Origin of the sequence: Cupriavidus sp. GA3-3, assembly GCF_000389805.1 — a bacterium.
GTDB classification, from domain to species: domain Bacteria; phylum Pseudomonadota; class Gammaproteobacteria; order Burkholderiales; family Burkholderiaceae; genus Cupriavidus; species Cupriavidus necator_D.
Window position 1 is genome coordinate 57,672 of record NZ_KB944490.1, and the last position, 55,846, is coordinate 113,517.

Genomic DNA, 55,846 nt, shown 5'->3' on the forward strand with positions numbered 1-55,846 from the left:
TCTTGGCCACGCAGCCGCGCACCGGGTCAGGCAAGCCTGCATCCGGCAGCGATGGGGCCGCCTGATCGCTGAGGACCAGCACGCGCTGCGGGCGTAGCCGCTGGCACAGTTCCTCCAGCATGGCCCAGCCGCCGGCGTGATCGGCTGGCAGGCCATAGATCAGCAGGTCGGCATCGTACAGCCACAAATCTGAATCGACTGGGGCGAGGGGATCGATATCGATCAGGTCACCAGGAATATGTGCTTGGGCCAGCAGATGGCGCAGACCCAGGCGCAGGAGGGGGTGAGGCTCGATCAAGAGGATGGTGGCCATGGCCGCTCTCTTATTATTGCGGCAAGTTCGGACCCTGCGACAATCCGCGCTTGCTTGTCGGAAATGCTCCGCTATCTTGCGGTTGCACTTCCATACGATCCGCCATCGCTCCAGACCGCCCGGCAGCCTTCCCGTCAGGCTGCAGGTCCGTCCTTCCCGTGGAGATACCGGATCGCCCCGTTTTGCGTGTTAAGACGCTTATGTAGAAAGAGTCTTAGATGCGACTGAAGTCTGATCTAAGTATTTATAACTCCTGACCTGCAGCATATGAAACGCGTAGGTCGAATGCAAGGTGATGGTGCGCTGCGGCGGGTTTTCCCCGAGCACTGCCTGACACCAGCATACGGATGCCACAAGGGCAGCGGGGATGACTTTCCAGTGAAAACGCGCATAAAATTATCGGCATTGTATTTATCTATGCATTTCGGGCCGGATGAATTCTCGCTCGCTTCAAGTGCCTTATAAATCAAGAAGTTAGCCATTCAGCGCATACCTGCCGATGATTCCTGGAATGATGATGGTCAGCCTCACCCGCAGCGAATTTGCGGCGGTACGCGCCTATGTGCAGGGCATGCCGGCGGCCATGGTGGTGCCCCGCTACCTGGCCGACGAAGCCGATGACGACGAAGCCGGGGCCGAGTCTGCGCTGCGGATCCTGCTTGCCCTGCGCGACCGGATGGTCCAGCTCGCGCACCTGCACGGACGGGCGGACCTGGCCGAACTGCTGCTGGCCGGCCCTGGCCGCTCCAACCGCGGCATGGATCGCCGCGTCGACGCGCTGGCTGAGCTCGAACGGTTGGGTACGGCGGCGCCGCGCCCCCAGCACGGCGTGGAGTTGTGGTTTGCACCAGCCTTGTCGCGACGCTTGCGCAAGGCTGAAATTGTGACCCTTAATTCTCTTTTTGAGCTTGCAAACCGACGCGGCAGCGCCTGGTGGCGGGCCGTCCCGCGCATTGGCGCGCTTGCCGGCGCGGCCGTCAACCGCTGGCTCAGCGAGAACCGTGCTGCCTTCCGGGACCCGGACGGCAAGCCGCTGCTGGGCGCGCACGTCGGCAACCGGACTCTGCTCGAGCGAGGCAGGCTGGGACCAGGGATGCGCCAGCCGTTGCCGCTGGAATGGATGACCGCGTCGCCCGCGTTGGCCGCCGACGCCAGCTGCCCGTACAGTCAGGGCCTCGACGTCGTCCAGGCCTGGCTGCGCGATGCCGCCGGCGACAGCGGCAGCACGTTCTCGGCCTACCGCAAGGAGGCGGAGCGCTTGCTGCTATGGGCAGCACTGGAGCGGCGCAAGGGCCTGTCGCAGCTCGATCTGGACGACCGCCGGGCCTACCTGGGCTTCCTGGCGCAGCCCGAACCGGGCAGCCGCTGGTGCGGACCGCGGGCACCGCGCCACCTGGCCGGATGGCGTCCGTTCACCGGCCCGCTCAGTCCGGCAAGCGTGCGGCATAGCATGCGGGTGCTGGCCGCCCTGTTCCGCTGGATGCATGCCAACGGCTACCCGGGCGCAGCGCTCTGGCCAGCCCGGATCCCGGACGGCACCGATGCCTCGGCGGCAATGGAGGCGGCGCGGCCGGACACCTTGCAGGTTCCCGAGGCCAGCCTGGCTCCCTTCCTGTCATGGCTGGAACACCGGGGCGGCGACGACGATGGCCAGCGCTACCGGACCGCCCATGCGGCAATCCTGCTGTTGCGGGAACACCGGCTCAGCCTGGACCGGCTGACCTCGGTCACGCGGCGTTCGCTGGCGCCGATGCAGCAGCCTGCGCGGGTTCCGGAAGACGGTGTGGAAAGCATTGTGCCAGACGGAACGCCCGGCTTTGGCCTGGCCACGCAGCACGCGCTGGCCCGGCATTGGCGTGACCGCAACCTCCAGTGGGACGGTGCGGGCACAGAAGACGCCTCGCTGATCGGTCCACCGGCCGCGCCGCCGACCCGGCGCGCGCAGCGCAAGCTGGCGGCATTGCCGCTGGCCGGCTACTCGGTGCGTGGCCTGCATGCCCTGCTGTCCAGCATGCTTGAGCGCTACCGCAAGACCTGTGATCCGGAGTTTGGCGCGCGCTCGCCGCGCGACCTGCTGGCTTGAGCGCTGCGGCGGCAATGCTGCCGCAGCGGCGCCATGGCTTGCCTGCCCGGCTCAGAGCAGCGTGTTGTCCAGCCCGAAGCGGGCCTTCAGGGCCTCGACCAGCGCCTCGCGGGCACTGCGGTCGCTCAGCTGCACGTCCAGCATCACGCGTCCCGAGTCCCATTCCTTGATGGTGCCCAGCAACTGGCCGCTGTCGGTCCGGATCTTGTATTGCCGGCTGATTTCCTTGACCTTGCGCGCCTTGCCTTCCTGCGCGTGCTTGCGGATGGCTTCAACCTCGCGGCTCGACAGGCCGTCATTGATGATGCGCGCCGCCAGTTCGCGCGTGCGCTCCTCGCCCGCCAGCTTGCAGTACAGCGTCAGCTCATAGCCCGCGGCGATGCCGATCGCGCTCGGGCGCTCGCGCATCACGCCCAGCACGGACTCGGGCAGGCGCAGCAGCGCCAGCGTCTTGTTCACGGTGCCGGCCGACATGCCGGTCAGCTCGCAGATTTCCTCTTCCTTCTGGACCTTGCCTTCGTCCAGCAACTGGCGCCAGGCGATCGCATTGTCCAGCGCTGACTGGTCCGAGCGCTGCTCGTTGAGCATGAACGACAGCCGGTAGAAGTCCAGGTCGCTCAGGTCGTTTTCGACAAAACATTCCATCTCGAGCTTGCCGGCAGACGCCAGAGCTCGCTTGCGGTAATGACCGTCGATCAGGATGTAATGGCCGGGGCGCGCCGGATCGGGCGCGGCCAGGCCGGGGGTCTTCTGGCCGTGCGTGGCAATGGATGCCGCCCGCTCCTGCACCACGGCGGGATCGTAGAGGCGCCGCGCGTTGAGAGGATTGTCGTGCAGTTGCTCCAGCGGAATCCTGATCAGCTGCCGGCCCGCGGCGGCTTCGCCAAGACTTTCAGCGCTGAAAACGGGCGCGCCATCGGCTCCCCTGCCCTGCAGCAATCCATTCGGATGCTGGGAAATGGCCGCTTCCGCGCGAGCGAAGCGGTCCAGCGTATCGTTGCGGGTCTTTTCGGCCGCCATGCCGGCCAGCATGCCAGCCTTGAGGCTCTTCAGTTTGGTAGCCATACCTAGTGCTCAATCAAAGACAGTATTTCGTCGACCATCATGTCGACCTCCTGCACCGCCTCGCGTGCGCCGGCAACGCCGTGCACGGTGCAGCCGATCGCCTGGCATTCCCGGAATGCCGAGCGCGACCCGATCATCGAATTCAAAAGCGGTACGTCGCCGTCGTCGCCAAGGATTTCAATGGCCTGGCGCGCGATCGAGACGCGGCGCTGGACCATATTGGCCATCACACGGATCAGCAAGGACTCATTCTGGACTTGGGCGTGCTGCGCCAGCGTCTTGGCCGCTACCGCCGCCCACAGATCCGGCGGCGAAGGCACCACCGGAATAATGGCAAGGTCCGAAATCAGCAGCGCGCTCGAGGGCGCTGCCGAATGCACCGCCGGCGGGCAATCCACGACGATGTAGTCATAATCCTGGACGAATTTGCGGACCTCGCGGTGCATGGCGCCGCCCGAGGGCGCCAGGCCAATCACGGAAGCCGGGAACGGCCGCTCGTCGCTGGCCTGCGCCGCCCAGCGAGTGGCGGTGCCTTGCTCGTCCATGTCGACCAGCATCGAGCGCGCGCCGCGCAGGCCAAGCGTCCCAGCAAGGTGCATGCTGACCGTAGTCTTGCCGCAACCGCCTTTCTGGTTAAAGACTGTGATGATTTTGGCTGGCACTGCGACCTCTCTTTCAGCGCTGAAAGCGCGGTTGATTCTTAAGGCGCAACTGTAGCCAAAAGCACGTGATGCTTCAACCGTTTTCCAAATTTACAAAATATATATTGCCGATGCAGAGAGCAGAGGCCGCCATTTGGCAGCCGGAAACGAGCCGTACCGTAAAATTGCTTGAAAAACAGCCCGGGATGTGCCTAAAGTATCTATAGTGCGCATTACGCCGCACATGACACCGCAATCCAAAGTGGTTATGATGCGCGCTACAGTCGAGTCAAGTCGTGTCAACCTCGTCGGCTTCCGTTCGGTATCTACGAGAACTCAACGTGCTTGAACGGTTGTTTGCGTTGTGTACAAGAACTTGCTTCGAAAAGGAAATTCCTATGGCAACCGGTACGGTCAAGTGGTTCAACGAGACCAAGGGCTTTGGCTTCATTACCCCGGACGACGGTGGTGCAGACCTGTTCGCGCACTTCTCGGAAATCCAGGGCTCGGGCTTCAAGACCCTGAAGGATGGGCAGCGCGTGACGTTTGAAGTCAAGCAAGGCCCGAAGGGCCTGCAGGCTTCGGCAATCAAGCCGGCCTGACCAGCCTCGGCTGACCCCGCCCGTTGCGGATCCGTCCGCGGCGGGCAAACAAAAAAGGCAAGCGTTCAACGCTTGCCTTTTTTGCATTCGGGGCCAGACATGGTGTCCGGCCTCAGTTCCGGCGCGCCCGGACCTGCTGATGCCGTCCCGAGAGCACGTGCAACGGCGTGCGCGGATCTCCCCGGGCGGGAAGCTGGCAAATCAGCCCAGCTTGCGCACGCTGGTCCGGGAAGGCTGCAGGATCAGCGCCTTGGACGAATCCGCATCGACCTTGGCACCGGGATACACCACCAGCACATCCTTCAGGGCCTTGCGGAACAGCGCACGGAACTTGCGCTCGCTTTCGGTCTCGGTGCCGAACTGCATCTGCAGCGCCTCCCACGGGATTTCCGTGCGGCGCTGGATGGTGAAGAAGCGGTAGGTCAGCCACGAATACACGTCCAGCGCGAACGGCGACTGTTTCAGCGCCTTGAGCGCGCGCATGTCGACCGGTACGGGGCGGTTGACCAGTTCGTTGAAGAACGGCTCGGACAGCACCACGAAGCTCTCGAACATGGACCCCTGACCAGGCTGCATGGGGTCCCACCAGGTCGACAGTTGATCGGCCAGCAGGTAGCCCACCCGATCGATCGACAGTGGCTCGTGGTTGGGGTTCTGGTTCTGGCTCGGCGTGGACTTGTTTTGCACGATGGCGATGGTCGCCGAGAACAGGCGGATCATCTGCTGGCGTACCAGCGTCATCGTGCCGCGCTTGCCGCCGGTGGCCATCGGAATGCCGAGGTTGTACATGAACTCGGACAGCGAATTGCCCAGCGAAATGCGCCGGTCCTCTACCGTGCCGGTGAATTCGCCGCGCTTTTTCTTCGCCATGATCTCCTTGCCGATCCAGGCCAGCATCAGCCGCGGATAGGAGCCATAGGGGTAACCCAGCGAGACGGTCTCGGACACCAGCTTCTGGCGGCCGTTGGCGGCACGTTCGGAGCGTTGCTGCGTGAAGTAGCCAGGCTGGATCATCAGCGAGATATTGCCGCTGGTGCGGGTCCATACCGGCGGCGCGCCCTTGGGCGCGCGGTAGGGCAGCGTTACCTGGACGCTGGCGCGGCTCAGGAAGCCGACTTCACCGCTTTGCCAGGCGTCTTCACGCTCCATGGCCTGCGCTTCGTCGAACAGACGCTGGAATTTCTCGGACGGAACCAGGTTGTTCTCGTTGCCGGGAACAATGATGCGGGAGGGTTCGGCGTCCAGGTCGAGGACGCTTCGATCCCCCGTGGTGGCCGGGGAGCGTTTGATGGGCATATTGGCGTGCTTCGGATTACCCGCCTTTGTACTCGAAGCCGCAAAGGTTGTCACGCAGAAACAGGTACGCAAAGCCTTTGCCTTGCTCGCCCTGTTTTCTGCCGGCTGGGAATCTCACGACTGGTCGCATGGTGGCGGACGGTGGGCAACCCGTCAGGGTTGTCCACGGTTCGCCAGCTATCCACTACCAGTAAACGATACCGATACGGGTTAACTACTTGTAAACCGTATACGTGAAGTTCAGCGCCTTGATTCGTAAGGGAAAAACCAACCCCGCCGAACCCGATTCTGCGGGCAACCGTACTCGATTCTGCGAAGGGCCGAACCCGTATCTGCGGCAAGCCGAACCTGTATCTGCGGGCGGGGCGAACTGTTTTCTGCGGGGATAACTTACAGGTTCCACAGCCTTTTCCACAGCGGCCACTCCTCAAACCGTACCCGTTTCTGCGAGCGAGCGCCGGGTATACGCGGGTTGCGAGGGTTCCAGTGCCTCTTTCCCGCAGAAAGTACGGCCATAACCCGGTTATCCCCGCAGAAACGGGTTCACTTGCCGGGCTGCTGACGGGCGCTTTGCACGCCAGGCGTACCCGTTTCTGCGTTCCGAGACCTGAAACCGTACCCGTTTCTGCGCTGGCCTGAAAGGCCGCTGCCGTGCTGCCCCAGCGTACCTGTTTCTGCGGCGTACCCATTTCTGCGTGCCGACCCTGGCACCCTGGTTCGCCGCGAAGCGTACCCGTTTCTGCGTATCTCCTGCCGGGCTCTTCCGGGTCATGCGTACCCGTTTCTGCGCAGACCCATGGCGCTGTTCTGACGGAACTATCACCAAGTTTCCATTCTACATGAGAGTTGCAGAAAAAGCTAGCACTCACACTCAACGTATACGCGGGAAACTCGCGGCGCTACGCGCCGTACCTGTTTCTGCGCAGACAGATCATGGATGCCAAAGCTCAGCCGGGTAGCCAACCGCCCTGCATGTCGTTGGCGTACCCGTTTCTGCGTGGCGTCGAGTGGTGCGCCTGTGCCCGTGGGCGTACCTGTTTCTGCGTGGGGTGCCGGCAGCCTCAGGGCTTCCGATGGTTATTGCGTTGCAACATTAGCCGTACCCGTTTCTGCGTCGTCGGCCTGGCCCGGCTTTGTGGATATGTAGGAGGAATGCGGGCCGGAGAACCGCTGCCATCGGCCGAATCGAATTCGAAAAAAAATTTTTGGGCGTACCCGCTTCTGCGTGCCAGAAGGCTCCTGGAAAGACCCCAGTGCCGCAGGGCGTACCTGTTTCTGCGTACCCGCTGCCCAGCGCAAGCAGGCCTGCCAGGACAGACCGTACCCATTTCTGCGAGGCTCACGGGCCGTGCCTGACCTCGTGCGGTGCAGCAGGGCGTACCCGATTCTGCGTGGAGCGCAAGGCTGGATGGTGAGCGGGAAAGTGCGCCGCGCAAGGCCAGGCGTGCCGGCTGGCGGCGGCATGGGCATGCGGGGGGCTGGAGCGGAGCGCCTGGCGGTCTGCATGACCGGGGCAGGCGGGGAGCGGCGGGGGGCCGGGATGTGATGAAGGTGGCGCAGCCAGCACCGCCAATCGCGCTATCCGCGCCTGAAAACAAAAAACCCCGCCATGGGCGGGGTTCTACGCTGTTCGGCGCGCGCGGGGCGCGCCGGCAGTCAATGCTTACAGCGGGGTGATGTTCGCGGCCTGCAGGCCCTTCGGGCCATTCTTGACTTCGAACTGCACGCGCTGGTTTTCCTGCAGCGACTTGAAGCCGTCGGCGCGGATTTCCGAGAAATGGGCGAAGAGGTCGTCACCACCCGCGTCCGGCTTGATGAAGCCGAAGCCCTTGGCGTCGTTGAACCACTTGACGATACCGGTTTGCATGATTTGCTTTCCAGAAAAAGGACAAAAAACATCGCATGACGAAAACGTCATCCGACACGGGGAACTCAAGGAAAGGACACCATGGACAACCGAAGTACCAGACGGTGGCTAACGAATGAACTGTTGCCTCGTCGCTTGAATCTAGGCGGCTTTATACGGGGGATTGCCGCAAGCGTCAAGCCGGGGACGCCCCGGAGCACCCCCGTGGCGGCGCTGGATTCAGCGGTTCGCGCTGTGGGATCATCACGCTTTTTGCATATCGCTTATTCGCCTGTGCCATGGCGAAGCGGGCCGGCCTGCACCAGAGTACGCTTGCCGCCCAGCGGGGCGTCGCGGGATGCTTCAGGCCGAAGCCAGCCACCTGCGGCCGCGCCGTTGTTGTCGCCGCGCACACGATAACGATATCAGGAGACCAGTCATGTCGATGCCGGAACCCGCTTCCAAGCCGGGCACGTCAACCGCCAATCCGCCGCACGGCAAGCCACAGGCCGCGCCTTCGCTGATCGAGCGCCTGTTCAGGCTGCGCGAACACCAGACCGATGTACGCACCGAGATCCTCGCCGGCGTCACCACGTTCCTGACGATGGCGTACATCATCTTCGTCAACCCGTCGATCCTGGGCGATGCGGGCATGCCGAAAGACGCGGTGTTCGTCGCCACCTGCCTGGCCGCGGCGATCGGCACGCTGATCATGGGTTTCTACGCGAACTACCCGATCGCGATGGCGCCGGGCATGGGCCTGAACGCGTACTTTGCCTATACGGTGGTGAAGGGCATGGGCTTTGCATGGGAGGCGGCACTCGGCGCGGTCTTTATCTCCGGCTGCCTGTTCCTGCTGGTCACGCTGTTCCGCGTGCGCGAGATGATCGTCAATGGCATTCCGCATTCGATCCGGGTGGCGATCACCGCGGGCATCGGCCTGTTCCTGGCGATTGTCGCCCTGAAGAACGCCGGCATCGTCACCGCCAGCCCGGCCACGCTGGTGACCATCGGCGACCTGCACCAGCCTTCGGCCGTGCTGGCGATCATCGGTTTCTTCGTGATCGTGGCACTGGATCATCTGCGGGTGAAGGGCGCGATCCTGATCGGCATCCTGCTCACCACGCTGCTGAGCTTTGCGTTTGCCGGCAATACCTTCCACGGCGTGTTCTCCGCGCCGCCGTCGCTCGGCCCGACGCTGTTCAAGCTAGATATATCCGCCGCGCTGTCGATCGGCATCATCAACGTGGTGCTGGTGTTCTTCCTGGTGGAGTTGTTCGACGCCACCGGCACGCTGATGGGCGTTGCCAACCGCGCGGGCCTGCTCAAGGCCGGGAAAATGGACCGGCTGAACAAGGCGCTGATGTCCGACAGCACCGCGATCATGGCGGGCTCGTTCCTCGGTACGTCTTCCACCACGGCGTATATTGAAAGCGCATCCGGCGTGCAGGCGGGCGGGCGCACCGGACTGACGGCGGTGACGGTGGCCGTGCTGTTCCTCGCGGCGTTGTTCATCGCGCCGCTGGCCGGCACGGTGCCGGCCTATGCCACCGCGCCGGCGTTGCTGTATGTGTCCTGTCTGATGTTGCGCGAGCTGCTGGAGATCGACTGGAATGACGTCACCGAAGTCGTGCCCGCGGTGATGACCGCGCTTGGCATGCCGTTCACGTACTCGGTCGCCAACGGCGTTGCGTTCGGCTTTATCAGCTACGCGGCGCTCAAGCTGCTGACCGGCCGCGCACGCAGCGTGCCCGTGATGGTGTGGATCATCGCGGCGGTGTTCATCTTCAAGTTCTACTACCTGCCAGGGCATTGAGCGCGCCAGCCGGCATGGGATGAAGGAAGGGCGGCCAGGGCCGCCCTTTTTCCATGGTGCGCTGCTGTCATGATATTGGCATCGTGATGCCGGGCGGGCGCCGTAGCGCCGTCCGACACCCGCCAGCCGTACCCGTTTCTGCGTGCGGCGCGAGCGGGTCCACCGGCCGGGCGTACCTGTTTCTGCGTGACAGTCCGCCACGCCCTCGCGGCATGCGGCACGGCTTGCCATTCCCGCGCAACGGTGCTGCCATCACCCGTTCGGGGGTGTCAAAGCGTACCCGTTTCTGCGTAGCATGCATGCAGACATCGGCCGCTGGGAATGTGGCGGTCGCGGGCCGGCGGCCAGTGTGCGCGCGGCCTCATACCAAAGTATGAGATTGGCTGTAAGTCACCCACTCGGGGCTGGACAAAGTGCCCCAAATGCACTGAACTATAGACGTGGCAAAGAGGGGCGCGGCAAGGCGCCCCTTCTTGACTCCGGTGCATGCGGCAGGATGCCGGAGCCAACCGAGAGCGCTTGAGCGCCGTTCGCCAGTCGGTGGACATTTCGGTCCAGACCGTTAACAAGGCGGCATAGCCACCATCCGGGAGCGTGCGGGAAACACGCGCGCCACGCAGACAAAAAACCAGTTCAAAGACTGACAAGTGGTAACCGCAGACGTGTAGTGCCGGGGGATGTTGTTCAACGGGGATTATCATGACCGCAGGAGAGATCCGGCGACCCGCTATCGGGCCTGTCAGGGAGACTAATAACCGCTCCATCCGAGCCATCCATCATGCCTGGGCTGCCGTGGGGGAAGCCGCAGGCGAAGCACCCAGCAAGCGGACCGTCCAAGATGGCGCGACGGCCGAGGTGGCCGCCCTGCTTGCCGACGACAGCGAACTCAGCGACAGCGCACGCGCGGCCGTGGCCAACCTGCTGCGCCGCCATCGCCTGCTCGAAGGCGAACTGACACGCCAGCGCACGCTGTTGCAGGAATGGATCCTGAGCCAACAGACCTACAAGACGCTCTACTACCAATACTCCGGCCAGTCGCAGCAGGCGCCGCGCCTGGAGTTGATGCGTGAAAAGGAGGCTGTGCGGCGGCGTATCCGCGCTCAGCTCCAGGTGGGTGCGGACGATCTTGCCGCGCCCGATGAGCAACTCCGCAGTCTGTCCAGCTCGTGATACCGACGTCGCGCGCGGGTGCGTGCCCGCAGCCAGTTCAGCCCCACCGTCCGCCGCGGCTGCAGGCCGCGACGGCGGACACGGGTGCCCGAACCAAGAACAAGCCTAACGTCCGGGAGATCGTGATGGACCGACTGTGCAAGGCGTCACGCACTGCACAGATCGTGGTCGTGTCGCGTCATGAAGATTTTGGTTTTGACCCGTCTGGCACAGCCACGGGATGGGAAATCCGCCGGATCCAGCAGATTCGCGACCTTGAACGCGTGGTGCGGGCCTGCCCGCCCATGGCAGGCGTGATCGACCTGCAGTCCGACTACAGCGATGCCGAGTTCGCGCAACTCGAACAGGCACTGCAGTACCTGCACATTACGTGGGTGGCCATCACCTCCGATGAAATGCTGGCGCAGGAGCGCGTGCGCCGGCTGATCCGCGACTACTGCGTCGACTACGTGCGCATGCCGTTCTCGATGCCTGAACTGCTCTACACGCTCAAGCATGCGCAGGGCATGGCGTCGCTGCACGGCACGCGCCCGCAGGAGACCGCCTCGCGCGGCACCATGATCGGCGAGTGCGCGGCGATGCGGGCGATGTTCCGCTCGCTGGCCAAGGTGGCGCACAACGAGGCACCGGTGTTCATTTCCGGAGAGTCCGGCACCGGCAAGGAACTCGCCGCGCAGGCGATCCACGATGCCTCGAGCCGGCGCAAGGGACCGTTCATTGCCATCAACTGCGGTGCGATTCCCTCGCACCTGGTGCAGTCCGAGCTGTTCGGGTATGAGAAGGGCGCGTTCACTGGCGCCAACCAGCGCAAGATCGGCTGGATCGAGCAGGCGCAGGGCGGCACGCTGTTCCTCGACGAGATCGGCGACCTGCCGCTGGAAAGCCAGGTGGCGCTGCTGCGTTTCCTGCAGCAGGGCATGATCACCCGCCTGGGCGGGCACCAGTCGATCCCGCTGAACCTGCGCATCATCTCGGCCACGCACGTGGACCTGGTGGCGGCACAGGCCGACGGGCGCTTCCGTTCCGACCTGTTCCACCGGCTATGCGTGCTGACGCTGACCATCCCGGCGCTGCGCGAGCGCGGCGAGGACATCCTGCAGCTGGCCAACGCGGTGCTGGCCGAACACGGGCACGAGGCGCACCGGCGCATTCGCGGGTTCTCGGCCTGCGCAACGCAGGCAATGATGCAGTACGCGTGGCCGGGCAACGTGCGCGAACTGATCAACCGCGTGCGCCGCGCCATCGTGATGACCGACAACCGCAAGATCACCGCCGAAGACCTGCAGCTGCACGGCGGGGCGGAGCTGCCGCGCAAGACCCTTGACGCGATCCGCGAAGAAGCCGAGCGCGAGGCCATCCGCACCGTGATGGCGAGCCACGGCTTTCACGTGGTGCCGGCCGCGCGCGAACTCAATGTCTCGCGCGTGACGCTGTACCGGCTCATGCACAAGCACAACATCCGCGTGGAGAGTCAGGCGACTGCGGGCGAGTAAGCGGCAAGCCGGCGCAGGTTGCCGGAGGCCGGACGCAATCCCAGGCGCCGCAGGAAAGGGGAACAGGCGACGTCCGCCCGCCGGCTCCGCCTTTCCTCGTGCCCGTCGGCACGTCAGCGCACCACTGCCAGGGGCCGCCTGGCCCCGGACTCGCCGCTGGCCGCATCCATCAGCTCGGCGGCAAGGTTCATGCTGAGCTTGCCGCGCGGCTGGCGCGGCGGCCCGTTCTCGTCATGCTGGCGCCACGGCACGATCGCGCCGCGCTCCGGCTTGTCGCGCGCTTGCCGCCCTGGCGTTGACGTGGCGGCACCGGACGGCGTGTCCGGCGAAAGCTGCAGTTCCCCCCAGGCCCAGCCAAAGCCGCGCACGTAAACATCATTGCTGACCGCCGCGTGGCTGTCGGCGCTGGCCGCTTCGGGGCGGTCGAACCAGGCATAGCTTGCCGCCGCGGCGCTGGTTGAGAACACCGCCAGCACCGTGGCGGCAAGCATTCCGGCTGTCATGGCGGGTGCCTCCCTGTGGAAAAAACGGTGCCCGCCGGGGGACGGAGCACCAAATCCGCGCGGGCACGCTGGCTCGCGTACCCGCCATCATTCCGTTCGCGGCGCCAGCCTGCCGCGACATCCTGCGTTGCCAATACTGCCTGCGGTCACGCGCGCCGCTTGCCCGCGTGGCGCCGGAAGGCAGCCCTGGCAACTCCGTGCCTGGCCGTCGCTGCGCAGCCAGCGCCTTGCGCGGCCGGCGTGGCGGGCGGCGTACGCGCCCGCGGATGGGGCAGCAGTGGCGACGACAGCAGGTCCACCACCGACGGCGGCGGACCCGCGAGCCGGTAGGAGCGCCGGCGCGCCGTCATGCGTGATGGCGGATGACGCATGTCTGGGTTTTCTCCTGCATGCAATGGCTGGTTCCATGGGCACGGGCCCATGTGCCCCTGTTTTGCCTGAGCGACAAGTGTGCCAAGGGCCGCAAAGGCTTATGCCACGCGGGTTTGCGGTATGAGGGACGAGCGCGGGCAGGCCTTGGGGCGCGGTGGCAGACCAATCCGTTTCGCCGCTGCAACGCGCCATGCGCGCAGCGGCGCGCGTGGTGGCCGCGCTGGTGCGGCGCCGGGTGCCCGTTGCGTACGCGGGGTGCGGGATAACGCGCTGCGCTAGGCCCGCAGGCGCGCTCTTGCAACGCGTTGCACGCCTGAAACCGGCGTTGCAGTTGACGCGGCCCGGCAACACCTGCACCGGCCGCCGATAGGTCACGCAGAAACAGGTACGCCCCGGTCAGTGTCCTGCGGTGCCGTCAGCGTGGTTGCCCCGATGCCGGCGCGGCTGGTGTGTCGGGAGGATTGAGCGTGGCGGGCGCGGCCGGGGTGGCGCTGGCCGCCGCGCCGGAAATGGGCTTGGGGCCCGGCTGGCTGCGTTCGCAGCCGGCGCAGCCCAGCATGCCGATGATCAGTAGCACGGCCGCAGGGCGCGTGCGGAGGTTGCAGGTCACGGTGCCTCCTTGCGCCGGCGCGCAGGCACGGGTTGCGCCGGCAGGTGTGCCTGATCCTACTGTAGCAGGTTGCCTCCCTGCGCCGGCTTGGGGCAGCGCGCAATGCGCAGTATGATGAACGCACGGGCCTTCGCCGCACAGACCGCGCCGCGAAGGCATGCGCAACGCACACGCGATCCGCCTGGCGCATCGCGCCAGCACCTGGCCGTGACCGACAATACCGAACACCAGTCCTCTTCCGCCGGCAGCGCGGCGCCACATCACCGCAGGCATCGCCCGCACTGGCTGCCGGACCGCCATACCGGCGCACGCACCCTGCGCGTGGTCGCTGCCGCCATCAACTCCTGGTTCGCGCATCGGGCGGCCAGCAAAGGGGCGGCGCTCTCCTTCTACATGCTGTTCTCGCTGGCGCCCATCCTGGTGCTGGTGATCTCGATCGCCGGCCTGTTCTTCGGCGCCGAGGCCGCACGCGGCGAGATTTTCTCGCAGCTTGAAGGCCTGGTGGGCGAGCAGGGCGCCACGGCCATCCAGGAAATCCTGGCGGCTACGCACCGCGCTGGCGGCAGCGGCATGGCGGCGCTGGTGGCGACGGGCATCCTGCTCGTGGGCGCCACGAGTGCCTTTGCCGAGCTCAAGAGCAGCCTGGACGACATCTGGCATGTGCCGGTGCCCGAGACGGCGGGCTGGCAGCAATTGCTGCGCACGCGCCTGCTGTCATTCAGCCTGGTGCTGGTGCTGGCCTTCATGCTGCTGGTGTCTCTGATCGTCAATGCGGCGCTGGCCGTGGTTGAGCGCCTGTGGGGCCAGTTGTGGACGCAATCGTGGTTCGCGCCGGTGGCCGATGTGCTTTCCACCGCCTTTTCCTTTGCCGTGGTGACGGCGCTGTTCGCGGTGATCTTCAAGATGCTGCCCAATGCGCGCATTGCCTGGCGCGACGTCACCATGGGCGCGGTCATCACAGCCTTGCTGTTCTCGATCGGCAAGCGGCTGATCGGCCTGTACCTGGGCAACAGCGCCGTGGCCTCCTCGTACGGGGCCGCGGGCTCGGTGGTGGCGCTGATGCTATGGGTGTATTACTCGGCACAGATCTTCTTTTTCGGCGCGGAACTGACGCGTCAGTACGCGCTGCAGTTCGGCAGCCTGCGCGGCAAGCCGGCAGAGAAGCTGGCGGAATAACTTGCCGCACCTGGGCGCCACAAACCCGGAGCGGTGCCCAAAACCGGTAAAATAGCGCCCCATTCCCTTCGCGTGCCCGCAGAGCCCGGCCCCGCCATCGCCTGCGGGCGCTGCCGGCCCTGGCCCGGCCGCCCGCCGGGCCATCCAATATTTCCCAGTCAAACTCCGCTGCCGTGAGCTCGCTCGTTTCTGAAATTGCGCGTCGACGCACCTTTGCCATCATCTCCCACCCCGATGCGGGCAAGACCACCCTGACCGAAAAGCTGCTGTGGTTCGGCGGCGCCATCCAGGTCGCGGGCGAAGTGCGCGCGCGCAAGGCCGACCGCCACGCCACCTCGGACTGGATGGAGCTGGAAAAGCAGCGCGGCATCTCGGTGACCTCGTCGGTGATGCAGTTCCCCTACCGCCGGGAGACCGCCGATGGCAAGGCCCAGGAGAACATCGTCAACCTGCTCGACACCCCGGGCCACGAGGACTTCTCTGAAGACACCTACCGCACGCTGACCGCGGTGGACTCCGCGGTAATGGTGATCGACTCGGTCAACGGCGTGGAAGCGCAGACCATCAAGCTGCTCAACGTCTGCCGCCTGCGCGACACGCCCATCCTCACCTTCATCAACAAGCTCGACCGCGAAGGCCGTTCGCCGATCGAGCTGCTTGACGAAATCGAGGAGGTGCTGCAGATCCAGTGCGCGCCGATGACCTGGCCGATCGGCATGGGCAAGGCCTTCCGCGGCGTGTACCACCTGATCAACGACAAGGTCCAGCTGTTCGATCCGCACGGCGAGAAGGGCACGGCCGCGATCCTGGACGGGCTGGACAACCCGGAGCTGGACCGCATCCTGGGCAGCCAGGCCGAAGAGCTGCGCATCGAGATCGAGCTGGTGCGCGGTGCCTCGCACACCTTCGACAAGGACGCGTTCCTCAACGGCAAGCAGACCCCGGTCTACTTTGGTTCGGCCATCAACAACTTCGGCGTGCAGTCGCTGCTGGATGCGCTGTGCGAGCTGTCGCCGCCGCCGCTGGCGCGCAACACGGATTCGCGCGTGGTTGAGCCGCAGGAGCCCAAGTTCACCGGCTTCGTCTTCAAGATCCAGGCCAATATGGATCCGCGCCACCGCGACCGCATCGCTTTCGTGCGCGTGTGCTCGGGCCGTTTCGAGCGCGGCATGAAGCTGCTGCACGTGTCCGCCGGCAAGACCGTGGCGATCAACAACGCCATCACCTTCATGGCGCAGGACCGCAACACGACGGAAGAAGCCTACGCCGGCGACATCATCGGCGTGCCCAACCACGGCACCATCCGCCTGGGCGATGTCTTCACCGAGGGCGAGCCGCTCAAGTTCACCGGCATCCCGTCGTTCGCGCCAGAGTTCTTCCGCCGCGCGCGCCTGAACAACCCGCTCAAGGTCAAGCAGCTGCAGAAGGGTTTGCAGCAGCTGGCCGAGGAGGGCGCCACACAGATGTTCCGCCCGCTTGCTTCTAACGACCTGGTGCTGGGCGCGGTCGGTATCCTGCAGTTCGACGTGGTCGCGCACCGGCTCGAGCACGAGTACGGCGTCGATGCCATTTTCGAATCGCATGAATGCGCGACCGCGCGCTGGCTCAAGGGCACGCCCGCGGAGATCGAGAAGCTGATCGCCAAGGCGGGGCATAACGTGGCGCTCGATGGCGCGGGCGACCATGTCTATCTGGCGCCGAGCATGGTGAACCTGCGCCTGACACAGGAGCGGTTCCCGGAGCTGCAGTTCATGGAGACGCGCGAGATCGTTTGATCGCGTACTAAAGCTGCAAAAGCAAAAACGGCTCGCAACTGCGAGCCGTTTTGCTACCTGAGGGGAGCACCCCCTCAGCCTGATTTCGCCTCAATATGCCAGTGACGCCTGGATATAGAACGTCCGCGGCATCCCCACATACTTGCCCGCATTGTTGTCGGTCGAGCGCGTGAAATAGCGCTTGTCGAACACGTTCTTCACCCCAACCGCCACCTTCAGATTCTGCGCCGACTTGCCGAAGTCATAGCCCAGCCGCATGTTCAGCAGCGCATAACCCGGGATATCGCCCAGCGCACCGTTTGCGCTTTCCGCCGTCTGGTAGTTGGTCGACGTGCTCGGATCGCCCGGCGAACGCTGTTTCGACTGCGCGAAGCCATCGACATTGAGTGCCCAGCGGTTGCGCGCATAGCGCATGCCTACGGTGGCCACGTGGCGCGAATAGAACGGCAGGTCGCGCCCGGCGAAGTTGCCCTGGTTGTAGGTGGCTTCGGTGAAGGTGTAGGTGGCGTATGCCGACAGGCCGGCCAGCGACTTGTCGAGCGCGCCGAAGTCATAGCGCAGCGACGATTCCACGCCACGGTGGGTGGTGGCGCCGAGGTTGGTCCACGCGTCCGGCGCGCCGCCGGTGCCGCCGCGCAGTTGCAGCTCGTCGTCGAAATCGATATTGAACAGCGTCAGCTCGCCGCCCCAGCCGTTGGCGTTGAAGTGCGTGCCGACCTCATACGTCTTGGCCTTCTCGGGCGTCAGGCCGTTGGTGGTCTGCGCGATCTGGAAGTACTGCAGCGGGCCGAACGAAACGCCGGCGTTGGCGAACAGCTTCCACTGGTCGCTGACGTGGTACATCACCGCCAGCGACGGCAGCGGCTCGTTGGACGAGACGTCGTTGCGAGCGCCGGTGAAGTTGTCGGTCACATACGATCGGATGAACTCATAGCGCAGGCCCGGCGTGATGGTCCAGCTGCCGACGTTGATGGTGTCGTCGATATAGACCGCATTGGCGGTGGTGCCGCCCGTGCGCGACTGGTACACCGGCGAGCGCAGCGTGGTCGGATCGATGGTGCCCGGGGTGTAGAACACCGTGCGCGATGCCTTTTCGTCGCTGGCTTCGCGCAGGAAGCGGTAGCCGACGCTGACCTCGTGGCTCATGCTCTCGCCGCGGAACAGCTGCGAGTAGCGCGGCTCGATCGCGAACGTGTGGTAATTGCGCGGGGCCGCGGCCAGGCGGCGCAGGTTGGCCTGCGTGCCGGTGCCTTGCTGCTCGATGTTGCTGCCGCGGAAGCTGTCGGTGTAGTACGTCAGCACCTCGAACTTGCGGTTATTGTCGTTGTGGCTGTACTTCAGGCTGAAGTCGCTGCGGCGGCCGTCGAAATTATCGTAGGGCCGCACCGACTGGAACGGGTCGGCCGCATACTGGGCCGAAGTCAGGCCGCCGGGCATGCCGGCCCTGCCCTCGTAGTAGTGGAAGGCCGCGCTCAGTTCATCGGTCTTCGAGATCCGGTACGCGCCCTTGAGCATCAGGTCGTCGATATTGACGTGGTCGTTGCTCTCGCGATAGCCGTTGCCATGGATGCCCGAGTACAGCAGCGCGCCGCCCAGGCCGTTATCGTTGGTGCCGCCGATGAATGCGGTCGGGTTGGTCTTGACGCTGCCGCCGTGGCTGTAAATGTCGGTCGACACCGACGCATCGGCCACGAAGGTCTTCGGTATCGGGCGCGTCACGAAGTTGATGATGCCGCCCACGTTCTGCGGGCCGTAGCGCACCGAGCCGGCGCCGCGCACCACGTCGATGGTTTCCAGGTTGCCCAGCGACAACGGCGCCATCGACAGCTGCGGCTGGCCGTAGGGCGCCACTGCCAGCGGCACGCCGTCCATCAGGATGGTCGAGCGCGGCGACAGGCGCGAGGTCAGCCCGCGCACGCCCACGTTGAGCGAGACATCGCTGCCGCCGGTGCCGTTGTTCTCCTGCACCTGCACGCCGGGGATGCGACGCAGCACCTCGCGCACGTTGTTGGCGCCGGCTTCCTGGAAGGTCTCGCGGTCGACGATGGTACGCGCGCCGGGATGCTCCAGCACCTTGGCCTCGTTGGCGTTCTCCAGCCAGTTGCCGACCACGGTGACGGCGTTCAGCGTGGCTTCGGGGTTGGCGGCAGGCGCGGGATCAGCGGCGTGGGCCGGCAGGGCGGCAAGCTGGGCGAACAGCAGGGCGGCGCCGATGGCACCCCCGGAAAGGCGGAAAGCGGGCTGCAAGATGGATTCCTGAGAAGCAGCGCGTTCCGCAAGCCAAGGGGAGGGATGTCGTGGGCGGCCGCGCCAATGGGCTGAGATTATAAATGCGAGTGATTCTCAGAAGCGAAACGGCCAGCACCCGCCGCCCGGGATTGTGGTTTATGTGCATCAATGTGCAGACGTCCGGACACCTAAAAGAGGTGAACTACTAACATTTTTTTCGATAGGTGTGCGCGTGTGGGCATCTGTATGCAGGTATTCAGCAGGCGCTTTAGAATCTTGCCTTTGTGCACTGCAATGGCTGTCGTGGCGTCCTCAACGGCACGGCGGCGCTGGGCGGTGCGCAGCCATCTCCGCCTCCCTCCCGCATCCATGTCTTCCCCAGCCACCGTCCAGGCCGCCGCGCCGGACAGCGTCTTCGGCGACGCCGTTTTCCGCCGTTACTGGTTCGCGCGCCTGTGCACCACGATTGGCTACCAGATCTTTACGGTGGCGGTCGGCTGGCAGATGTACGACCTGACCCGCGACCCGCTGATGCTCGGCATGGTCGGGCTGGTGCAGTTCCTGCCGTCGGTGGTGCTGATCCTGATGTCGGGGCACGTGGCCGACCGCTTCGACCGGCGCCGCATCGTGCGCACCTGCCAGGCGATCGAGGCGCTGCTGGCCGCCGGCATGGCCGTGGCCAGCCTGAGCGGCTGGATCGACAGCCATCACATCTTTGTCTTCGTCGCGCTGATCGGCGCCACGCGCGCGTTCGAGACCCCCACGCTGCAGGCGCTGCTGCCCAGCGTGGTGACGCCGCGCCAGCTGCCGCGCGCGGTGGCGCTGGCCAGCTCCGCCGGGCAGGCCGCCATCATCATCGGCCCGGCAATTGGTGGCTTTGCCTACGTGGCCGGGCCGGGCGTGGTCTATGGGCTGAGTGCCACGCTCTTCGCCATTGCCGCCGTGCTGGTCAGCGGCATCACGCTGCGCCAGGCCGCGCAGCGCCTGACCGCGCCGGTCAGCGTGCGCACCGTGTTTGCCGGGTTTGCCTATATCCGCAGCCGCCCGGTGCTGCTGGGCGCGATTTCGCTGGACCTGTTCGCGGTGCTGCTGGGCGGCGCCGTGGCGCTGCTGCCGATCTACGCGCGCGACATCCTGCACACCGGGCCGTGGGGCCTGGGGCTACTGCGTTCGTCGCCGGCAGTCGGCGCGCTGGTAATGGCGCTGTGGCTGGCGCGCCATCCGCTGAACCGGCGCGCCGGGCGCATCATGTTCGGCGCGGTGGCGCTGTTCGGGGTGGCTACCGTGGTGTTCGGCGTATCGACCTGGCTGCCGTTGTCGATGGTGGCCCTGGTGGTGCTGGGGGCGTCGGACATGATCAGCGTGGTGGTGCGCTCCACGCTGGTCCAGCTCGACACCCCGGACGACATGCGCGGGCGCGTGGGCGCGGTCAATTCGGTGTTTATCGGCGCCTCGAACCAGTTGGGCGAGTTCGAGTCCGGCGTCACCGCGGCATTGCTGGGCCCGGTGGGCGCGGTGATCCTGGGCGGCGTCGGCACGCTGCTGGTGGTGGCGCTGTGGATGCGGTTCTTTCCTGCGTTGGCCGCACGCGACCGGCTGCACGATCATCCGGCCTGACCCATTGCCGGGGCAGGGCAGGGAGCGTACCCGTTTCTGCGTCCCTGTCGATGCCCGGATGGCGGTATCGCCGACCCCTGTTCGCCAACTTTCGTCGCTGAAAGTTGTGCCGCACAGCCGGCCCGCCGCGCCGAGCCTGGCCTGGCTGCCCCTGGTTCCTCCCTCGCTCGGATTTTTCTGATCCGCCGCCAGCCTTGATTGCACAAGGGCTGGCGCGCCTGCACGCAACCGCGTGACGCAATCGCCGGAAACCAAATCCCGCCTTGCTTGTCCCCTTCACTGTATTGCCGTGCCGGCATTGTCGGTGATCGTCCGACATCGCGCCGGCAACGTGCGGCAAGTTGTCAAGCGGGAAATTCCCCGCCAGGAGCCTGGGGGCGATCTGGCAGCCCGCTGCCGCACGCAGAAACGGGTACGCAGCACCGCCTGTCTCCTCCATAACAACCGCAAACGGAGCCGCTCCCATGGACCTGAACTTCATCGATGCGAACAAGCTGGAGGCGGGCTGGACCTACCTGGTCCAGTTCGCCATCAACCAGGGAATGAACTGCCTGGCAGCCATCCTGATCCTGATGGCCGGCTGGTGGCTGTCGGCCCGCGTGGCCCGGGGCGCCCGGCGCGCGCTCAGCGGCACGCACGTGGACGAGACCATGCGCCCGCTGCTGGCCAACGCGCTGCAATGGATGGTGCGCGTGCTGACCATCGTGCTGGTGCTGTCGCAGTTCGGGGTGCAGACCGCCAGCATCATCGCCATGCTGGGCGCCGCGGGCCTGGCCATCGGGCTGGCACTGCAGGGCACGCTGCAGAACATTGCCGCCGGCATCATGCTGGTGCTGCTGCGGCCGTTCCGCGTCGGCCAGTACATCGATGCGCAGGGGGTGGCCGGCACCGTGCGCGAGACCGGCCTATTCATGACCGAGCTGACCACCTTCGATGGCGTCTGCCTGCGCGTGCCAAACGGCAAGCTGTGGGGAAGCGCCATCACCAACTACAGCGAGAACGCCACGCGGCGCGCAGACATCGAGGCCACGGTGACCTTCGACAGCGATGTGCAGCGCAGCCTGGAAGCGCTGCGCGCGATGCTCGCGCGCGAGCCGCGCCTGCTGGCCGAACCCAGGCCCGAGACCATGGTGGTCAACTACACGCAGCAGGGCATCACGCTGAACGTGCGCTACTGGACCTCGAATGACGACTACTGGAACGTGCGTTTCGCGTTCTACGAGCGCATCAAGCATGTGCTGGAACAAGCCGGCAGCAAGCTGGCGGTGCCGATCCAGGAATTGCACGTGCCGGGCGCCGCCTCGGTGCCGGGTGCGGTGAAGGTGGCCGACAGCGCGCCATCGGCGAGCGCGCCGCACCCGGCCGGCGCGGCGCCGCGCCACCCGGTGCAGCACCTGGGCTAGCCGAGCACGGGTGCGTTGTTGTTGTCGTCGTCCTCGTCCGAAAACAGCGTGCAGGCGCCGCTTTCCGCGGTGCTGACATGGCGGCGGAAGGTGGCGAACAGGTCGCGGCCCACGCCGTGGCGATTGGCGCTGAGGTCCGGACGGGCAGGCGCGCGCGCCTGCCATTCGTCATCCGGCACCAGCACCTCGAGCGCGCCCGCGGGCGCATCCACGCGCATCATGTCGCCGCTGCGCACGCGCCCGATCGCGCCCCCGCGCAGCGCCTCGGGGCAGACGTGAATAGCCGCCGGCACCTTGCCCGACGCGCCCGACATGCGCCCGTCGGTCACCAGCGCCACATGGAAGCCGCGGTCCTGCAGCACCGTCAGCGTGGGCGTGAGCTTGTGCAGCTCGGGCATGCCGCACGAGGCCGGGCCCTGCCACGGTAGCACCGCAACGAAGTCTCGCTCCAGCTCGCCGCGCTTGAATGCGTGCAGCACATCGTCCTGATGCTCGAACACGATCGCCGGTGCCTCCACCACCTGGTGCTCGGCCTTGACCGCAGAGGTCTTGATCACCGCGCGGCCCAGCCTGCCGTCCAGCACCTTGATGCCGCCGTCCGGCGCAAAGGGCGCGTCGGCGGCGCGCACGATGCTGTCGTCGAGCGGCGCGGCCGGGCCGTCGATCCAGGTCAGCTTGCCGTCGCGCAGCACGGGTTCGCGCGTGTAGTCCTGCAGCCCGCGGCCGACGATGGTGGTCACGTCGTCATGCACCAGGCCCAGCGACAGCAGCCCGCGGATCACCACGGGCAGCCCGCCTGCGGCCTGGAACTGGTTCACGTCGGCCTTGCCGTTCGGGTACACGCGCGCCAGCAGCGGCACCACGGCCGAGAGCTCGTCAAAGTCGTCCCAGCCCAGCACGATGCCGGCCACGCGCGCCATCGCGATCAGGTGCAGCGTGTGGTTGGTGGAGCCGCCGGTGGCCAGCAGCCCGACGATGCCGTTGACGAAGGCGCGCTCGTCCAGCACCTCGGCCACCGGCGTATAGCGCTCGCCGCCGTGCACCAGCTTCAGCGCCTGGCGCGCGGCCTCGCGCGTGAGCGCCTCGCGCAGCGGTGTGTTGGGGTTGACGAAGGCCGTGCCCGGCAGGTGCAGGCCCATCATCTCCATCAGCATCTGGTTGGAATTGGCGGTGCCGTAGAAGGTGCAGGTGCCGGGGCCGTGGTAGGAGCGGGTCTCGGCCTCGAGCAGTTCCTTGCGGCCGATCTTGCCTTCGGCGTAGAGCTGGCGGGTGTGCGCCTTTTCGTCGTTGCTGATGCCGGTGGTCATCGGCCCTCCCGGCACGAACACGGCCGGCAGGTGGCCGAACGACAGCGCGCCCATCACCAGCCCGGGCACGATCTTGTCGCACACGCCCAGGTACAGCGCGGCATCGAACATCTGATGCGACAGCGCCACCGCCGTGGCCAGCGCAATCACATCGCGCGAGAACAGCGACAGGTCCATGCCGTCCTGGCCCTGCGTGACGCCGTCGCACATCGCGGGCGTGCCGCCGGCAAACTGCGCGGTGCCGCCGGCCTCGAGCGCCGCTTCCTTGAGCCACTGAGGGAAAGCCGCCAGCGGCTGGTGCGCCGACAGCATGTCGTTGTAGGCCGAGACGATCGCCAGGTTGGGCCGCTCGTCGGCCTTCAGCCGGATCTTCGCGGCGTCCGGCATGGCAGCCACCGCATGGGCCAGGTTGGTACAGGAAAGCTGCGCGCGTTCGACCTTCTGCCCGGCCATGGCGTGGGTGCGGTCAAGGTACGCCTGGCGCGAGGCGGCGCTGCGGGAGACGATGCGGGCGGTGACCCGCTCGAGCACTGGATGACGTGGCATGGGGTTCTCCTGCGGGGGAGCTTTCAGCCTAGCGCACTTTGCCGCGTACCGCACGATCCACTGCGCAGCACACGCAGAAACGGGTACGCTTCGCGCTCCGGTCATGCATTTGCCAAGCAAGTGCCGCGGCCTGCGCCTCGCCAAGCGCTGGCGAGTCACGTAAACTGGCCACAACGCGCGCCTTCCATGGCGGGTCCTCAAATCGCTAAAGGAGTCCAGGGTGAGCATGCCTGATTTCGACATGGTGCTGTTCGGCGGCACCGGCGACCTGGCGCGGCGCAAGCTGCTGCCGTCCCTGTTCGATGCCCACCACGCCGGCCTGCTGCATCCGGCCGCACGCATCCTCGCCACCGGCAGCCAGCCGCTCTCGACCGCGGACTACCTCGCCTCGCTGGAGCAGACCGTGCGCCCCGGGCTAGCCCATGCGCCGCCCGAGTCATGGGACAAGTTCTGCGCGCGCATTGTCTACGTGCAGGCCGATGCACGCGTGCCCGCGCATTTCGATGCGCTCGCGGAGCAGGTGCTGGCACGCAAGCCTGAAGTGGTGGTGTGCTATCTCGCCACCGCGCCGCACCTGTTCGTGTCGATCTGCGAGCAGCTGGCACGCACCGGCCTGAACACGCGCCAGGCGCCCAATGTGCGCATCGTGCTGGAAAAACCGCTGGGGCATGACCTCGAATCCAACGAGGCAATCAACTCGGCAGTGGCGAAGTTCTTCGCCGAAGAGCAGATCTACCGCATCGATCATTACCTCGGCAAGGAGTCGGTGCAGAACCTGATGGCGATCCGCTTCGGCAACGCGCTGTTCGAGCCGCTGTGGCGGCGCGAGTGGGTGCAGGACGTGCAGATCACCATCGCCGAAGAACTCGGCGTGGAAACGCGCGGCGACTTCTACGACCGCACCGGCGCGCTGCGCGACATGGTGCAGAACCACTTGCTGCAGCTCTTGTGCATGGTGGCAATGGAGCCGCCGGCCAGCCTCAGCGAAGATGCCATCCGCGACGAGAAGATCAAGATCCTGAAGGCGCTCAAGCCGATCACGCCGCAGGACGTGGCCGAGAAGACCGTGCGCGGCCAGTACCGCTCCGGTGCCATCGGCGGCAAGCCGGTGCCGGGCTACCTTGAAGAAGCGGGCATCGCGCCCGACAGCCACACCGAGACCTTTGTCGCGATCAAGGCCGAGATCGCCAACTGGCGCTGGGAAGGCGTGCCGTTCTACCTGCGCACCGGCAAGCGCATGCAGTCCCGCGTGGCCGAGATCGTGATCCATTTCCGCGACGTGCCGCACGCGATCTTCCCGCGGCCGCTGACGCTGTCGCCGCAGAACCGGCTGGTGATCCAGCTGCAACCGGAAGAGAGCATCCGCCTGTACTGCCTGGTCAAGCAGCCTGGCGACACGCTGGAGCTGACGCCGACCTCGCTCGACCTGGACTTTGCCAACTCGTTCAAGGTGCGCCGCGCCGGCGCCTACGAACGGCTGCTGCTCGACGTGATCCGCGGCCGGCTGGGCCTGTTCGTGCGCCGTGATGAACAAGTGCAGGCCTGGCGCTGGGTCGAACCCATCATCGACACCTGGGAGGCCAGCACCGTGCCGCCCAAGCCCTATACCGCCGGCACCTGGGGACCGGCCGCGTCGTCGGCGCTGATGTCGCGCGACGGCGGGCTGTGGCACGAGGAAGCCTGAGCCATGCGCGCGCAGAATCGCAAAGGAAACCATCATGCGTGTGTTTGAACATCCCACCCCGATGGACCAGGCGGAGGCGCTGGCCATCTCCATCGGCAATGCGCTGGAGCTGGCCATCCGCGTCAAGGGCTGGGCGGTGCTGGCGGTCTCGGGCGGACGCTCGCCGGTGGCGCTGTTCGAGCGGCTGCGCCACCGGCACGTGCGCTGGGAAGCGGTGACCATCACGCTGGTCGATGAGCGCGTGGTGCCGCCCGAGCACGCGGACAGCAACGCCGCCCTGGTGTGCGCGCACCTGCTGCGCGAGGCCGCTGCCAGTGCCGCTTTCGTGCCGCTGATTGCCGATGCGCAGGACGCTGCCGCGCCGGCACAGGCGGTGGCGCGCGCCAACAGCGCATTCCGCCAGCCAGACGTGGTGGTGCTGGGCATGGGCGAGGACGGCCATACCGCCTCGCTGTTCCCGGATGCGCCCGAACTGCAGGGCGCGCTGAGCGAGCCGCAGCCCGGCTACGTGATCACGCGCCCGTCAGCCGCGCCGCATGCCCGCATCACGCTCAACCTGGCGGCGCTGCTGGCCACCGAGCGCGTGTTCCTGTCAGTGTCGGGCGCGGCCAAGGCCGAGGTGCTCGAACGCGCGCTGCAGGGCCCTGTGCCGTCGTTGCCGGTCAGCCTGGTGCTGTCACGGCACCGGCACGGGCTTGACGTGTTCAAGACCTGACAGACTGATTCCCAAGCGGAGCGCTACCCGACACCATGGCCACCACTGCATCCTCCTGCGCTGACTTCCCCCGCCTGCTCGGCGATGTGGGCGGCACCAACGTGCGCTTTGCACTGGAAACCGCACCAATGCGGATCGGCCCGGTGACCGCGCTGAAGGTGGCCGATTTCCCGTCGCTCGAAGCAGCCCTGCGCCAATACCTCGACGGACTTGCCGCGTCGGGCAAGCCGGTGCCGCGCCACGCGGCGATCGGCCTGGCCAACCCGGTGACCGGCGACCAGGTCCGGCTCACCAACCACAACTGGTCGTTCTCGATCGACGGCATGCGGCGCGCGCTCGGGCTGCAGACGCTGGTGGCCATCAACGACTTCACCGCGCTGGCGCTGGCCCTGCCGTACCTGCCTGCCGACGGGCTGGTGCCCGTGCGTGCCGGCACCCCGGTGCGCACCGCGCCGCTCGCGCTGGTCGGGCCGGGCACCGGGCTGGGCGTTTCCGGCCTGGTGCCGGCGCCGGGCGGAGCAGCCGTGGCGCTGGCCGGCGAAGGCGGCCATATCGAGCTGATGCCCGACACTGACGACGAATGGATCGCCTGGCGCGCCGCCCATCGCAACGTTGGCCGGGTGTCGGCGGAGAGGCTCCTGTGCGGCAGCGGCCTGTCGCATATCCATGCCGCGCTGGCCGCAGAAACGGGTACGCTTTTGCTCGCGCCGCTGTTGCCGGAGCAGGTCACCACCGGCGCCTTCGAGCGCCACGACCCGCTGTGCCAGCGCGCCATGGCGGTGTTCTTCGGCCTGCTCGGCTCGGTTGCGGCCGACATCGCCCTGGTGCTGGGCGCACGTGGCGGGGTCTACCTGGGCGGCGGCATCCTGCCACGCTTCGTGCCGGCGCTGCAGGCCTCGGCCTTCGCCGAGCGCTTTGTCGCCAAGGGCCGCATGCGCGGCTGGCTGGAAGCCGTGCCGGTCCACGTCATCACCGCCAGCCACCCCGCGCTGCCGGGACTGGCGCGCGCACTGGCCGAGCAGCTCGACGGCCGCGGCCGGAACGCATAGCCATGCGCGTGCTGCTGGTGGAAGACGACGCCATGATCGGCGACAGCGTCAAGCTGGCGCTGCGCCAGGAAGGCTTTACCGTCGACTGGGTGCGCGACGGCGACGCGGGCCTGGCCGCGGCCAGCACCGCGCAGCACGGCCAGGCGTGCTATGACCTGATCCTGCTCGACCTCGGCCTGCCGCGGCGCCCGGGCCTCGACGTGCTGCGCACCTTGCGCGCGCGCGGCGTGCCGACGCCGGTGCTGATCCTGACCGCGCGCGATGCCGTCGCGGACCGTGTCGCGGGGCTCAATGCCGGCGCCGATGATTACCTGGTCAAGCCCTTCGACCTGCAGGAACTGGCGGCGCGCATGCACGCGCTGGCGCGCCGTGCCGCCGGCCGCGCAGAGCCGCTGGTCAGCTACGGTGACATCGTGCTCAACCCCACTACCCGCGAGGCTACCCACCGCGGCGAGCCGGTGCGGCTGTCGGCGCGCGAGTTCGCGCTGCTGTCCGCGTTGATGGCGCGGCCCGGCAAGGTCTGGTCGGTGCCGCAGCTGCAGGAACGGCTGTACGGCTGGGACGACGAAGTCGGCAGCAATACCGTCGAGGTTTATATCCACGCGCTGCGCAAGAAGTTCGGCGCGGCGCTGATCCGCAATATCCGCGGCGTGGGCTATGTGGTGCCGCGCCTCGATGGGGATGCAGCATCCGCGGGCGAAGGAGACACTCCCTGATGCGCTCCATCCAGCGAACCCTGCTGTGGTGGCTGGCCGCGGGCCTGCTTGCCGGCATCGCCATCGCCACGGCGCTGATCTACGGGCAGGCGCGGCAGGAAGCCAATGCGCTGTTCGACTACCAGATGAAGCAGATGGCCGCGGCATTGCCCAGCCAGTTCGCCAACCCGGTGGCGCCGCCTTTTCTGGGCGCGCCCGGCGACCTGACGCACGCCGACGAGGATGTGGTCATCCACATCTGGGACGGCTCCGGCCGCAGCCTGTACCTGTCGCATTCGCACCCGGCGCTGCCCGCGCGTGCGGAGCTGGGCTTTTCCAACGTGACCACGCAGCAGGGCGAATGGCGCCTGTACAGCATGCAGCTTGGGCCAACCGTGGTGCAGATCGCGCAGCCGATGAGCGCTCGGCGCACGCTGGCCGCGCGCATGGCGCTGCGCACCGTGGCGCCGCTGCTGTTGCTGCTGCCGTTGCTGGGCTGGCTGGTGTGGATGGCAGTGGGGCGCGGCCTGCGCCCGCTGCGCGAAATCGCCACCGAGGTGCGCGCGCGCGACGCCAACACGCTGGCGCCGCTGGCCGTGCGCCAGATGCCGGACGAGATCGCGCCGCTGAGCGCGGCGCTGAACCAGCTGCTGGCGCGGCTCTCGCACGCCATCGACACCCAGCGCGCCTTCGTCGCCGACGCCGCGCACGCCCTGCGCACGCCGCTGGCAGCGCTGCAGCTGCAGGCACAGCTGGTGGAGCGCGCCGACAACGGCGCAGCGCGTGACGAAGCCATCGGCAAGCTGCGCCAGGGGCTGGAGCGGCTGACCCACCTGGTCACCCAGCTGTTGACGCTGGCACGGCAGGAGCCGGGCGCAGCCATGCCCCGGCACGAACCGGTGGAGCTGCACCAACTGGCCGCAAGCGTGGTCGCGGACATGGCGCAGGCAGCGCTGGATCGCAATATCGACCTTGGGCTGGACGGCAGCAAGGACACATCGCCGGCGGTGGTGCGTGGGGATGTGGATGCGTTGCGCATCCTGCTGACCAACCTGCTGGATAACGCGCTGGCTTATATCCCTGCCGGAAGCCGTATCGATGTGCTGGTGGGTCGCAGCGCCGAAGGACGCGCGGTTGAGCTGGTTGTCAGCGACAACGGGCCGGGAATCCCTGCTGAAGAGCGGGCGCGCGTGTTTGATCGCTTCTATCGGGTGGCGGACGCGCCGACCGGCGGGAGCGGGTTGGGGCTGGCCATCGTGGCGGAGATCGCCCAGTCGCATGGGGCGCGGGTGGTGCTGGAGGATGCGGGGCCGGGGTTGCGGGTTAGGGTGGTGTTTGGGGCCGGCTAGGTCTTAGCTGCTGGTTGGGCTGTTGTCGGCGTACCATTGACCAATGCAAAACCTTCCTCCTCACCCCACCGGCGTCAACAACCCCTCCCCCGCAAAATGCCGCCGCACATTCTCCAGGAACTGCGTCACGGACGCCGTGATGGCCTCCGGCGACCAGCCGGCCACATGCGGCGTCAGCACGACGTTAGGACAGTCGAACAACACCACCGGCGGCGCCGGCTCGCTCTCATAGACATCCAGCCCCGCACCCCCTAGCTTGCCGGCGCGCAGCGCTGACGCCAGCGCCTCGGTATCCACCACGCTGCCGCGCGCGATATTGACGAGGAACCCGGCCGGCCCCAGCGCCGTCAGCACGCTTGCATCGACAAGGTGCCGCGTACCCGCCCCGCCCGGCGTGGCGATCACCAGGTAGTCCGCCCACGCGGCCAGCGCACCGATGCTGTCGAAGTACCGGTACCCCGCGTCCTCGCGCGGCTTGCGGTTGTGATAGCCGATCTCGAGGTCGAAGCCTTCGCCGCGCCGGGCAATACGCCGGCCGATGGTGCCCAGCCCGACGATCCCCAGCCGCTTGCCCGAGACATTGGGCCGCAGCGGCAGCGCGGTGCGCCAAGTGCCGGCGCGCGTGACCGCGTCCAGTTGCGGCACGGCGCGCACGGTCGCCAGCAGCAGCGCAAAGGCATGGTCGGCCACGCAGCTGTCGTTGGTGCCGGCGCCGTTGGCCACGGCGATGCCGCGCGCGCGGGCGTGGGCCACGGCGATGTTCTCGAAGCCCGCGCCCAGCGCGCACACCAGTTCCAGTGCCGGCATCGCGTCGATCTCCGCCGCGGTCAGGCCGGTGGAGCCGATGGTCAGTACCGCGCGGATGCGTTCGCCCTGCGTGGCGATCTGCGCGGCGCGGCCTTCGGCGTCTGGCGCGTAGAGGATCTCGAATCGTTCGGCAATGGCGTCGCGGTGGTGGGTGGCGACTTGGGTCAGGATCAGCAGCGTGGGCTTCATGGGGGACAGCGGAGCAGGCGATGGAGTCGGAGAAGGGTGACAGCGGGTGGGATGCACCCGGAGTCCGTCACGCGGATAGCGGGCAGACGTCACATTCTAGCGCTGCGGCGCCGGGCTTGCCGAAGGCGACAGCACGCGCGGAGGCACGCAGAAACGGGTACGCTTTGCCCGCGGCAGCGGGGTTTGCGATCGGTCTTGCAGAATGGAATATGCCTATAAACAAGGGTCGAACGCGTTTCCCGAAGGGCCGGCGATGCCGTTCCGCCGGTTTCGGCGAGGCACGCAGAAACGGGTACGCTTTGCTGCCACGACCCGCTCGGCGCCATGCCCGCACCACACCGTTGCGTATCATGCGTGTTCTCTTCCTCACTCGCGAAAGAATGACATGCGCGCAATCGGCAACTTCCTCTGGTTCATCCTTGGCGGCGTGGTCATGGGCCTGGCCTGGTGGCTGGTTGGGCTGCTGGCCTTTATCTCGATCATCGGGATCCCCTGGGGCAAGGCCTGCTTCGTGATCGGCACTTTCACCTTTTTCCCGTTCGGCAAGCAGGCCATCAGCCGGCGCGAGCTGAGCGGACGCGACGATGTCGGCACCGGCGCGCTGGGGCTGGTCGGCAATGTGCTGTGGTTTGTCTTTGCCGGCGTGTGGCTGGCCATCGGCCACGTGATGGCGGCGGTCGCCAACTTCGTAACCATCATCGGCATCCCGTTTGCGATCCAGCACCTGAAGCTGGCCGGCATTGCGCTGGCGCCGATCGGCCAGACCGTGGTCACCAATGAGGTGGCCGACGCAGCGCGCCGCGATGGCGCGCGCGTGCAGGTGGACAACCTGCGCCGCTGAAGGATCAGGCGCCGGCGTCTTCGGCGCCTTCTTCGTCCTGCTGGCCGGCGTGCGCGACCAGCCGGTCGAGCAGGCTGCCCAGCAGCGCCCGTTCGGCGTCGCTCAGGCAGCCGAAGATCTCTGCATTGCGCCTGGCGATCATCGTGATCGCCTGCCGGTACAGCGGCTTGCCCTGTGCTGTCAGTGACAGCACCACGCCGCGCCCGTCGGCCTCGCTGGCCTCCTTGCTGACCAGCCCGCGCGCCACCAGCGCCTGCGCCGAGCGGCTGGCCTGGCCCTTGGTCAGGTTGGCGCGGTGCGCCAGCTCGTTGACCGACAGCGGCGCAAAGGCGCCGATCGCGGCCAGGCAGCGGCCCTCGCCGAGCGGCAGGCCGCATTGCTCCAGGTAGGCGGCGGCGCTGTCCTTGTCGCTGAGCTTGTTGACCTGGTGCAGGCGGTAGGTCAGGAACTGGTCGAGGCGTGGCAGTGGCTTCATGGCGTGTCCTTGTCAGGCGTCGGCATTCTAGCGTCCTGTACTCCCTATTGCTGGCTGCGAGCCTCGGCTTCGTCGATCAACGCCAGCACCGGCGCCAGCGCTTCCTGCCGGCTCATCAGGCCCAGGCACACCATTGCCAATAGTAGCGGGGAGCGTGCTTCGCCGGCACGGCCCATGGCCTCGCACAGGCGGGTGTAGGCGAGGTCGAGGTCTTCAGCTTGCATGGCGGGCTCCGGTTTGCATCAGGGGGGCGAGGGTGGCGCGCACGGCGTCCCATGACGGTTCGCGCCAGCGTGCCAGGACATAGCCGTCGGGGCGGATGAGGTAGAGCGTGCCGGGTCGTGCGCCGTAGCGGGCGTGGGCCTGGCCGGCGACGTCGGCCAGCGCCGTGGCGCCGGCCACGTTGCCGCCGGTGACCACCACGTGTGTCTGCACGGCGTCTGGATGCGCATTCGCGAACGCGGCCAGTGGCTCGGGCAGCGTGGGCGCATCGCTGAAGTACAGCAACGTGAACCGTTGCCCGAAGCATTGCGTGAGGTGCACGACCTCGTCGGGGCCTGCCACGCGCATTTCCGGCGCGGGCAGGCCGGGCGCGGCGCCAGGACAGTCGTCGCCAAAGTCGCTGGGACCGTTCAGCGCCGAATCCGTATAGGCAATCGGTGCCGACTGCCGCGGATTGATCAGTGACCGCACCGCGGGCTCATGCTGCGCCAGACGCAGCGTGGCCTCGCGCATCAGCCGGAAGGCAAAGTCGGGCGGTGCCATGAACTCGGTGCTCTTGGCGCCGTAAGCGATGTTCTGCCGCGTGGCATGCACGCGTTCGGTCGAATAGGAATCGAGCAGGCTTTCGGGCGCCTGGCCGCGCAGCACCCACGCCAGCTTCCAGGCCAGGTTGCCGGCATCGTCCAGCCCGGAGTTGAGCCCGCGCACGCCAAAGATCGGCACCAGGTGCGCGGCGTCGCCGGCAAACAGCACGCGGCCGTGGCGGTAGTCCTGCAAGGTCAGGCACTTGGCGTTGTAGATGGAGATCCACAACGGCCGCCACGGCTCGGTCTCGCCGATCATGTCGAGGTGGCTCTGCACGCGCGGCAGCACGTTCTCCGGCTTGACGGCTTCGTCAGGGTCTTCGTCGTCGCGGATCTGGTAGTCGATGCGCCAGACGTCGTCAGGCTGGCGGTGCATCAGGATGGTCGATCCGGGGTTGGAAGGCGGGTCGAACCAGGCCAGCCGCTCCACCTCGCGCCGCGTCTTCTGCACGATATCGACGATCACGTAGCGGCCTTCGTACTGGGTGCCCTTCATGCGCAGCCCCAGTTGCTCGCGCACGGTGCTGCGCCCGCCGTCGCAGGCCACCAGCCATTGCGCGCCGACCTGCACCACGCCTGCGCCTGTCTGGATCTCGGCCACGACGCCGCTGCCGTGCTGGCGCACCGCCTGCACGCTCGCGCCGAAGCGCACATCCGCTGGCGCAGCGCCGCGCAGCGCGGCGTCGTGGGCGAAGGCTTCCAGGTAGTACTGCTGGATATTGACCATCGGGGCGAAGCGCTCGCCGGCCTCGCTGGGCATGCGGAAATGCAGCACCTCGGCATCGCGGTAGTAGCTGCGCCCGCCCACCCACGGCAGGCCGGTTTCGACGGTGGCGCGGTCTGCGCCCACCCAGCCGAGGATCTCCAGCGAACGCCGCGCCATGCAGATGGCCCGGCTGCCGGCGCAGTAGCCGTCGTCGGCTTCCACCACCAGCGCGGCTATGCCCTGGCGCGCCAGCAGCGCGGCCAGCGTCAGGCCGACCGGGCCGCCGCCGGCAATCAGTACCGGCACGCGCTGCGGCCATGGGCGCGATGACGAGGGCGGCGGTGCCGGCGGCACTGCGGCGTGGGGTGCGGTGGAGTCTGGCATGGTGGGGTCGTAGTGTCTCTGCGATGTAGTTGTGTACGCAACTATATCGACCAGATGGTTGCGCACGAAACTAGTGTTAACCCGGCCGGGAAACGGCCATCCGGCGAAAGTCGGGAACAAGTCGCACATCGCCGCAGACCGGCCTTGGCCTATGCTTCGCAAGAGGCACACTACTTCAGCCCGCCCGCTGCGCCATGCCCACGCTCCCGACCGATGCCGCACCCCGCGCCACCAGGCTGCCTTCGCCGGGCAGCTGGCAGTACCACGTGCTGCTGGGCGCGGCAGGCATGCTGGTGCTGGGCCCGCTGGGCGGCATCGCTGCCGCGTATATGAATTTCTCGCTGGGCTTCTTCGTCGGCGGGCAGGTGCTGGCGGGCATCCTCGGCTCGGTGGTGACGGCGGGCTATGGCGCGCCCGGGCGCCACGGCGCCAACTACATCCAGACCGCGGCGGCGTCGGTGGCGGGCATGGGCGGCATGGCCGTCGTGCTGCAGGCGATGGCGTGGCTGGGCATGGCGCAGCCGCCGCTGTGGCAGCTGGTGCTGTACATGCTGTGCATCGGCATGTTCGGGGTGGGTGTGGGCATGCTGTACACGCCATTGCTGGTGGACCGGATGCAGCTGACCTTTCCGTCGGGGCTGGCCGTGGCCAATATCCTGCGCGCGCTGACCGATCCGGCGCTGCTGCGGCGTTCGGTGGCGCGGCTCGGGGGCGGCATGGCACTGGGCCTGGGCTGCGGCCTGGGCGCCGCGCGCATGCCGTGGCTGGCGGCGCTGGACCTGTCGGCCGCGACCTTCGGCGCCGGGATGATCGTCGGCGCGCGCGTGGGCATTGCCGCGCTGGTGGGCGGGCTGGCCGGCTGGGCCATGACCCCGTGGTTTGTTGCCGCGGGCTGGATGGCGCCTGGCGAGCCCTATCGCAAGGCCACCTTCCTGGTGGCCCTGGGCATGATCATGGGGGCGGCTGCGGTCGATGTGGCCTTGCTGCTGGCGCAGGCGTGCCGCCAGTGGCGCGCGCGCCGCCACCCTGCGCCGCAGCGCGGGCCGGGCATGGGCTGGGTGGCGGCCTGGGCGCTGCTGTGGGGCGCGGCCACGGTGGCGGCGGGCGTGGCATGGTTCGGCCAGCCGTTGGGTTTCCAGTTGATGGCCGTGCTGCTGGTGCTGGTGTTTGCGCTGGTCAACGGCATCTCGGTCGGCATGGTCGACCAGAACCCGATCTCGTCGGCCTTCGTGCTGTCCGTGATCCTGATGGCCGCCGCCGGGCTGCGCGCGCCCCATGTCGGGCTGATCGCCGCCACGGTCTTGCTGGTGGCCACGGCCGAGGCGAGCGACATGCAGCAGGACCGCTCCACCGGCTGGCGCCTGGGCAGCGACCGCATGGTGCAGTTCGGCTACCAGGTGGCGGGCATCGTCGTGGGTGCGCTGGTTGCGGTGGCGATGGCACGGCTGTTCATGCATGCCTACCCGGTGCTGGCGCTGGACCAGACCAGCCTGCCGGCAGACCAGCAGCCGGCGCGCTGGACCTCGGCCATGACATACAAGATCGTGGGCGTGCTGCACGGGCTGGCGCAAAGCCGTGCCGGCCAGCATGTGGCAGTGGCAACGGGCCTCGCGCTCGGCCTGGCTACCGCGGTATTGCGCAAGGCCATCCTCGGCCGGCAGGCGTGGCAGCGCTTCGCGCAAGCCAGCCGGCGCGGGCGGGTGGCGGATTTCCTGCTCGATGCGGTGATCCTGCCTTCGCCCTATGCGTCATCTTTCGGTGGCTTCGTCAACCTGGCGGCGGCCGGGTGGATGGCGGCCGGCGGCGTGGTGGCGAGCGTGGCCGCCGCCGTGGCCAGGCCCGCAAGGCCGGCCCGGGGTTTGCCGCAGGATATGAGCACGGCATCGCTGGTCGGTGGCGGCCTGATCGCGGGCGATGCGCTGGCGGCGCTGGCCATCGGCGTGGCGGGCCTGTTATCCGCCACATTGGGTTGAGGCCGGCCGCGATTGTCAAATTATACTAACGCTTCTGTCCAAGTTTCAGTGGATTGTCAAATCCCGCGACCAGCGTACCATAGGCGGCCAGACTGACGCACTGGCTTGACCCGGAGAATCATCATGGCCCTTGACCAAGAATCCTTTGCCCTGCTGCGCGCCTCGGTGCAGCGCTTCATCGACGAACGCCTGAAGCCCGCCGAAGACACGCTGGAGGAAACCGACGACGTGCCCGCCGAGATCGTCGCGGACATGAAGGAGATGGGCCTGTTCGGCATCTCCATCCCCGAGAACTACGGCGGCATCGGCCTGTCGATGTCGCAGGAATGCGATGTGGTCTACGACCTGGGCCATACCGCCTTTGCCTTCCGCTCGGTGTTCGGCACCAACGTCGGCATCGGCTCGCAAGGCATCCTGATGGATGGCACCGAGGAACAGAAGCAGCAGTACCTGCCGCGCATCGCCAGCGGCGAGTTGATCATCTCGTTCGCGCTGACCGAGCCCAATGCGGGTTCCGACGCGGCCTCGCTGCAGACCAAGGCGGAGCTGGATGGCGACCACTATGTCATCAACGGCACCAAGCGCTTCATCACCAACGCACCGCGCGCCGGCGCCTTCACGCTGATGGCGCGCACCGGCGGCGCGGGCGCTTCGGGCATCTCGTCCTTCATCGTGCCGGCCGACACCCCGGGCATCTCGCTGGGCAAGCCGGACAAGAAGATGGGCCAGCGCGGCACCAAGACCTGCGACGTGGTGCTTGAGAACGTGCGCGTGCCGGCCGCCAATATCATCGGCGGCGTGCCGGGCGTGGGCTTCAAGACCGCGATGAAGGTGCTCGACCGCGGCCGCCTGCATATCTCGGCGCTGGCCTGCGGCATGGCGCATCGCCTGATCACCGACGCTGTGGCCTATGCCAGGGAGCGCAAGCAGTTCGGCAAGCCCATCGGCGACTTCCAGCTGATCCAGGCGATGCTGGCCGACAGCCAGGCCGAGCTCTACGCCGGCCTGTCGATGGTGCGCGACTGCGCCCAGCGCTACGACGCCAAGCCCGCCGGCAAGAGCGATCCGGAGGTCAGCATGCTGGCCTCGTGCACCAAGATGTTCTGTACCGAGATGGTGGGCCGCGTGGCCGACCGCGCGGTGCAGATCCATGGCGGCGCCGGCTATATCGCCGAGTACAAGGCCGAGCGCTTCTACCGCGACGTGCGCCTGCTGCGCCTGTATGAAGGCACCACGCAGATCCAGCAGCTGATCATCGCCAAGCAACTGCTGCGCGACTGACCAGGTAAACGCCCCGCGCGGCAGGAGTCGACATGAACACGATGCAGTTACGCGGGCCGGACAGCCCGCTGCAGGCAGGGCATGATGGCGATGCGCCGCACCGGCTGCGCGCCGTGGTGGCAACCTATCGTCCCACGCTGCAGGCCTATACGCTGGCGGTTTCGCCGGCCGAGCTGATGGCGCTCTGCGCGCTGCCGGCAGAGATGGCGGGCGGTGTGGGCGGCACCTGCGATCCACGCGCGCACGCGCACCTGGCGCGCTTGCGTGGCGAGGTCCAGGCCAGCGGCATTGCGTTGCCGGGTGCAATCGTGGTCGCGGTCAGCGGCGGCAGCCTGCAATGCGAGTCTGACCACCTCTACACGCTGTCGCTGCATCCGCGCCGTGGTGACCGGCTGATCGTGCTGGACGGCTATGAGCGGCTGCTTGCGCTTGCGCATGGCGAACGGCGGCAATGCAAGACGCTGGTGTCGGCGGTGCTGTGGCGCGCCGCGCTGGATGTTGCCGCGACGGTGCCGGCGGCGGAGGCCGCCAACGAAACGATCGACGCGGCCGTAGCGCAGTCGTCGTGCGCGGCGCGTTGGGCCAACGCCACGCGGGTGTGGCATTGACCGGGGCACCGGGCACGAAGAACGTGCTCAGCGCAATATGACGGAAGCCGCCTGCATGGCGGCTTTTTCTCTTCTAGTGGCCCGGCGTGCGCGCAAGCCGCTTATTGCGGCCACACGCCATCGACATCGCGCAGCAGGTGGCCGGCGAGGATATAGTCCCCGAGCCGCGTGGCCTTGGCCTCGAGGTCGAGCAGTTCATGGTCCGCCAGCGTGCCGAGATCGAACTGGCAATAGAGATTGCGTTGACGGAACGTGGCCTTGGGTTTGGCCAGCCCTTCGATCAGGGCTTCGCGGGAACGGACGGCGATGCTTTCTTGTCCGCGATACTGCACCTTGATACCGCGCTTTTCTCCGAGCCTGCCGAGTTCGACGGCATCCTGCCATCCTGTCTCGTAGTCCAGCTCAAGCGCCAGCACGCCTTCCGAGGCCAGAAGCCTGAGCGCTTCTGCCTTGCTGCCAGCTCGCACGATTGACATCCACACCTCTTATATCGACTTATACTGTACGAATATACAGTCAACCCGGGGTCGCGGCAAGGGGCTTGCACCGGACGCCTGCCGAGCGCTCCCTGCCTTGCCGCTGCGATGTTGCGCTGGCCGCGCCTGCGGCCTTTCGCCAGTGCAGCCGAATATTGTTTCCCGCGTATGTCAGGGCTGCGCCTGCGGTGCCGCGCCGGCCGCTTCGTTGCCTGTGCTGCCGGCCGCGCCGGAGCCACTTCCGCTGCCGGTTGCGCCCGCCTGCGCCGGTGCGCCGCTGAAGTCGCCAGCATAGACGCGCGACAGCGTGCCTGGCTGCATGTAACGCCGAATGGCCGCGTTGACGGCGTCCGGCGTGGCGTTGCGCAGGCGCTCTTCGAGTTCGGCGGTGAAGGCCATGGTGCGGCCCAGGTAGAGCTGGTTGGCCAGCGCGCCGGCCAGCGCGGCGTCGTTGCTGCGGCTGACCATGCCCTGCTGCAGCAGGCCGCTGACGGCCTCGGCCAGTTCCTGCGCGGTGATGCCGTCGCGCACGAAGCGCTCCAGCTCCTCGGTCACGGCGCGTTGCAAGCGCGGCAGGTTCTGCGGTGCGTATTGCGCCTGCAGGCCGAAGCGTCCCGCGCGGTCGAGCGCGCCCACCTGCACCCAGCTGCTCGCGCCATAGCTCAGGCCTTCCCGCTGCCGCAGCCGGTCAGCCAGGCGGCCGCGCAGGCTGGCGCCGCCGAGCACGCGGTTGGCAATCATCATCAGCGCATAGTCCGGCGCGTCGTTGGTCAGGTCGATCGGCGTGGAGGCCAGGTAGATGGCATTGGCCTTGCCCGGCGCGGGCAGCGTGAACTCCGCCGGCGGGATCGGCACAAAGGGGCGCTCGACGCGCGCGTAGGGCTGTTGCGCGCTCCAGTCGCCGAACAGCTGCGCTGCCTGCGCGGCCGCGGCCGCGGCATCGAAGTCGCCCACCAGGCTCAGTTGCGCATGGCCCGCGCCATAGAAGCGTGCGTGGAAGTCGCGCACCTGCGCCAGGGTGGCGGCCTGCAGGTCGGCGATGTTCTCGGCAAAGGTGCGCGCATGGCGCGGGTCGCCAGCGGGGTAGGGGTCGCCATGGCGGCCCAGCGCGTTAGACGCCATCACACCCGGCTCGCGCCGGATGCTCTCGATCTCCGCGATGCTGGTCTTGCGCAGCGTCTCAAACTCCGCCTCGGGGAAGGTCGGTGCGCGCAGCAGGTCGCGCAGCAGGGCCAGCAGTTCCGGCAGGTGCGCGCGGCGCGTCTCGAAGCTGACGGTCACGCGCTCAGAGCCGCCAGAGATGCCGACGCGCGCGCGCAGCGCCTCGATGCGGTCGGCGATCTGCTGGCGGTCCATGCCAGCCGCGCCGCGTCGGAGCATGGAGGCGGTCAGCGCGCCCACCGTGGTCAGCCCCTGCAGGCTCTGCGTGTCGCCGATGCGCAGCACCAGCGCGCCGTGCACCACTTCACCGCGCGCAGGCTTGGGCAGCAACGCCAGCTGCATGCCGTTGGCCAGCGTCTGGCGCGTGGTGTGGGCCTCGATATTGGCGGGGCTGGGATCGAATGCCGCCACCGCGGCCATCGCCTGCCTGCCCTGGTAGCCGCTGACCATGGCCGTGACATCGGGCGCCGGCGGCACCTGCGCGCGCGACGGCTGCTCGGCGGGAAGGAACACGCCCACGGTGCGGTTCGAGGCCTGCAGGTAGTTCAGCGCCACGCGCTGCACGTCTGCCAGCGTGGTGGTCTCGATGCGGTCGCGCGCCAGGAAGAACAGGCGCCAGTCGCCCTTGGCGATGGCCTCGGACAGCGCCACGCCGAGCGCGCCGGGATCGTTCATGTAGTGCTCGTACGCGTTGCGCATGCGCACGCGCGCACGTTCCAGCTCGGCCTCGGTCACGGGCGCCTCGGCAAAGCCCTCGACCTGCGTGATCAGCCCGGCGCGCGCAGCCGCGAGCGGCTGGTCTTTGGACGTCTCGACCATGAGCAGCAGCGCGCCCGGGTCCTTCATCGCATAGAGCGCGGTGCCGACCGACACGGCCTGGCCACGCTCGACCAGCGCCTTGTACAGCCGCCCGCCCGGCGTATCGCCGAGGATGAGGGTCAGCAGCGAGAGTGCCGTGCTGTCCGGATGCGCACCCGGGCTGACGTGGTATTGCGCGGCGACCAGGCTGTTGTCGCCGGGGCGCATCACTACCAGTTCGCGCGCGCCTTCCTGTGCGGGCTCGACGGTATGCTCGGGCGGCAGCACGCGCGTCGGGCGCGGGATTGGCCTGAAGTAGCGCTCGATGCGTGCCAGCGTGGCGGCGGGATCGAACTTGCCGGCCACCACCAGCACCGCGTTGTCGGGCTGGTAGTAGCGGCGATAGAAGGCGCGCAGGCCGTCGATGCTGACGTGCTCGACATCGCTGCGCGCGCCGATCGGGGCCTTGCCGTAGTTGTGCCAGCGGTAGGCGGCGGCCATGGTCTGCTGCATCAGCATGCGCCCGGGGCTGTTCTCGCCCATTTCCATCTCGTTGCGCACCACCGTCATCTCGCTGTCCAGGTCGGCACGCGAGATCACGCTGTTGACCATGCGGTCGGCTTCCATGCGCAGCGCCCAGTCGAGGTTTTCATCGTTGGCGCTGAAGGTGCCGAAGTAGTTGGTACGGTCCTGCGCGGTGGTGCCGTTCACGCTCATGCCGCGCCGGGCGAACTCGGTCGGGATGGTCTTGCCGGGCAGCGATGGCGTGCCCTTGAACAGCAGGTGCTCGAGCAGGTGGGCCATGCCGGTCTCACCGTAGTTCTCATGGCGGCTGCCGACCAGGTAGGTGATGTTGACGGTGGTGGTGGCCTTGGCCGCGTCCGGTGCCAGTACGATGCGCAGGCCGTTGGGCAGGCGGTATTCGGTGATGCCTTCGACCGATGCCACCTGCGTGGCCATGGCAGGCGTCGTCATGGGGGCGGTCTGCACCGGCTGTGCCAACGCCGGCGCGCAGGCAAGCGAAGCAAGCAAGGACAGGTGCAGGGCAGTGCGGCGCATGGCATCTCCGGGCGGGCGGTGGCAGTGGGTTGGCGGGTGAGGCACGAAGCGCATTCTAGCCGCCGCCCCTGCCAGGAACTGTGCCGCAGCCCACGCCCGCGCGCCAGAGGGAAATGTCCGAATCCAGCGGGTAAGCGGTTGCCGGTAGCGGTAGCATGCCGTCATGCACCTCGATCCCGACACCTGCTACAAGGCCGTGGCCTCGCACGACCGCCGCTTCGACGGACGCTTCTTCGTGGGCGTGTCGTCGACCGGCGTGTACTGCCGGCCCGTGTGCGCAGTACGCACGCCCAAGCGCGAAAACTGCACCTTCTACGAGAGCGCCGCGGCGGCGGAGAAGCATGGCTTCCGCCCCTGCCTGCGCTGCCGTCCGGAGCTCGCGCCCGGGCATGGGCTGGCCGATATTTCAGGCCGGCTGGCGCAGGCAGCGGCCACGCTGATCGACGAGGGCTTCATGGCCGAAGGCAGCGTGGCCACGCTGGCGGCGCGCATCGGCGTGACCGAGCGGCACCTGCGGCGCCTGTTCGATGCGCAGTTCGGCGTGTCGGTGCTTGAGTACGCGCAGACGCAGCGGCTGCTGCTGGCCAAGCGCTTGCTGGCCGACACCGCGCTGCCGGTGACCGAAGTGGCGCTGGCGGCGGGTTTCGGCAGCGTGCGCCGCTTCAACGATGTGCTGAAGACCCGCTACGGCCTGACGCCGCTGGCGCTGCGCCGCCGCGCCGCCGACGGCGTGGCCGACCGGCTGGTGTTCGACCTGGGCTACCGCCCGCCGTTTGCCTGGGAGGCATGGCTGCGTTTCCTGGCTACCCGCGCGGTGGATGGCATCGAGGCGATCCGGGACGGCACCTATATGCGCACGCTGCTGGTGGATGCCGGCGGCAGCACGCACACCGGCTGGGTACGGATCGAACACGTGCCGCGCCGGCTGGTGCTGCGCGTGACGTTGTCGGCCTCGCTGGCGCGCGTCATTCCGCAGGCGCTGGGCAAGGTGCGCCGCCTGTGCGACCTGGGCTGCCGCCCGGACGTGGTGGACCGGCACCTGGGCGAGCTTGCCGAGGCTATGCCGGGCGTGCGCCTGCCGGGCAGCGTCGATGGCTTCGAGATCGCGGTGCGCGCGGTGGTGGGGCAGGTGATCTCGGTGGTGCAGGCGCGGCGCATCCTGGGCGCGCTGGCGCGGCACGCGGGACAGGCGCTGGACGGCACGCCCCCGGACGGCCTGCGCTACACGTTCCCGAGTGCCGCCGCCATTGCCACACTGCCAGAGCAAGGCTTGCGCGATGCCGGGGTGTCGGCGGGCAAGGCGCGCACGCTGCTGGCGCTGGCGCAGCGCGTGGCCAACGGCACGCTGGCCCTCGATGCGCACGCGCAGCCGGAACTGACCGTGGCGGCGCTGCGCGAGGTCGACGGCATCGGCGACTGGACCGCGCAGTATGTCGCCATGCGCGCGCTGGGCTGGCCCGATGCGTTCCCCGGCACCGACTATGCGCTGCGCAAGGTGCTGGGCGTCAGTACCGTGCGCGCGATGCACGAGCGCACCGCGCAATGGGCACCGTGGCGTGCCTACGCCGCCATCCACCTGTGGCATCGCTACGAGGCGATGAAGGACGCGGCCAGCGCCGCGGCCGAACCGGAGACGATCACATGACCAGCTATCGCCATATCGACAGCCCGCTCGGCACCATCCTGCTGCGCGTGCAAGGCGCACACCTGACCGGCCTCTTCTTCGCCGGGCAGAAATACCATCCCGCGGGCATTGCCGACAGCCGCGATGTGCCGCCGGCCGATGCCGCGGTGCTCGACCGCGCCGCGTCGGAACTGGCCGAATATTTCGCCGGCCGCCGCGATACCTTCACCGTGCCGGTGCGCTTTGCCGGCAGCCCGTTCCAGCAGCGCGTGTGGGAGGCGCTGCTGGCCATCCCCTGCGGCGAGACCGCGTCGTACGGCGAACTGGCCCGCACCCTGGGCCTGCCGCCCACGCATGCGCGCGCAGTCGGCGGCGCGGTGGGACGCAACCCGCTGTCGGTGATCGTGCCCTGCCATCGCGTGCTGGGCAGCGCCGGCGCGCTGACCGGCTACGCCGGCGGCATCGAGCGCAAGCGCGCCTTGCTGCAGCGCGAAGGCGTCGGCACCACGCCCGGCTGATGGCGCTGGCCGCGCTGCCATGCCGCGCCTGTTCATTGCCGTGGAAGTCCCGCCCGCGCGGGCGGCAAGGCTGCTGGCGACCCTGCCGCCCGCGCACGGTGTGCGGCCGGCAGCGCCAGAGCAGGTCCACCTGACCCTGCACTTCCTGGGTGAGTGCAACGTGCCTGGCGCCGCGCTGGAGGCCGCGCTCGACAGCATCCGCGCGCCTGCCTTCCTGCTTCAGGCGGCCGGTACCGGGCGCTTCCGCAGCGGCCAGGGTTCGGTGCTGTGGGCAGGCCTGGCGCCAGGTCCCGGCCTGGACGCGCTGCGCGCCCTGCACGCCGATGTCGGGCAGGCGCTGGCCGGGGCCGCGGGCATTACCCCAGAGCGGCGGCGCTTCCATCCGCACCTGACGCTGGCGCGCTGCAAGCCGTCAGTGCCCGAAAGCGTGCTGCGCGCCTGGCTCGACACGCACCGCACGCTGGCCAGCGAGCCCTGGCACGTGCAGCGGCTGGTGCTGTTCGAAAGCCGACTCGGCCCGCAAGGCCCCCAGCATCTCGTGCGCCAGGCCTGGCCACTGACGCAGGCTGGCCCTACGCCAGGTTGCTGAACCCCAGCGCCACGCCCAGCCCGCACAAGGCCGAGCCGATGGTGCGGTCCAGCAGCCGCTGGCGCCGCAGCATCGCCGCGCGCAGCGCCGGCGCGGTGAATACGCACGCCACCAGGCTGAACCACGCCAGGTGCGCCACCGACATGAATCCGCCATAAGCCCATTGCACCGGCACCGGCGTGTGCGCACCGACCACCTGGGTGTAGGTGCTGACCACGAACAGCGTGGTCTTCGGGTTCAGCGCATTGGTCAGGAAGCCCATGCGCAGCGCCGCCCACGGCCGCAGCGTGCGCGCACCTTGCAGGTCTGCTGCCAGCGCCTCGCGGTTGCGCAGGGTCTGGACGCCGATCCACACCAGGTAGGCCGCGCCCAGCATCTTCACCACCGTCAGCATGCTGTGCGCATGGGCCATCAGCAGCGCCACCCCGAACATCGTATAGAGCACATGCACCTGCACCCCCAGCGCGATTCCGAGGGCGCTGAGCAGGCCGGCGCGGCGGCCGTACAGGTAGCTGTTGCGGGTCACCATGGCGAAGTCCGGGCCCGGACTGACAACGGCCAGCACGGTCACGGCGGCGACCGCCAGGGATTCGGCGATTGGGGGCATTTTCTGTCAGGTTACGTTGTAGTTATCCGGAGATCGCCACATCGGGAGATCCGGGCGTACCCAATTCTGCGTGCCGGAAAGTGCCGCCACAACCGATATATACTCGCGCAATTACGTGAGAAAAACTGACTGATGCACTGGCTGGGCTGGATCCGATTCTTCGAGGCCGCGGCACGCCACGAAAGCTTTGTCCGGGCGGCGGAGGAACTGCACCTGACCCATGGCGCGGTCAGCCGGCAGATCCGCCAGCTCGAGGACACGCTGGGCGTGGCGCTGTTCGAGCGGCGCAACCGCGGCGTCTTCCTGACCGAGGCGGGGCGCACGCTGTTCGCGGCATCGACGCAATCGATGGAGGTGCTGGCCGGCGCCGCCGCGCGCATCCGCACGCAGCCGCCGGGGCGAGCGCTGGTGCTGTCATGCGAGCCGACCATCGCCATGCGCTGGCTGATCCCGCGGCTGCCGCGCTTTGCCGCGCGCCATCCCGATATCCCGCTGCACCTGATGGCTGCGGGCGGGCCGATCGACTTCACCCGCAGCGGCGCCGACCTGGCACTGCGGCGCAATGACTTTGCCTTCGATGCGCGCTGGCACGCGCGCGAGGTAGCGCAGGAACGGGTGGGGCCGGTGTGCCGGCCACAGCTTGCGCAGGGGGCAGCCACGGTCCCGGCGCGGCTGCATACGCGCACGCGGCCCGAGGCATGGCAGCGCTGGCAGGCGGTGCGCGGCGATGCCGCCCCCGCCGTGCAGTGCGACGGCGACGCCTGGTATGAACATTTCTACCTCAGCCTGCAGGCCGCCGCAGCGGGGCTGGGCTGGGCCATGGCCTCGCAGCTGATGGCCGCCGACGAGATCGCCGATGGCCGGCTGGCCGCGCCGTTCGGCTTCGTTGCCGACGGAACGGCCTATCATTTGTTGTCGCCCGCGCCGTTTGAACACGACACGCGCCGGCTGGTGCTGCTGGCGTGGTTGCGCGAAGAGGCGCAGGCAACGCTTGCTGCGCCGCCGCCTTTACCCCCGGACGCCTGAAAGCGCCGTGCGCGCTACCCCCCGGAAGTCTGTGCTCAAGTTCTGCCACAGATCTGCCGAAGTGAGAGCATGCGTCTTGCCGGGCATCGGGACACGCGCTTAACATGCGCGCGGCCGGCAGGCCGAAGCCCCCGTACCCGGCGATCCCAGCCACTCCAGATGTTGCGTGAATCCATGAATCAGCACGATGCCTCCGGGCCAGCCGATAACGGCGCCGAATCCGACATTGAGCCGGCGGATGACCGTTATCGCCTGACGCACAACTCGCAGATCGGCACCGTGCTGCGCGACCTGTCCTGGCAGAAGTGCATGCTGAGCGTGCGCACCCGCACCGGGCACCAGTTCGTCACGTCGGTCCTGCACGTCGACCCGGTCGACCGCACCTTCGTGTTCGACTGGTGCAACGCGGAACCCGAGCGGATGTCGCTGATGACCTCGGATGAAAATGCGTTCTCGGGGCTGTTGCGCGGCGTGCCGGTCAACTTTGTGGTGGGCCAGCCGGCCGCCATGCGCTATGAGGAAGGCCCGGCCTTCGTTGTCGAATTCCCCGAGAAGCTCTACCACTTCCAGCGCCGCCGCCATTTCCGCGCGCGCACGCTGGTGACCAGGGGCTACCGCTGCGAGATCCACATGTCGGACAAGACCGTGCTGGGGCTCGATATCGCCGACCTGTCGCTGTCGGGCGTGGGGCTGCGCTCGAAGACGGTCTCGGCAGAGCACCTGCCGGTCGGCACCACGGTCGGCAAGTGCCGGCTGGACTTCCGCGAACTGGGCAAGCTTGAGCTGGACCTGCAGGTGGTTGGCCACTGGCTGGTGGGTCATGACGACAGCGCCATCCACCATTTCGGCTGCGCCTTCATCCATCCGGACGGGCGCATGGAGAACTTCCTGCAGCGGCTGGTATTTGCGCTGGAACTGGCGCACCGGGGCTGAAGCACTGGTGCCGAGGCCGCGCAACCCGGACCCGGCTTACCTCAATCCCGTGCGGCTGCCCGGGTAGTCAGCGGCAATCAGGAGCCGATCAGCCGGCCAATTGCCGCCGCGGCTTCGCGTATCGGCGGCAGCAGCCGCGAGATCATCTCTGTTTCAGAGACACGCGCGGCGCGCACGCTCACGCTCAGCCCCGCCAGCACGATGCCCGAGGCCGAGCGCACCGGGACGGCCATCGCGCGCAGGCCCGGTTCCAGCTCCTCATCGACGATCACATAGTCCACTTCGCGGGCGCGCTCGAAGCATGCTTCCAGCTCCTGGCGCGAGACCTTGGTCTGCAGCGTGCGCGGGCGCAGTTCGGCGTGCTCGAAGAAGCCGTCCAGCACCGTGGCGGGCTGGTGCGCCAGCAGCAGCCGGCCGTTGGAGGTGCAGTAGGCCGGCAGGCGGCTGCCCATGCCTAGCGAATAGTTCAGCACCCGCTGCACTTCGGAGCGCACCAGGTACAGGATGTCGGTGCCGTCCAGGATCGCCAGCGTGCAGGTCTCGTGGATGCGCGCGCTCAGGTTGTCCAGGATCGGCTGCGCCAGAGACACCAGCGAGGTCGACGAGAAATACGCGTGGCCCAGGTGCAGCACGCGCGGCCGCAGCGCGAACTGGCCGTCCTGCTGGCTGACGTAGCCGAGCTGTTCCAGCGTATAGAGGCAGCGCCGCACCGAGGCGCGCGACAGCTGCGTGCGCTGCGCCACCTGCGAGATCGTCAGCGGGCGCTTGCGTTCCGAGAACGCCTCCAGCACGGTCAGCCCGCGCGCCAGCGACAGCATGAAGTTGGGATCGCCGGCAAAACTGGCGAGCAGGTCGGCCTGGGGCCGGGCAACGCGGACGGTGTCGGCCTGTGCATGGCCAAGACCGAGGGGGCGGAGGACGTCCATTGGGAGGTGTGTTGTCTGGGCTTGTTGTCCGATAATCGCGCAATCTTAAACCGGCTGGCCGCCAGGGGCCAGCCTTTGCTGCATGCGCGCATCGCCCGCATGGCACGCGGGCCGGATGCTGCACGGCATCAACGCTCAGGAGCGCTGGCGCCGGCGCGCCAGTGCGAAGGCCACCACTCCCACCAGGATCGCGCCGGCCATGACAAAGGCGAGCGACGGGTCCCAGGCCCCGGCCAGGTCGAGAAACCCCAGGCACCTTGGTCGGGTTGGCCATGCCGGACAGGATCAGGCCGATGCCGAATACCAGCCCGGCCAGCAATGAGAAGAGCGTGCCCATCGGTCAGCCTCCCAGCCAATGGCGCTGCACCAGCACCGTCAGGAAGCCCGCCGCCATGAAGGTCACCGTGGCGGCCAGCGAGCGCACCGAGCCCCGCGACAGGCCGCACACGCCGTGCCCGCTGGTGCAGCAAAGGCGCGGAGCGCCCGCCAGTGCAGCCCGAGGCGCGGATCATAGGCGCCGCATGCCAGGCGGGCGCCCAAAAAAAATGTCGCCGCTGGGGAGCGGCGACCGGGGAAGGTCGTCATTCAAGAGGGGGTCTTGGTGACGTAAAAAGTATAGACATTTGAATTAAGACATTACATACAACTTTGGTAGGGTGCGGCCGGCTCACATTTTCTGGAGGGTTATGCTGACCGGCTCAGAAGGGTTTACCCAGGAACAGGTAAAAGCTGTATGTGCCTGCGGCGGCGCGGCCATAGGCCAGGTAAAGCGGGCCCAGCGGACTGTCCAGCGCCAGGAAGACCGAGCCGGACTTGAGCAGCCCGGTCGGGCTCCCCGGCACCAGCGGGTCGCCCATGCGGCCCGCCTCCAGCGAAAAGCCTGCGTACACGCCTTGCAGCAGGGTCTGGCGCGCCAGCTTGTTGTAGTAGACCAGCCGCGCAAACTGCAGGTTGCCGCCCAGCAGTTGCCCGGTGGCATAACCGGATTGCTGCAGGAAGCCGCCCCACTGGAACAGGTCATAGCGCGGCAGCGGCTTGCCGCCGATATTGCTGCCGACCTTGAAGGCCAGCGAGACCGTGTTGTCGCCGAACGAGTGGGCATAGATGCCGTCCGCCTGCGCCTTGACATAAGCCTGGTCGGCACCCAGCCCCGGCTGCGAGCCGTAGATGTGAAACCGGGCCGCATAGCCGAAGCGCGGGAAGTCGACGCTGTCGAGCTGGTCGAAGATGAGCCGCCCGGTGATGGCGCCGCGCCGGATATTGCCCGGGCCTGGCGACAGCGACTCCGGGCCGGTGCTCAGCGTGGCGTGTTCCGCGCCGGTCTGCAAGCCCACGCGCAGCTCGCCGTACTTGGTGAACTGGCTGCCCGCGTCCAGCGCGACGTCAAAGCGGCGCAGGTCATAGGTGGCGATGCGCGTGCTGCCCTGGAAGACATTGACCGGGCGCCGCTCCAGCTCGATGCGCGGCGCGATAAAGAAATACTGGCGCGTATCCAGAGGCTGGTAGAACTCACTGATCAGCGACGAGGTCTGGCCCACCTGCGCATCGGTGCGCCATTCGGCGCCAAGCGCATTGAGCCAGGTGCGCCGGTAGCTGCCCACCAGGTTGAAGTAGGCATCGCCGCGGAAATCCGAGCTCAGCCCGAGCCCGAAGCGCAGGTAGTCGGGACCGTAGGATTTCTCCACCGCATTGACCGCCAGCACGCGCTTGCCAGGCTCTTCCAGGATGCCGTAGTTGACGTGCTCGAAGTCGCCGGTGCCGAACAGGCGGCGCATGTCCTGGTCCAGCGTGGCCTGGTCGACCGGCTGCCCGGGCTTGGTTTCCATCACCGCGGTGGCGTAGTCCGGGTTGACACGCTGCAGCGGCGCCAGCCGGATCTCATCGACCGGGCGGGTGTCAGGCGGCTGCACCGCCTGTTGCCTGGCGCGCAGTTGTGCATATTGCGCCGGCGGCAGCGCCAGCGGCGCGAGGCGGTCGGCGACCTTGCGCGCGGCAGCCTCGCCGATGGGGATGGTTGCCGGCAGATGGTCGAAGTCGGTCGCGGAAAAATCGGCCAGCGCCGGCTCGATCAGCACGTCGGTGGGCCGCAGCGAGGCCAGCGACGCACGCACGTTCTGCTCGGTCAGGATATTGAGCATCTGGCCGGTCACGCCGATGATCGAGGTCAGTTCCTCACGCCTCATCAGCGGCGTGCCCAGGTTCACCGCGATCACGATATCGGCGCCCATCCTGCGCGCCACGTCCACCGGCAGGTTGTCGGTCAGGCCGCCGTCGACCAGCAGCCGCCCCTCGTACTCGGCCGGCGCCACCGCGCCCGGCACCGACATGCTGGCGCGCATCACGTTGGCCAGCTCGCCCTGGCTGAACACCACCGGCGTGCCTGCCACCAGGTCGGTGGCGACAGCGCGGTAGGGAATCGGAAACTGGTCGAAGTCCCGGTAGCCGGGCACCTTGGCCAGCTGGCGCAGCACGGTCTCCAACTGCACGCCCGAGACCGCGCCCTTGGGCAGCAAGAGGCCGCTGGCCTGCACTCCGATCTCGGGCGTGAACAGGTTGGTGAAATCGTCCTGCTTGCGCCGGATGGTCAGGTCCTGGCGCGGCGGGCGTTCCTTGAAGATCCTGTCGGTGCTCAGGCCGCCGACCAGCCGCTCCATTTCGGCGGGAGCCATGCCGGTGGCATAGGCGCCCCCCACCAGCGAACCCATGCTGGTGCCTGCGATGCAGTCGACCGGGATGCGCATCGCCTCCAGCACCTTGAGCACGCCGATATGGGCCGCGCCGCGCGCGCCGCCGCCCGAGAGCACCAGGCAGATGCGGGGGCGCGCGCCCGCGGCCACCTGCGGCGTGGCTGCCGCGGCCTGGTTTGCGGGCGGCTCGATGCCCGAGGCCGTCGGCATGGATGCCGGCTCAGCGGCCAGGACCGGGCCCGCAGCCAGTGCCAGGACCGCCGGCACGAGCAGTTTGTGCAAGCAATGGAATGAGGCTGCCTTCATGGCACCGTGGGGTTCGCTGTCGGCCGCAACGGGCGGCAGTGGCCCGGCCCGGCATCAGCCGGGCGGGGAGGTCCGGCTATCTTCGGGCAAAATGCGGCATTCTGGCCGCCCCCTCGCGGCCGTGCAAAAACAATTCATCACGCCGTTCGGAAGCGTGCAGATCGGCACGCGGCCCCATGGTGCCCTGCTCTAAGATGGACACAGGCGAGGTGCTTGGGGGTTGCATGTACGGTTATTTCTTTTGCCAGACCGCAGCGGGACAGCTCACGCTCATTCCCCGCGAGAAGGACTGGATGCTGATGCTGGGCAATGGCGTGATGGGGAGGTTCCCGGATGCCCAGGCAGCGGTTGATGCCCTGCACGAAGGCACACTGCGGGTGCAGGGGCGGCGCATCGATGCCAGCGCGCTGGGCGTGCCGGCACGCGCGCACGACTGGCTCTACCATGTACTGAGCCGCTGACGCGGCGTACCGGCGGACGCGCTGTCCCGCCAAAGGGGAATCGCCATGACTGCCCTGGTCGAGTGGGCCCGCGAGCATACCTGCCGGCTGTTTCCGATGTCGGCCGAATACCACCGCAGCGACGGCAATCAGGTGCAGGTCAGCTGGCAGGCCGAGCCGGCCGGCTCGCCCGGACGCTGCCGCCTGAGCGCGGCCCTGCAGTTCGACCAGAGCGTGATCGACGCCGTCTACCTGGCCGACGCCGCCGAACTTGCCCGCATCGGCGCCAGGCTGGCCAGCGTGGTGTCGCGCCGGCTTGCCGAGGACGACATCGCCTGCCTGGCGGGCACGGCGCTGGTGATCCCGGTCGGCGAAGGGCTGCTCAGTCACTGAGGGGGCCGGCGGCAGGCCGGGGCCGGCGGGAATATACTGGCAGTTGATCCGCCAACGCGCCTGTTCGCGAACTGTCAGTGTCCCAAGCGTCCCCTGTCGTGCCCCCCGACGACCCCCGCCCGGTGCCGCCAGAGCGGCCCGGCGATGACGAGTGCTGCGGCTCCGGCTGCGATCCCTGCATCTTCGACTACTACTACCAGGAAATGGACCGCTACCGCGAGGAGCTGCGCGCCTGGGAAGCGCGCCAGGCGGCGCGTCATGCCGAGGATCCGGCAAATTGAGCGAGCCGCTGCAACTCCCGCACCCGACGTCCGCGCTGTTCGATTTCGTGCAGCGCCACCCGCGCCTGTTCGTGCTGACCGGCGCGGGTATCAGCACCGATTCCGGCATTCCCGGCTACCGTGACGCGCGCGGCCAGTGGCAGCGCTCGCAGCCGATCACGCTGCAGGCCTTCCTGGGCTCGCACGCGGGGCGCCAGCGCTACTGGGCGCGCAGCATGCTGGGCTGGCCGGTGGCGTGGCAGGCGCGGCCCAATGCCGCGCACCATGCGCTGTCGCGCCTTGGCGCGCACGGCCGGCTCACGGCGCTGGTCACGCAGAATGTCGACGGCCTGCACCAGCGCGCCGGCAGCGAGGGTGTGATCGAACTGCATGGCAGCCTGGCCAGCGCCATCTGCCTGGACTGTGGCACACGCCATGACCGCGCCGGCCTGCAGGACTGGCTGCTGGCACAGAACGCCGCGCTGCGCGACGTGATCGCCGAGCCCGCCGCCGATGGCGACGTGCATTTCGAATCGCCGCTGTTCGCGCAGTTCCGCGTGCCCGAGTGCGGGCGCTGCGGCGGCATCCTCAAGCCGGACGTGGTGTTCTTCGGCGAATCCGTGCCGCGCCCGCGGGTAGATGCCGCCCGCGCGGCGCTGGAAGCAGCGGATGCCATGCTCGTGGTCGGTTCGTCGCTGATGGTCTATTCCGGCTACCGCTTCTGCGTCTGGGCCGGACAGATGGGCAAGCCCGTGGCCGCGCTCAACCTGGGCACCACGCGGGCGGACGCGATGCTGGCGCTGAAGGTGGAAGCCGGATGCGCGCCGACGCTGCAGGCGCTGGTGTCCCGGCTGGAGCAGCGCACAACCGAATCGCGTTGACGCGATGGCCGCACAGGCATAGCATCGCCAGACCACATCTTCGAAGTCTTCAATTCCCGCCATGACCGCAGACCGCCAACGCCCCGTCAACGCCGCGCCCCCGGGCCGCGCGTTGCCATGCGTGCGTCGCCAGCCTGCGTTCACATCTGTCGCGCCGCCGCCGTGCATCGGCGGTGTGCACCCGCCGCCGCCGCCGCGCGGCTGACGGGCACGCCCCCCAGCCTCATTCGTCTCCGGTAGTCCCGCATCCGTGTGCCTGTGCCGCACGGCAGCCGCACGCCTGTGCGCGCTGCCGCCGTGCCATGGCCGCATGCGCGTCGCCGGAGCCTGCCAAGCTGACGACAGATGACATCCATGACAACCGACAAAGACTGCACGGCGCATTTCGACGCCGCCACCGGCACACGCACCACCAACACTTCCGCCTGGGCCACGCCCCTCTTCGTGCTGCTGTGGAGCAGCGGCGCCATCGCCGCCCGGCTGGCCCTAGACCACGCCACGCCCTTCGCCTTGCTGACGCTGCGCTTCGCGCTGGTCTGCGCCGTGCTGGGCGCGATCGGCCTGGCCAGGCACCGCCTGCTGCCGCCGCGCGGCGAGTGGCGGTACACCGCCCTGACCGGCTTGCTGCTGATCGGCGGCTACTCCGTCTTTTACTTCCTTGCACTCGACCACGGCATGACACCCGGCGTGCTCGCCACCGTGCTTGGTGCCCAGCCGATGCTGACGCTGCTGCTGACCGAGCGGCACTTCAGCGCCGCTCGCATGGCGGGCCTGGCCCTCGCGCTCGCCGGGCTGTCCATGGTGGTGGCGGACAGCCTGCTGCTGGCCAGGCTGTCGCTGGCAGGCGTGCTGTGCGCGCTGGCCTCGCTCGCCTGCACGACCGTCGGCGCCATCCTGCAGAAGCGCATCACGCGCGCACCCGCAGAAGTGCTGCCGCTGCAATACGGCGTGAGCCTCGCGGCCTGCCTGCTGTGCCTGCCTTTCCAGCCCTTCGCCTTCGATGCTTCGCTGGCTTTTGCTGCGCCGCTGTTGTGGCTGGCGCTGGTCATTTCGATCGGCGCGACGCTGCTGTTCTACCGCCTGATCCGCGCGGGCAACCTGGTCAACGTCACCAGCCTGTTCTACCTGGTACCGGCGGGCACGGCGGTGCTCGACTACCTGCTGCTGGGCAACCGCATGGCGCCGCTGGCGATGGCGGGGATGGGGGCGGTGCTGGCGGGGTTGGGGGTGGTGTTCAGAGGTGGCCGGGGTTGAGGTAGAGGAAGAAGGAGCGAGCCTGGCCCGCAGGCTATGCCTACCGCTGCTTCACCTCCACCCGCACCTCATCCTTGCCCACGGTAATCGCCCCCGGCTCCACGTCCTTGCCGCCGACGCGCAGTTCTTCGGGTTTGAACGTATAGACCGGATAGTCCTTCAGCAATTGCTGCGCAACCACAGCGCCGATGGCGTTGAGCTGCTCGCGGTATTGCCCCATGCCGGCGACTTCCACCTGCTGTACGGTCGGGTTGTCGAGCAGCACCGCGCGTTTGGCCGGGTCGTAGCGCACGCCGCTGTTCAGCGCGAGCTTGCCGTCTACCGGCGGGGAGGGCAGCAAGGCGTTGGTCAGGCGTGCGTCGACATGGGTGGTGACGCGGTTGTTGGCCTCGTCCAGCACCAGCCGGGGATGGCTGAGCTGCACGCTGACGACTTCGGCGTAGCGCAGCGTGGCGGGGAAGCGCTGGTCCAGCGCGGTCTGCAGTTCCTGCCGGGAGAGGGAGTACTCGCCGGTCCAGATGTTGTAGCCGGCCAGCGCCGAGGAGGCACCAGCGACGCAGGCGGCGGCAATCAGCAGGGAGAGTTTCAGACGCATGTGGCGGATGGGGCGCGCCTGTCGAGGGCGGCGGTGAATGGAGCCAGCCTGTCAGACCGCGCGGGCGGGGTGGCGTTCCATCACATCGGCGATCGGCCTGCATGGCGCGGGCCGCGTCGATCAGTAGTGCGGCGGGATTTCCTGCTGGGGATCGGCTTCGGCCGCGGTGGTGGCGGCGCTGCGCACCTGCTGGTACAGCGCGCGGAACTGCTCCTGCAGCAGGTCGATCTGCTGCTGCTGGCGCGCCACGGTGCTGTTCAGGGTATCAAGCAGGTCTTCCTGGAAGGCGAGCTTGATTTCGAGTTCGTTGATGCGATCGTCCATGGCGTGGTTTCTCCGGCAGGCGGCGCATTGTAAGCCCTTATGCTCAAGGGGCGCGTCGCTGCCGGGAAACCTGCGCGATGCGCGGCTTACTTCGGTGCCGACAGCAGCATCCACATGATGCCGAAGCGGTCGGTGACCATGCCGAACTGGTCGGCAAAGAAAGTCTTGTCCAGCGGCATCATTACCTGGCCGCCTTCCTTCAGGCCGTTGAAGGCCTTTTCGACCGCAGCCTTGTCAGGATAGTTGATCGACAGGGCGAAGCCATGGAAGTCGGGCTGGTTCGAGCAGCGGCCGTCGGAGGCCATGATCACGCTGTCGCCGATCTGGAACTCCATGTGCATGACCTTGTCTTCGGTGCCGGCGCCGGGCTGGCAACCCTCGCCGCCCTTGCCGGCCTCCGGGTTGTCCTTGAACGTCATCCGCATGTTGACCTTGGCGCCGAGAATCTTCTTATAGAACTCAACGGCTTCATCGCAACGGCCTTCGAAGAACAGATAGGGCTGGACTTGCATGACAACTCCTGTAGGCAGGCCGCCGCTCGGGCGGCCGTGGATATCGGCATGGCGCGCGAATCAGGCGGCGCGCTGGCAACTGGCGCATGCTTTTGTGTACGCCGTCCACAATACCTTAGCAAAGAAAATGGACGACGTCCACATTAAATGGGCGGAGTGTGTGCAGGCTGGAGGGCGGGCGGGAAGTCCACGGTGCTGCACTAGAATGGCCGCGACACCACCAAGCGCCAATCCTTTCGACCGTCCTGCCCCAAACGGAGTTGCCTTGCGTTACGAACTGACCGACCTGCGCCTGTTCCAGGCCATTGCCGATGCGCAAAGCCTGTCAGGTGGCGCTTCGGCCACGCATATCACCGCGTCGGCGGCGAGCTACCGGCTGAAGAACCTGGAGCACGCGATGGGCACGCCGCTGTTCGTGCGTACCGCGCGCGGCATGGAGCTGACGCCGGCCGGCGAAACCCTGCTGGTCCATGTGCGCGAACTGTTGCTTGGCGTCGAGCGCATGCACGGCGAGGTGGGACGCTTTTCTGCCGGACTGAAGGGCAATATCCGGCTGCTGGCCAACAGCAGTTCGCTCAACGGTTTCATCATCCCGAGTGTGAGCCGCTTCCTGCTGGCCAACCCGGATGTGAACATCGACCTGGAGGAGCGCGCCAGCCAGTCGATCCTGGCGGCGGTGGCGGCGCATGAAGCCGATGTCGGCATCCTGGCGGGCGATTTCCAGACGGGCGGCGAAGCCACCGGGGTGCGCTCGGTGCGCTACGCGCGCGACGAGCTGATCCTTGCGGTGGCCGCGGATCACCCGCTGGCGCGCGAGCCCGAAGTGCGCTTCGGCGCGGCGCTGGCCTTCGACTTTGTCTGCATGAGCCGCACCAGCAGCAACTTCCTGTTCCTGCGCGACATGGCGCAGCGCGCGGGCAAGGGGCCCAACGTGCGGCTGCATGCGCACAGCTTCGATGCGGTGTTGTCGCTGGCCGAGGCCGGAGTGGGGGTGGCGCTGGTACCGCGCAGCGTGGCGGCGCAGGCCCTGCGCGAGGCGCGCGTGGTGGGGG

The 55,846-nt window shown here is 67.7% G+C and carries 51 protein-coding genes and 2 pseudogenes (2 of these 53 only partly in view); 29 read left to right on the forward strand and 24 right to left on the reverse strand.

Annotated elements, in window-relative coordinates; all coding sequences use genetic code 11:
• A protein-coding gene (locus tag C265_RS21660; protein WP_010811144.1) for a response regulator transcription factor crosses the window boundary here: on the reverse strand, positions 1-313 show its beginning. 548 nt of this gene lie to the left of the window's left edge; 313 of the gene's 861 nt are visible here — the first part of the coding sequence; its start codon is at positions 311-313; the stop codon falls past the left edge of the window.
• A 511-nt stretch (positions 314-824) separates the two neighbouring features.
• Between C265_RS21660 and C265_RS21665 the strand changes: the two genes are divergently transcribed.
• The gene (locus tag C265_RS21665) at positions 825-2,396 is read left to right on the forward strand and encodes a phage integrase family protein (RefSeq protein ID WP_010811145.1); all 1,572 of its coding nucleotides are present in this window, start codon (positions 825-827) and stop codon (positions 2,394-2,396) included.
• Positions 2,397-2,447: 51 nt separating this feature from the next.
• Here the strand turns inward: C265_RS21665 and C265_RS21670 are convergent, their stop codons facing one another.
• Both C265_RS21670 and C265_RS21675 read right to left on the reverse strand, forming a co-directional pair.
• The gene (locus C265_RS21670) at positions 2,448-3,461 is read right to left on the reverse strand and encodes a ParB/RepB/Spo0J family partition protein (RefSeq protein ID WP_010811146.1); all 1,014 of its coding nucleotides are present in this window, start codon (positions 3,459-3,461) and stop codon (positions 2,448-2,450) included.
• A gap of 2 nt (positions 3,462-3,463) precedes the next feature.
• Positions 3,464-4,123, reverse strand: coding sequence for an AAA family ATPase (locus C265_RS21675; protein ID WP_010811147.1), 660 nt, complete (start codon positions 4,121-4,123; stop codon positions 3,464-3,466).
• A gap of 377 nt (positions 4,124-4,500) precedes the next feature.
• Between C265_RS21675 and C265_RS21680 the strand changes: the two genes are divergently transcribed.
• Positions 4,501-4,704: a cold-shock protein gene (locus tag C265_RS21680; RefSeq protein WP_006159056.1), complete on the forward strand. Its 204-nt coding sequence runs from the start codon at positions 4,501-4,503 to the stop codon at positions 4,702-4,704.
• A 201-nt stretch (positions 4,705-4,905) separates the two neighbouring features.
• Here the strand turns inward: C265_RS21680 and C265_RS21685 are convergent, their stop codons facing one another.
• Complete coding sequence (locus C265_RS21685) at positions 4,906-6,000, reverse strand: replication protein RepA (RefSeq protein ID WP_010811148.1); 1,095 nt, start codon at positions 5,998-6,000, stop codon at positions 4,906-4,908.
• A gap of 1,663 nt (positions 6,001-7,663) precedes the next feature.
• A complete protein-coding gene (locus tag C265_RS21695; protein WP_010811149.1) occupies positions 7,664-7,867 on the reverse strand; it encodes a cold-shock protein in 204 nt (67 codons plus the stop codon).
• A 418-nt stretch (positions 7,868-8,285) separates the two neighbouring features.
• Between C265_RS21695 and C265_RS21700 the strand changes: the two genes are divergently transcribed.
• The 3 genes from C265_RS21700 (at position 8,286) to C265_RS21710 (ending at position 12,325) form a co-directional block, all read left to right on the forward strand.
• Positions 8,286-9,662 (forward strand): NCS2 family permease, encoded by a 1,377-nt coding sequence (locus tag C265_RS21700; protein WP_010811150.1) that lies wholly within the window; start codon positions 8,286-8,288, stop codon positions 9,660-9,662.
• A 699-nt stretch (positions 9,663-10,361) separates the two neighbouring features.
• On the forward strand, positions 10,362-10,832 hold the full coding sequence (locus C265_RS21705; RefSeq protein WP_011617970.1) for a hypothetical protein: 471 nt from the start codon (positions 10,362-10,364) through the stop codon (positions 10,830-10,832).
• A gap of 125 nt (positions 10,833-10,957) precedes the next feature.
• Entirely contained in the window at positions 10,958-12,325 is a 1,368-nt protein-coding gene (locus C265_RS21710; RefSeq protein ID WP_010811152.1) for a sigma-54 dependent transcriptional regulator, read from the forward strand.
• 113 nt (positions 12,326-12,438) lie between these two features.
• Here the strand turns inward: C265_RS21710 and C265_RS21715 are convergent, their stop codons facing one another.
• From C265_RS21715 to C265_RS21725, 3 genes are all read right to left on the reverse strand, one after another.
• Complete coding sequence (locus tag C265_RS21715; protein WP_011617969.1) at positions 12,439-12,828, reverse strand: hypothetical protein; 390 nt, start codon at positions 12,826-12,828, stop codon at positions 12,439-12,441.
• Between the two features lie 146 nt (positions 12,829-12,974).
• Positions 12,975-13,199: a hypothetical protein gene (locus tag C265_RS21720; RefSeq protein WP_231881471.1), complete on the reverse strand. Its 225-nt coding sequence runs from the start codon at positions 13,197-13,199 to the stop codon at positions 12,975-12,977.
• Between the two features lie 416 nt (positions 13,200-13,615).
• On the reverse strand, positions 13,616-13,810 hold the full coding sequence (locus tag C265_RS21725; protein WP_010811154.1) for a hypothetical protein: 195 nt from the start codon (positions 13,808-13,810) through the stop codon (positions 13,616-13,618).
• A 102-nt stretch (positions 13,811-13,912) separates the two neighbouring features.
• Between C265_RS21725 and C265_RS21730 the strand changes: the two genes are divergently transcribed.
• Complete coding sequence (locus C265_RS21730; RefSeq protein ID WP_011617967.1) at positions 13,913-14,986, forward strand: YihY/virulence factor BrkB family protein; 1,074 nt, start codon at positions 13,913-13,915, stop codon at positions 14,984-14,986.
• Between the two features lie 173 nt (positions 14,987-15,159).
• Entirely contained in the window at positions 15,160-16,761 is a 1,602-nt protein-coding gene (locus C265_RS21735) for a peptide chain release factor 3 (protein ID WP_010811156.1), read from the forward strand.
• Between the two features lie 90 nt (positions 16,762-16,851).
• Here the strand turns inward: C265_RS21735 and C265_RS21740 are convergent, their stop codons facing one another.
• Positions 16,852-19,008, reverse strand: coding sequence for a TonB-dependent siderophore receptor (locus C265_RS21740; protein WP_010811157.1), 2,157 nt, complete (start codon positions 19,006-19,008; stop codon positions 16,852-16,854).
• Positions 19,009-19,359: 351 nt separating this feature from the next.
• Between C265_RS21740 and C265_RS21745 the strand changes: the two genes are divergently transcribed.
• The gene (locus C265_RS21745) at positions 19,360-20,607 is read left to right on the forward strand and encodes an MFS transporter (RefSeq protein WP_010811158.1); all 1,248 of its coding nucleotides are present in this window, start codon (positions 19,360-19,362) and stop codon (positions 20,605-20,607) included.
• 464 nt (positions 20,608-21,071) lie between these two features.
• Complete coding sequence (locus C265_RS21750; protein ID WP_010811159.1) at positions 21,072-22,010, forward strand: mechanosensitive ion channel family protein; 939 nt, start codon at positions 21,072-21,074, stop codon at positions 22,008-22,010.
• Here the strand turns inward: C265_RS21750 and edd are convergent.
• Positions 22,007-23,863 carry a phosphogluconate dehydratase gene (gene edd, locus C265_RS21755; protein WP_037025015.1) on the reverse strand — a complete coding sequence of 619 codons (1,857 nt, stop codon included), beginning with the start codon at positions 23,861-23,863 and terminating at the stop codon, positions 22,007-22,009. The genes C265_RS21750 and edd overlap by 4 nt on opposite strands.
• A 226-nt stretch (positions 23,864-24,089) precedes the next feature.
• Here edd and zwf point away from each other — a divergent pair, with 226 nt between their 5' ends.
• Genes zwf through C265_RS21780 form a run of 5 tightly spaced genes read left to right on the forward strand, consistent with a single transcriptional unit; the run spans position 24,090 to position 29,355 of the window.
• Positions 24,090-25,547 carry a glucose-6-phosphate dehydrogenase gene (zwf, locus tag C265_RS21760; RefSeq protein WP_037025017.1) on the forward strand — a complete coding sequence of 486 codons (1,458 nt, stop codon included), beginning with the start codon at positions 24,090-24,092 and terminating at the stop codon, positions 25,545-25,547.
• Between the two features lie 34 nt (positions 25,548-25,581).
• Positions 25,582-26,262, forward strand: a complete 681-nt coding sequence (gene pgl, locus C265_RS21765) for a 6-phosphogluconolactonase (protein WP_010811162.1) — start codon at positions 25,582-25,584, stop codon at positions 26,260-26,262.
• Positions 26,263-26,297: 35 nt separating this feature from the next.
• Positions 26,298-27,311 (forward strand): glucokinase, encoded by a 1,014-nt coding sequence (gene glk / locus C265_RS21770; protein ID WP_010811163.1) that lies wholly within the window; start codon positions 26,298-26,300, stop codon positions 27,309-27,311.
• Positions 27,312-27,313: 2 nt separating this feature from the next.
• A complete protein-coding gene (locus tag C265_RS21775) occupies positions 27,314-28,027 on the forward strand; it encodes a response regulator transcription factor (protein WP_010811164.1) in 714 nt (237 codons plus the stop codon).
• Positions 28,027-29,355 carry a HAMP domain-containing sensor histidine kinase gene (locus tag C265_RS21780; protein WP_010811165.1) on the forward strand — a complete coding sequence of 443 codons (1,329 nt, stop codon included), beginning with the start codon at positions 28,027-28,029 and terminating at the stop codon, positions 29,353-29,355. The genes C265_RS21775 and C265_RS21780 overlap by 1 nt, the downstream gene beginning before the upstream one ends.
• Before the next feature lie 60 nt (positions 29,356-29,415).
• Here the strand turns inward: C265_RS21780 and C265_RS21785 are convergent, their stop codons facing one another.
• Positions 29,416-30,351 (reverse strand): 2-hydroxyacid dehydrogenase, encoded by a 936-nt coding sequence (locus C265_RS21785; protein ID WP_010811166.1) that lies wholly within the window; start codon positions 30,349-30,351, stop codon positions 29,416-29,418.
• Between the two features lie 385 nt (positions 30,352-30,736).
• On the opposite strand from C265_RS21785, the gene C265_RS21790 reads away from it, so the two are divergent.
• Complete coding sequence (locus C265_RS21790) at positions 30,737-31,192, forward strand: YccF domain-containing protein (RefSeq protein WP_010811167.1); 456 nt, start codon at positions 30,737-30,739, stop codon at positions 31,190-31,192.
• A gap of 4 nt (positions 31,193-31,196) precedes the next feature.
• Here C265_RS21790 and C265_RS21795 read toward each other — a convergent pair whose 3' ends face one another.
• The 3 genes from C265_RS21795 to C265_RS21805 are packed head-to-tail and all read right to left on the reverse strand — an operon-like array spanning position 31,197 to position 33,563.
• Entirely contained in the window at positions 31,197-31,667 is a 471-nt protein-coding gene (locus C265_RS21795; protein WP_010811168.1) for a MarR family winged helix-turn-helix transcriptional regulator, read from the reverse strand.
• Positions 31,668-31,711: 44 nt separating this feature from the next.
• The gene (locus tag C265_RS21800) at positions 31,712-31,891 is read right to left on the reverse strand and encodes a hypothetical protein (protein ID WP_010811169.1); all 180 of its coding nucleotides are present in this window, start codon (positions 31,889-31,891) and stop codon (positions 31,712-31,714) included.
• Positions 31,881-33,563, reverse strand: coding sequence for an FAD-dependent oxidoreductase (locus C265_RS21805; RefSeq protein WP_010811170.1), 1,683 nt, complete (start codon positions 33,561-33,563; stop codon positions 31,881-31,883). Before C265_RS21805 ends, C265_RS21800 begins: the two co-directional genes overlap by 11 nt.
• Before the next feature lie 194 nt (positions 33,564-33,757).
• On the opposite strand from C265_RS21805, the gene C265_RS21810 reads away from it, so the two are divergent.
• The 3 genes from C265_RS21810 to C265_RS21820 all read left to right on the forward strand — a co-directional run bounded on the left by C265_RS21810 (position 33,758) and on the right by C265_RS21820 (position 37,425).
• Positions 33,758-35,536 (forward strand): OPT/YSL family transporter, encoded by a 1,779-nt coding sequence (locus tag C265_RS21810; RefSeq protein WP_010811171.1) that lies wholly within the window; start codon positions 33,758-33,760, stop codon positions 35,534-35,536.
• A gap of 123 nt (positions 35,537-35,659) precedes the next feature.
• Positions 35,660-36,817 carry an acyl-CoA dehydrogenase family protein gene (locus C265_RS21815; protein ID WP_010811172.1) on the forward strand — a complete coding sequence of 386 codons (1,158 nt, stop codon included), beginning with the start codon at positions 35,660-35,662 and terminating at the stop codon, positions 36,815-36,817.
• 32 nt (positions 36,818-36,849) lie between these two features.
• The gene (locus C265_RS21820; RefSeq protein WP_010811173.1) at positions 36,850-37,425 is read left to right on the forward strand and encodes a hypothetical protein; all 576 of its coding nucleotides are present in this window, start codon (positions 36,850-36,852) and stop codon (positions 37,423-37,425) included.
• Between the two features lie 101 nt (positions 37,426-37,526).
• On the opposite strand, the gene C265_RS21825 is transcribed toward C265_RS21820, so the two are convergent.
• Positions 37,527-37,901, reverse strand: a complete 375-nt coding sequence (locus tag C265_RS21825) for a hypothetical protein (RefSeq protein ID WP_010811174.1) — start codon at positions 37,899-37,901, stop codon at positions 37,527-37,529.
• Positions 37,902-38,072: 171 nt separating this feature from the next.
• Positions 38,073-40,919: a pitrilysin family protein gene (locus C265_RS21830; RefSeq protein WP_010811175.1), complete on the reverse strand. Its 2,847-nt coding sequence runs from the start codon at positions 40,917-40,919 to the stop codon at positions 38,073-38,075.
• Positions 40,920-41,082: 163 nt separating this feature from the next.
• Here C265_RS21830 and C265_RS21835 point away from each other — a divergent pair, with 163 nt between their 5' ends.
• The 3 genes from C265_RS21835 to thpR are packed head-to-tail and all read left to right on the forward strand — an operon-like array spanning position 41,083 to position 43,650.
• Positions 41,083-42,564, forward strand: a complete 1,482-nt coding sequence (locus C265_RS21835) for an AlkA N-terminal domain-containing protein (protein WP_010811176.1) — start codon at positions 41,083-41,085, stop codon at positions 42,562-42,564.
• Positions 42,561-43,061: a methylated-DNA--[protein]-cysteine S-methyltransferase gene (locus C265_RS21840; protein WP_010811177.1), complete on the forward strand. Its 501-nt coding sequence runs from the start codon at positions 42,561-42,563 to the stop codon at positions 43,059-43,061. The genes C265_RS21835 and C265_RS21840 overlap by 4 nt, the downstream gene beginning before the upstream one ends.
• A 19-nt stretch (positions 43,062-43,080) precedes the next feature.
• The gene (thpR, locus tag C265_RS21845; RefSeq protein WP_010811178.1) at positions 43,081-43,650 is read left to right on the forward strand and encodes an RNA 2',3'-cyclic phosphodiesterase; all 570 of its coding nucleotides are present in this window, start codon (positions 43,081-43,083) and stop codon (positions 43,648-43,650) included.
• Here the strand turns inward: thpR and C265_RS21850 are convergent.
• Positions 43,634-44,257: a LysE family transporter gene (locus C265_RS21850; protein ID WP_010811179.1), complete on the reverse strand. Its 624-nt coding sequence runs from the start codon at positions 44,255-44,257 to the stop codon at positions 43,634-43,636. The two genes, thpR and C265_RS21850, sit on opposite strands and share 17 nt — an antisense overlap.
• Positions 44,258-44,389: 132 nt before the next feature.
• Between C265_RS21850 and C265_RS21855 the strand changes: the two genes are divergently transcribed.
• Both C265_RS21855 and C265_RS21860 read left to right on the forward strand, forming a co-directional pair.
• Positions 44,390-45,283 carry a LysR substrate-binding domain-containing protein gene (locus tag C265_RS21855; RefSeq protein ID WP_010811180.1) on the forward strand — a complete coding sequence of 298 codons (894 nt, stop codon included), beginning with the start codon at positions 44,390-44,392 and terminating at the stop codon, positions 45,281-45,283.
• 159 nt (positions 45,284-45,442) lie between these two features.
• Positions 45,443-46,216: a flagellar brake protein gene (locus tag C265_RS21860; protein WP_037025021.1), complete on the forward strand. Its 774-nt coding sequence runs from the start codon at positions 45,443-45,445 to the stop codon at positions 46,214-46,216.
• A gap of 77 nt (positions 46,217-46,293) precedes the next feature.
• On the opposite strand, the gene C265_RS21865 is transcribed toward C265_RS21860, so the two are convergent.
• The 4 genes and pseudogenes from C265_RS21865 to C265_RS21875 form a co-directional block, all read right to left on the reverse strand.
• Positions 46,294-47,142 carry an IclR family transcriptional regulator C-terminal domain-containing protein gene (locus C265_RS21865; protein ID WP_010811182.1) on the reverse strand — a complete coding sequence of 283 codons (849 nt, stop codon included), beginning with the start codon at positions 47,140-47,142 and terminating at the stop codon, positions 46,294-46,296.
• 138 nt (positions 47,143-47,280) lie between these two features.
• A pseudogene (locus tag C265_RS32990) lies at positions 47,281-47,479 on the reverse strand (DUF6691 family protein); the annotation flags it as partial.
• A 3-nt stretch (positions 47,480-47,482) separates the two neighbouring features.
• Positions 47,483-47,608 (reverse strand): annotated as a pseudogene (locus C265_RS31735) (YeeE/YedE family protein); the annotation flags it as partial.
• Between the two features lie 232 nt (positions 47,609-47,840).
• Entirely contained in the window at positions 47,841-50,135 is a 2,295-nt protein-coding gene (locus C265_RS21875) for a patatin-like phospholipase family protein (RefSeq protein WP_037025027.1), read from the reverse strand.
• Between the two features lie 224 nt (positions 50,136-50,359).
• On the opposite strand from C265_RS21875, the gene C265_RS21880 reads away from it, so the two are divergent.
• The 5 genes from C265_RS21880 (at position 50,360) to C265_RS21900 (ending at position 53,363) form a co-directional block, all read left to right on the forward strand.
• Positions 50,360-50,596, forward strand: coding sequence for a hypothetical protein (locus C265_RS21880; protein WP_010811185.1), 237 nt, complete (start codon positions 50,360-50,362; stop codon positions 50,594-50,596).
• 45 nt (positions 50,597-50,641) lie between these two features.
• Positions 50,642-50,968 carry a hypothetical protein gene (locus C265_RS21885; RefSeq protein WP_010811186.1) on the forward strand — a complete coding sequence of 109 codons (327 nt, stop codon included), beginning with the start codon at positions 50,642-50,644 and terminating at the stop codon, positions 50,966-50,968.
• 98 nt (positions 50,969-51,066) lie between these two features.
• The gene (locus C265_RS21890; RefSeq protein WP_246840241.1) at positions 51,067-51,249 is read left to right on the forward strand and encodes an oxidoreductase-like domain-containing protein; all 183 of its coding nucleotides are present in this window, start codon (positions 51,067-51,069) and stop codon (positions 51,247-51,249) included.
• Complete coding sequence (locus C265_RS21895) at positions 51,246-52,109, forward strand: NAD-dependent protein deacetylase (RefSeq protein WP_010811188.1); 864 nt, start codon at positions 51,246-51,248, stop codon at positions 52,107-52,109. The genes C265_RS21890 and C265_RS21895 overlap by 4 nt, the downstream gene beginning before the upstream one ends.
• A 354-nt stretch (positions 52,110-52,463) precedes the next feature.
• Complete coding sequence (locus C265_RS21900; protein WP_010811189.1) at positions 52,464-53,363, forward strand: DMT family transporter; 900 nt, start codon at positions 52,464-52,466, stop codon at positions 53,361-53,363.
• Positions 53,364-53,403: 40 nt separating this feature from the next.
• Here the strand turns inward: C265_RS21900 and C265_RS21905 are convergent, their stop codons facing one another.
• The 3 genes from C265_RS21905 to C265_RS21915 form a co-directional block, all read right to left on the reverse strand.
• Positions 53,404-53,958: a DUF1439 domain-containing protein gene (locus C265_RS21905; RefSeq protein WP_010811190.1), complete on the reverse strand. Its 555-nt coding sequence runs from the start codon at positions 53,956-53,958 to the stop codon at positions 53,404-53,406.
• Positions 53,959-54,078: 120 nt separating this feature from the next.
• On the reverse strand, positions 54,079-54,282 hold the full coding sequence (locus tag C265_RS21910) for a SlyX family protein (RefSeq protein WP_010811191.1): 204 nt from the start codon (positions 54,280-54,282) through the stop codon (positions 54,079-54,081).
• 86 nt (positions 54,283-54,368) lie between these two features.
• Positions 54,369-54,794 (reverse strand): VOC family protein, encoded by a 426-nt coding sequence (locus C265_RS21915; RefSeq protein ID WP_010811192.1) that lies wholly within the window; start codon positions 54,792-54,794, stop codon positions 54,369-54,371.
• Between the two features lie 265 nt (positions 54,795-55,059).
• Between C265_RS21915 and C265_RS21920 the strand changes: the two genes are divergently transcribed.
• Positions 55,060-55,846, forward strand: the 5' portion of a protein-coding gene (locus tag C265_RS21920) for a LysR family transcriptional regulator (protein WP_010811193.1). It continues 161 nt past the right edge of the window; 787 of the gene's 948 nt are visible here — the first part of the coding sequence; its start codon is at positions 55,060-55,062; its stop codon lies off the right edge, out of view.

What these genes read in the sequence shown, in the direction of transcription:
- C265_RS21800 (WP_010811169.1), bottom strand. Translation starts at nt 31,891, where the DNA reads ATGCAAGCTGAAGACCTCGACCTCGCCTACACCCGCCTGTGCGAGGCC.
- C265_RS21795 (WP_010811168.1), bottom strand. Translation starts at nt 31,667, where the DNA reads ATGAAGCCACTGCCACGCCTCGACCAGTTCCTGACCTACCGCCTGCAC.
- C265_RS21905 (WP_010811190.1), bottom strand. Translation starts at nt 53,958, where the DNA reads ATGCGTCTGAAACTCTCCCTGCTGATTGCCGCCGCCTGCGTCGCTGGT.
- C265_RS21665 (WP_010811145.1), top strand. Translation starts at nt 825, where the DNA reads ATGATGATGGTCAGCCTCACCCGCAGCGAATTTGCGGCGGTACGCGCC.
- C265_RS21835 (WP_010811176.1), top strand. Translation starts at nt 41,083, where the DNA reads ATGCACCTCGATCCCGACACCTGCTACAAGGCCGTGGCCTCGCACGAC.
- C265_RS21775 (WP_010811164.1), top strand. Translation starts at nt 27,314, where the DNA reads ATGCGCGTGCTGCTGGTGGAAGACGACGCCATGATCGGCGACAGCGTC.
- C265_RS21670 (WP_010811146.1), bottom strand. Translation starts at nt 3,461, where the DNA reads ATGGCTACCAAACTGAAGAGCCTCAAGGCTGGCATGCTGGCCGGCATG.
- C265_RS21915 (WP_010811192.1), bottom strand. Translation starts at nt 54,794, where the DNA reads ATGCAAGTCCAGCCCTATCTGTTCTTCGAAGGCCGTTGCGATGAAGCC.
- C265_RS21825 (WP_010811174.1), bottom strand. Translation starts at nt 37,901, where the DNA reads ATGTCAATCGTGCGAGCTGGCAGCAAGGCAGAAGCGCTCAGGCTTCTG.
- C265_RS21710 (WP_010811152.1), top strand. Translation starts at nt 10,958, where the DNA reads ATGGACCGACTGTGCAAGGCGTCACGCACTGCACAGATCGTGGTCGTG.
- C265_RS21715 (WP_011617969.1), bottom strand. Translation starts at nt 12,828, where the DNA reads ATGACAGCCGGAATGCTTGCCGCCACGGTGCTGGCGGTGTTCTCAACC.
- C265_RS21780 (WP_010811165.1), top strand. Translation starts at nt 28,027, where the DNA reads ATGCGCTCCATCCAGCGAACCCTGCTGTGGTGGCTGGCCGCGGGCCTG.
- edd (WP_037025015.1), bottom strand. Translation starts at nt 23,863, where the DNA reads ATGCCACGTCATCCAGTGCTCGAGCGGGTCACCGCCCGCATCGTCTCC.
- zwf (WP_037025017.1), top strand. Translation starts at nt 24,090, where the DNA reads ATGCCTGATTTCGACATGGTGCTGTTCGGCGGCACCGGCGACCTGGCG.
- C265_RS21910 (WP_010811191.1), bottom strand. Translation starts at nt 54,282, where the DNA reads ATGGACGATCGCATCAACGAACTCGAAATCAAGCTCGCCTTCCAGGAA.
- C265_RS21900 (WP_010811189.1), top strand. Translation starts at nt 52,464, where the DNA reads ATGACAACCGACAAAGACTGCACGGCGCATTTCGACGCCGCCACCGGC.
- C265_RS21805 (WP_010811170.1), bottom strand. Translation starts at nt 33,563, where the DNA reads ATGCCAGACTCCACCGCACCCCACGCCGCAGTGCCGCCGGCACCGCCG.
- pgl (WP_010811162.1), top strand. Translation starts at nt 25,582, where the DNA reads ATGCGTGTGTTTGAACATCCCACCCCGATGGACCAGGCGGAGGCGCTG.
- C265_RS21810 (WP_010811171.1), top strand. Translation starts at nt 33,758, where the DNA reads ATGCCCACGCTCCCGACCGATGCCGCACCCCGCGCCACCAGGCTGCCT.
- C265_RS21880 (WP_010811185.1), top strand. Translation starts at nt 50,360, where the DNA reads ATGTACGGTTATTTCTTTTGCCAGACCGCAGCGGGACAGCTCACGCTC.
- C265_RS21720 (WP_231881471.1), bottom strand. Translation starts at nt 13,199, where the DNA reads ATGCGTCATCCGCCATCACGCATGACGGCGCGCCGGCGCTCCTACCGG.
- glk (WP_010811163.1), top strand. Translation starts at nt 26,298, where the DNA reads ATGGCCACCACTGCATCCTCCTGCGCTGACTTCCCCCGCCTGCTCGGC.
- C265_RS21820 (WP_010811173.1), top strand. Translation starts at nt 36,850, where the DNA reads ATGAACACGATGCAGTTACGCGGGCCGGACAGCCCGCTGCAGGCAGGG.
- C265_RS21860 (WP_037025021.1), top strand. Translation starts at nt 45,443, where the DNA reads ATGTTGCGTGAATCCATGAATCAGCACGATGCCTCCGGGCCAGCCGAT.
- C265_RS21875 (WP_037025027.1), bottom strand. Translation starts at nt 50,135, where the DNA reads ATGAAGGCAGCCTCATTCCATTGCTTGCACAAACTGCTCGTGCCGGCG.
- C265_RS21705 (WP_011617970.1), top strand. Translation starts at nt 10,362, where the DNA reads ATGACCGCAGGAGAGATCCGGCGACCCGCTATCGGGCCTGTCAGGGAG.
- C265_RS21850 (WP_010811179.1), bottom strand. Translation starts at nt 44,257, where the DNA reads ATGCCCCCAATCGCCGAATCCCTGGCGGTCGCCGCCGTGACCGTGCTG.
- thpR (WP_010811178.1), top strand. Translation starts at nt 43,081, where the DNA reads ATGCCGCGCCTGTTCATTGCCGTGGAAGTCCCGCCCGCGCGGGCGGCA.
- C265_RS21750 (WP_010811159.1), top strand. Translation starts at nt 21,072, where the DNA reads ATGGACCTGAACTTCATCGATGCGAACAAGCTGGAGGCGGGCTGGACC.
- C265_RS21865 (WP_010811182.1), bottom strand. Translation starts at nt 47,142, where the DNA reads ATGGACGTCCTCCGCCCCCTCGGTCTTGGCCATGCACAGGCCGACACC.
- C265_RS21840 (WP_010811177.1), top strand. Translation starts at nt 42,561, where the DNA reads ATGACCAGCTATCGCCATATCGACAGCCCGCTCGGCACCATCCTGCTG.
- C265_RS21695 (WP_010811149.1), bottom strand. Translation starts at nt 7,867, where the DNA reads ATGCAAACCGGTATCGTCAAGTGGTTCAACGACGCCAAGGGCTTCGGC.
- C265_RS21815 (WP_010811172.1), top strand. Translation starts at nt 35,660, where the DNA reads ATGGCCCTTGACCAAGAATCCTTTGCCCTGCTGCGCGCCTCGGTGCAG.
- C265_RS21785 (WP_010811166.1), bottom strand. Translation starts at nt 30,351, where the DNA reads ATGAAGCCCACGCTGCTGATCCTGACCCAAGTCGCCACCCACCACCGC.
- C265_RS21730 (WP_011617967.1), top strand. Translation starts at nt 13,913, where the DNA reads ATGCGCAGTATGATGAACGCACGGGCCTTCGCCGCACAGACCGCGCCG.
- C265_RS21685 (WP_010811148.1), bottom strand. Translation starts at nt 6,000, where the DNA reads ATGCCCATCAAACGCTCCCCGGCCACCACGGGGGATCGAAGCGTCCTC.
- C265_RS21745 (WP_010811158.1), top strand. Translation starts at nt 19,360, where the DNA reads ATGTCTTCCCCAGCCACCGTCCAGGCCGCCGCGCCGGACAGCGTCTTC.
- C265_RS21700 (WP_010811150.1), top strand. Translation starts at nt 8,286, where the DNA reads ATGTCGATGCCGGAACCCGCTTCCAAGCCGGGCACGTCAACCGCCAAT.
- C265_RS21855 (WP_010811180.1), top strand. Translation starts at nt 44,390, where the DNA reads ATGCACTGGCTGGGCTGGATCCGATTCTTCGAGGCCGCGGCACGCCAC.
- C265_RS21680 (WP_006159056.1), top strand. Translation starts at nt 4,501, where the DNA reads ATGGCAACCGGTACGGTCAAGTGGTTCAACGAGACCAAGGGCTTTGGC.
- C265_RS21790 (WP_010811167.1), top strand. Translation starts at nt 30,737, where the DNA reads ATGCGCGCAATCGGCAACTTCCTCTGGTTCATCCTTGGCGGCGTGGTC.
- C265_RS21885 (WP_010811186.1), top strand. Translation starts at nt 50,642, where the DNA reads ATGACTGCCCTGGTCGAGTGGGCCCGCGAGCATACCTGCCGGCTGTTT.
- C265_RS21830 (WP_010811175.1), bottom strand. Translation starts at nt 40,919, where the DNA reads ATGCGCCGCACTGCCCTGCACCTGTCCTTGCTTGCTTCGCTTGCCTGC.